This is a genomic window from Streptomyces sp. NPDC097617, from assembly GCF_044761485.1.
Lineage (GTDB): Bacteria > Actinomycetota > Actinomycetes > Streptomycetales > Streptomycetaceae > Streptomyces.
This window is the reverse complement of the sequence record NZ_JBIWCL010000015.1, coordinates 54,803-111,108: the sequence shown is the minus strand read 5'-3', so window position 1 is coordinate 111,108 and position 56,306 is coordinate 54,803. Positions and strand designations below refer to the sequence as shown.

Here is a 56,306-nt window from a genome sequence, read left to right as displayed (position 1 = left end):
GGCTTCCGCGAGCCAGCACGCCTGCGTGATGCGGGAGGCGGGGCTGGTGACCACGCTGCGGCGGGGGAACGCGGTGCTGCACACCGTGACGCCGCTGGGGGCCGCGCTGCTGAAGGGCGGGGCCGTGGCCTCGTGAACGCGGCCGCGCCCCGGCGGGTCGTACCCGTCGGGGCGCGGTCGGTGGGTGCGGGCGCGGCGCGGTTGCGGGGGAGCTGCCCCCGGGCCCCCGCGCCTCAAGCGCCGGCGGGCCGAAGGGTCGCCTCAAGCGCCGGCGGGGCTGGACTGCGGGGTCAGACGCGGAAGGGGCCGGTGACCTCGTAGGTGATGCCGCCGGACGAGCTGCCGCTCGTACCGCGCTGGCTGGAGAAGTAGAGCCGGTTGCCGGCGGGCGAGAAGGCAGGGCCGGTGATCTCCGAGGAGGACTGGCCGGTGACCCGCAGGAACGGCGCCACCACGTCGTCCGGGGTGATCACGCAGATCTCCAGGTTGCCGCCGTCCTCGGCGACGTACAGGTCGCCGAACGAGGACCCGGTGACGTTGTCCACGCCGGTCAGCGGGGCCGCGCCGCCGGGCACGAGCGAATCGTCGTAGGCCAGCTCGTAGGTGTTGTTGGTGAGGTTGAGCTGCCAGACCCGGTTGTCGCCCTTGGTGGTGAACCAGACGGTGTCGTTGGCGTAGTGGCAGCCCTCGCCGCCGTTGAACTTCTTCGAACCGGAGACCTGGCTGCGGGTGACGGTCGGCGAGCCGTCCGGGTCCGGGACGTTCTGCCAGGTGAAGGAGCCGGAGGTGGCCGTGCCGGCCTTCAGGACTTGGAGGGTGCCGGAGGAGAGGTTGCCCCAGGTGGTCGGGACGAACCGGTAGAAGCAGCCGCTGGTCTCGTCCTCGGTCAGGTAGATGACCTTGCGCACCGGGTCGGCGGCGGCCGCCTCGTGCTTGAAGCGGCCCATCGCCGGGCGCTGGGCGGCCGCGTTCACCCCGTACGGGTCGGTCTCGTAGACGAAGCCGCGGTCGACCTCCTCGCAGGACAGCCAGGTGTTCCAGGGGGTCTTGCCGCCCGCGCAGTTCTGCCGGGTGTTGGAGAGGATGCGGTGCGCCCCGGTGACGGTGCCGGAGGAGTTGAACTTCACGGCGCTCGCGCCGCCGGAGGGGTTGATCTCCGAGTTGGACACGTAGATCCAGCCCGAGCCGTCGACGAAGCACGCACCGCCGTCGGGGGCGCTGTGCCATGTGTACGAGGTACCGCTGACGGTCTGCCCCGATCGGGCGATGACCCGGCTGGTGAAGCCGCCGGGGAGCATGATGCCGTTGGCGTCGGCCGCGCCGAGGGCGCCGTAGGGACCGGCTCCCGGCTGGGCGGGGGCGGCGTAGGCGGCCCCGTGCATCAAGGTGCCGCCGAAGGCGGCCGCCGACGAACCGATCACCGCGCCGCGCAGGAAGGTACGACGTTCCACGGTCACTCCTGTGGGAGGAAGGCCCCGCAGCCGGTCGGAGGCGGGGTCGCACGCATCGAGGAACCTAGGAGGCGCCAGTTGACGTGGCGCCAACTCCTCATGACGCGCGAGCGACCGCTCGACGTTCAATGCTCCGGCAGTGCCGTGGTGTGGAGCACCGCGGGGCTCCCCGGCTCGATCCTTTTCGTCACTGGCGTCGGCCTGACCTGCGGTTTCTCGGGTGCCGGAAGAAAAGTCGAAAAAACTTCGCGGGGAGCGATGAGTTGGCCGGGGAGCCGCGGTCTACCTCTCGAAAGCACCGAGCAGCACGTACCGAGCAGCTCGCACCGGCCGAGCGCCCCGCCCGAGAGAAGAGAGACCTCGATGTTCGCCACCATGATCTTCGTCAACCTGCCGGTCAAGGACCTGGAGGCCAGCAAGGCGTTCTGGAGCAAGCTGGGCTACTCCTTCAACGCACAGTTCACCGACGAGAACTGCGCCTCGATGGTCATCAGCGACACCATCGTCGCGATGCTCCTGACCGAGGACCGCTACAAGGACTTCACCCACAAGGAGATCGCCGACGCGACGAAGACCTCCGAGGTGCTGATCTGTCTGAGCGCCGAGAGCCGCACCGCGGTCGATGAGCTGGTGGACGGGGCCCTGGCCGCCGGCGCCACCGAGCCCCGCCCCGCCCAGGACCACGGCGTCATGTACGGCCGCGCCTTCGACGACCTCGACGGCCACACCTGGGAGATCATGTGGATGGACCCGTCGATGGTCCAGGGCTGACGACACCGCCGCGGGCACTCAGGAGGTCACGGCGGTCCGCACCGGGTAGGTCCGGACCGTCGTGGCCTCGTCGTCCAGGCAGCGCCCCGACTCCAGGTCGAAGCGCTGCTTGAGCAGCGGAGAGGCCACGAAGGGCCGGCCCCCCACCGTTCCCACCAGCCCGCGCGAGAGCACGTGCGCCCCGGTGAAGGGGTCCTGGTTGCCGATGGCGTACGGGCGCCCCGCGCGGTCGACGAACACCGCGGCCTGACTCCCGTCGGGCAGCAGAGCCGCCACCCCGCGCCCGGGGATCAGCGAGGACAGCTCGCACACCGTCAGCCAGCCCTGCGCAACCTGCAGTTCCACGGTCATCGGACGGCTCCTCCTATGGTCAGGACGGCCAGGTCGGGCTTGACCTGGCCGCGCTCGGGGACGAACTTCACGGTCGGGTCGGGGGCGCCCGGCGCGTTGACGAAGGACACGAACCGGCCCAGCCGTTCCGGGTCCTGGAGCGTCTCGGCCCATTCGTCCCGGTAGTGCGCCACGTGGTCGGCCATCAGGGCTTCCAGCTCCCCGCACAGTCCGAGCGAGTCGTGCACGACCACGTCCCGCAGGTGCGCGAGGCCCCCCTCCAGCCGCTCCAGCCAGGTGGAGGTCCGCTCCAGCCGGTCGGCGGTGCGGATGTAGAACATCAGGAACCGGTCGATCAGCCGCACCAGTTCCGCGTCCGACAGGTCCTGGGCCAGCAGGTCGGCGTGGCGCGGGGTGGCTCCGCCGTTGCCGCCGACGTACAGGTTCCAGCCGCTCGCCGTCGCGATGACGCCGAAGTCCTTGCTCTGCGCCTCCGCGCACTCGCGGGCGCAGCCGGAGACCGCCGACTTCAGCTTGTGCGGGGCGCGCAGTCCCCGATAGCGCAGCTCCAGGTCGATGGCCATCCGCACGCTGTCCTGGACCCCGTAGCGGCACCAGGTCTGCCCCACACAGGACTTCACCGTGCGCAGGGCCTTCCCGTAGGCGTGCCCGGACTCGAACCCGGCGTCGACGAGTCGTGCCCAGATCCGCGGGAGCTGGTCCACGCTGGCGCCGAACAGGTCGATCCGCTGCCCGCCGGTGATCTTCGTGTAGAGGCCGAAGTCGCGGGCCACCTCGCCGATCACGATCAGTTTGTCGGGGGTGATCTCACCGCCGGGGATGCGTGGGACGACCGAGTAGGAGCCGTTGCGCTGCAGGTTCGCGAGGAAGTGGTCGTTGGTGTCCTGGAGGGCGGCCTGCTCCCCGTCCAGGACGTAGCCGCTCGCGCCGAGGCTCGGGGCGAGCGAGGCGATGATCGAGCCGACGGTGGGCTTGCAGACCTCGCATCCGTCGCCGCCGCGCGCCTCCGGGCGGCCGTGGCCGTCGAGCAGCTGCTCGTACGAGGTCAGCCGGCGGGTGCGGACGATCTCGTAGAGCTCGGCCCGGGTGAAGGGGAAGCAGCCGCACAGCCCCTTGTCGGTGGCGGCGGGCAGCAGCTGTCCGATCACCTTGACGCAACTGCCGCAGCCGGTGCCGGCCTTGGTGCACTTCTTGACCTCGGGGAGGGTGGCACAGGCGGCGATGGCCTTCTTGGTGACGTTGTGGCAGGAGCAGATCACCGCGTGGTCGGGCAGTGCGGACGGGCCGAGCGCGACGGGCGCGCCGACCCCGGCGGGCAGTACCAGCTGCTCCGGGGCCACCGGCGGCACGCTGCCGGTGAGCGGGCGCAGCAGGCCGTACGCGTCCGCGTCGCCGACCAGGACCCCGCCGAGGAGGACCCCGTCGGGGGAGACGACCAGCTTCTTGTAGACGCCGGAGCGGGAGTCGGACCAGACGACGTCCAGGCTGTCCGGGGTGGCGCCGTGGGCGTCCCCGAAGGAGGCCACGTCCACGCCGAGCAGCTTGAGCTTGGTGGAGAGGTCGGCTCCGGTGAACTCCTTCTCGCGGCCCAGCAGATCGTCGGCGGCGGTCTCGGCCATCTCGTAGCCGGGGGCGACCAGCCCGTACACCCGGCCGTCGGCGGCGAGGGCGCACTCGCCGATGGCGTAGACGTTCCGGTCGGAGGTCAGGCAGTGGGCGTCGACGGCGATGCCGCCGCGCTCGCCGACGTCCAGCCCGGCGTCGCGGGCCAGTTGGTCGCGGGGGCGGACACCGGCGGAGAAGACCACGAGGTCGGTGTCGACGGTGGAGCCGTCGGAGAGCCGCATTCCGCTGACGTGGCCGTCCTCGCCGATCATCACCTCCTGGGTGCCGACGCCGGTGTGGACGGTCAGTCCCATGGACTCGATGGTGCGCAGCAGGGCCGCACCGCCGCCCGCGTCGACCTGTACGGGCATCAGACGCGGGGCGAACTCGACGATGCGGGTGGCCAGTCCCAGGCCCTGGAGGGCGCCGGCGGCCTCCAGCCCGAGGAGCCCGCCGCCGACGACCGCGCCGGAGCCGCGGCTCTTCGCGTACTCCTCGATCGCGAGGAGGTCCTCGATCGTGCGGTAGACGAAGCAGCCGGGGGCGTCCTTGCCCGGGACCGGCGGCACGAAGGGGTAGCTGCCGGTGGCCAGCACCAGGACGTCGTACGGGAACACCCGCCCGGAGCGGGAGGTGACGGTGCGGGCGGCCCGGTCGATGCGCTCGGCGGGGTCGTCGAGATGGAGGGCGATGCCGTGCTGCTCCATGAACCCGGCGGGCGTCATGGACAGGTCCTCGGGGGTGCTGCCCGAGAAGTACGAGGTCAGGCGCACGCGGTCGTAGGCGGGCCGGGGCTCCTCGCAGAGCACGGTGATCCGGTGCGTGGCGGTGGCCCCGCGCTCGGCGAGCGCTTCGAGGTAGCGCTGGCCGACCATGCCGTGCCCGATGAGCACGATCGTGGGCAAGGGCTCGGTCATGTCAGTGGCCTCCGTCGTCGGTGAGCAGGTGGAACAGGTCGTGCGGTGATTCCTCGCCCTCCCAGGTGCGGGCGAGGGCCCCCACGGTGGAGAGTTCGCCGAGCAGGACCCCGCCGACGAGGCGGTCGCCCCGCAGGACGACCTTCCGGTAGGTCCGGCGGGTGGCGTCGGCGAGGCGGACCACGTCGTCGCCGGGGAGGGCGGTGGTCTCGCCGAAGGCGGCGAGGTCCAGGGGCCGGTCCCCGTCGGCGGTGAGGGTGAGCCGGGTGAGGGCGCGGGTTCCCGTGTAGCGGGAGGCCTCGCCGGTGAGGACCGCCGCCAGGGCGTCGGCCTGCTCCAGGGCTGCGCCGGCCAGGCCGTACGCCCGGCCGTCGTGCTCGGCGCAGTCGCCGATGGCGTGGATGCGGGGGTCGCTGGTGCGCAGGTGGTCGTCGACCACGATGCCGGTGCGGGTCGTCAGCCCGGCGGCCCGGGCGAGGCCGATGCGGGGGCGTACGCCGCAGGCGAGGACGACGACATCGGCGTCGAGCCGGTAGCCGTCGGCGAGCTCGACCCCGGTGACCCGGCGAGGAGCACCCCCGCCCCGCCGCTTCCCGGACTCCGCCCGGACCCGGTCCTCAAGCGCCGGACGGGCTGAAGTACCCGGCGCCGCCGACGGGTCCGTCGTCAGCCCGCGGACCCGGCACTCCGTGTGGATCTCCACGCCCAGCCCGGTCAGGTGGTCGAGGAGCAACGCCGAGGCCTCCGCGTCGAGCTGCCGCTCCATCAGGCGCTCGCCCTGCTGCGCCAGCACCACCTGCGCGCCCCGCGCGGCGAGCGCACGGGCCGCCGAGACGCCGAGCAGGCCGCCGCCGATCACCACCGCCCGCACCCCGGGGCGCAGGGCCGCCGAGAGGGCGAGGCAGTCGTCCATCGTGCGGAAGGCGTGCACCCCGTCCGGCAGCGCCCGCCCCTCGGGCTCGAACAGCCCGCGCAGCGGCGGGAGCACCGCGTTCGAACCCGTGGCCAGCACCAGCGTGTCGTACCGGGCCACCGTGCCGTCGTCGCAGTGCACGGCCCGCTCCGCGCGGTCCACGCGCACCGCCCTGATCCCCCGCCGCAACGCCGGGCCGGGTGCCGGGAGAGCGGTCACCTCCGGCGCGTACCGGCCCGCGAGGACCTCGGCGAGCAGCACCCGGTTGTAGGGCGCGCGGGCCTCCTCGCCGAGGACGGTCACGGCCGCGGCCGGGCCGAGCCGCTGCGCGAGCCGCAGGCCCGCGAGGCCGCCGCCGATCACCACCACACGCTGGTCCGAGGTCATGCCATGAGCGTGCGCGGCCGCTGTTTCCCCACGGCATCGCCTCTGTTACCCGGACGGAACGCCGACCTCAGCGTCCGGGTTAAGGGTCGGTGAGGCCTTCCTCAAGGCCGCCTTAAGGGTCGTCGGGGCCGCCGTCCGGGCCCTTAGCGTGCTCCGTATGCGAGATGCGGCGGTGCGGGTGAGGGGCGGGATGCTGGCCGGTGCGGGGGTGGTGGTCCTGCTCTGGGCGGCGCAGGTGCGGCCCTCGGCCCGGCCCGACGCGCTGTTCGCGACCGCCGGTCACCTGTGCGGCCTGCTCGCCGGCTACGGGGTGCTGGCGCTGCTCTTCCTGATGGCCCGGGTGCCGGCCGTGGAGCACGGGGTCGGTGCCGACCGCCTCGCCCGCTGGCACGCCTTCGGCGGCCGCTACGTCCTGCTGCTCATCTTCGGGCACGGGCTCTGCGCCCTGCTCGGATACGCCGTGCACGAGGGAATCGACGTGGTCTGCGCCGTCCGGGAGCTGCTCGGCTACCCCGCGCTCGCCGCCGCCGCGGCCGGGACCGTCCTCCTGGCCGCGGTCGGCGTGACCTCCGCCCGGGCGGTACGCCGCCGGGTGCCGCACGAAACCTGGCGCGGGGTGCACCTGCTCGTCTACCTCGCCGCCGCCCTCGCCTTCGGGCACCAGCTCGCCGGGCCCGATCTGGCCGCGGCCGCCTGGTTCTGGACGCTCGCCCACACCGTGGTCGCCGTGCTGCTGGTCTGGTACCGCGCCGTGGTTCCCGTACGGCAGGCCCTGAGGCACGCGCTGCGGGTGGCGGACGTCCGGGTCGAGGGGCCCGGGGTGGTCTCCGTCGTCATGTACGGGCAGCACCTGGCGGAGCTGGGCGCGGAGCCGGGCCAGTTCCTGCGCTGGCGGTTCCTCCAGCGGCGGCTGTGGCACACCGCCCTGCCTTTCTCGCTGTCCGCACCGGTCCGCGGGAACGCCCTGCGGATCACCGTCAAGGGGCTCGGTGGCCACTCCCGCCGGATCCGCCGACTGCGCCCCGGGACGCGGGTGCTGGCCACCGGGCCGTTCGGCGCGCTGACCGCCGCCCGGCGGACCCGGCCCAAGGTGCTGCTGATCGCGGGCGGGGTCGGGATCACCCCGATGCGGGCCCTGTTCGAGACGCTGCCCGGCGGTCCCGGGGACATCACCCTGCTCTACCGGGCCGGGGCCGAGGAGCAGCTGGTCCTGCGGTCCGAGCTGGAGGACATCGCCGCCGAGCGGCAGGCCGCTCTGCACTATCTGCTCGGGCCGTCCGGCGCGGCCTACGATCCGCTGGCCCCGCAGGCGCTGGCCGAACGGGTGCCGGACCTGGCTGAGCACGACGTGTATCTGTGCGGGCCGCCGGGGATGGCCGAGGCGACCCGGGCCGCGCTGCTGCGGGCCGGGGTGCCGGCCGGCCGTATCCACTGCGAGTGCTTCAGCTTCTGAGCCGCGCGCCCGCTGCCCGCGCTGCCGCGTCCCGCCCCCCCCCCGGCTCTCCCACGTTCCTTGCGTCCCCTGCTTCCCCCGCGTTCCCCGAGGAGTCACCGCCCCATGCGTCACCCGCTGCACGTCGCCCTCTCCGTACCCGTCGGCGCGGGGGCTCCGGCGACAAGGGCCCGGCACCGCAAGCCGGGCCGCCACTCGCCGGTGCGGGCCGGGCTCGCCGCGCTGGCCCGCATACCGCCCGCGAGGCGGCTGGCGGCGGGGCTGGGAGTGGTCAGTGTGCTGGCCGCGAGCGTGCTGACGGCGGCTGTGGATCCCGCGGCTCCGGTGGCCCCGGACCGGGTGCCGGCCCGGCAAACCTCAACCTTTGCACAACTTTCCGGGGATTGATGGTCACTGCACCCAACAGGTCCATAGGGTCGGGTCGTGCCTGACATATCAACGACCATGATCGTCGTCCTGTGCGTGGCCGCGGCCGCCGCCGGCTGGATCGACGCGGTGGTGGGCGGCGGCGGCCTGCTGCTCCTGCCCGCGCTCCTGCTCGGCCTGCCGAACGCCCACCCCGCCACCGTGCTCGGTACCAACAAGGCCGTGGCCATCGTCGGCACCGCCGGGGCGGCCGTCACGTACGTCCGCAAGGCCCCGGTGAACGTGAAGCTCGCCGTCCGCATCGGCCTGGCCGCGCTCGCCGGCTCGATGGGCGGCGCCGCGCTCGCGGGCGGCATCAGCAAGGACGCGCTCCGCCCGCTGATCATGGGGGTGCTCGTGGTCGTCGCGGCCGTCGTGATCTTCAAGCCGGGCTTCGGCACCGCACCCTCGACCGCACCCGTCAGCCGGCAGCGGGTGCTGCTCGCCATCGGGCTCGCGGGCCTCGGCATCGGTTTCTACGACGGCCTCATCGGGCCCGGTACCGGCACCTTCCTGGTACTCGCCCTCACCGCACTGCTCCACCTCGACCTGGTCACCGCCTCCGCCACTGCCAAGATCGTGAACTGCTGCACCAACGCCGGGGCGCTGGCGATGTTCGCCTACCAGGGCATGGTGCTGTGGCAGCTGGCCGCGCTGATGGCGGTGTTCAACCTGGCCGGCGGCATGATCGGCGCCAGGATGGCGCTCAAGAAGGGCAGCGGATTCGTGCGCGGCGTGCTGCTGACCGTGGTGGGCGCGCTGGTGGTCAAGCTGGGCCTGGAGCAGTGGGGCTGACCTTCCCGGAGGTCTAGTACGTTCCCGTGAGGTGCGCGAAGACGACGACGTTGCCGCGGTAGCCCGTGCGCGGCGAGAAACCGCCGCCGCAGGTGATCACCCGCAGCTCGGCGCGCGCCGAAGGCCCGTACACGCGGGTGTCGGGGAAGGCATGGGCGTCGTAGACCTCGACCGCGTGGACCGTGAACACCGCCGTACGGCCGTCCGCGCGCGGGATCTCGATGGAGGCCCCGCGGCGCAGGGCGCCCAGGTCGTAGAAGACCCCCGGCCCGGTGGCGTCGTCCACGTGCCCGGCGATGACGGCGGTGCCGGTGGCGCCCGGGGTGGTGCCGTCGCGGTACCAGCCGGCCAGGTCCCGCCGGTCGGGCGGCGGCACTTCGAGGCTGCCGTGCGCGTCGAGTCCGAGCCCGGTCAGCGGGGCGTCGACACGGATGGAGGGGATCCGGATCCGGCCCGGCGGCGATCCGGTCAGCGGGGCGATACCGGGGCCCACCGCACCCGCGGCGGTCAGGGACTCGGCGGGGGAGGGCAGCGGCGGTCCGACGGGTTCGCGGGATCCGCTGGTGACGAGCCAGATGCCGACGCACACGGCGAGCGCGACGAGGCCTCCGTGGCGGGCGGTGGGGGTGCGGGGGGCTCGGTTCGCCGGCGGCCGGGGGCGCGCTCCGGACCCGGGGTGGCCGCCGCGCGCGGGCCATGGCTGGTGGTCACGGCCCCGCGCGCCACCGAGATCGCCACCCATGCGTAACCCCCTCGGCTTTCGTTTCGGGGTGACTGGCCGTCGCCCGGCCCCGCGAACGGGGGGACCTCGCGGGGCGGGCGACGGGGGACGGTACCGGTCGGACCGCGGCCGGAGCCGCGGTGGGCGTCCGTCAGCTCCGCGTGCCGCTCGCCCGGCGACGCAGGAGCCAGGTACCGCCGACGGCGGCAGCGGCCAGTACGACCGCTCCCGCCGCGATCTTGGCGGGGTCGGTGGTGGTGGTCGTGCCACCGCCCACCCCGGTGTTGACGTGGCCCTGCGGGCCGCGTTCCGTGATGACCAGGTCGCCCGTGGCGAACTTGCCGTTCGCGCAGGTCGCGCCGATGCCGTAGGTGCCGGGGCGGGTGCCGTGGGCGATGTGGAACTGCCCCACGACCACCTCCTTGTGGGTGCCCGGTACCAGCTTGAACCGGCCTCCGCCAACTGTGCTGGCATCGCCGTCCGCATGGCTGCCGCTGCCGCAGGCGGTGGTGTTCACGGTGACGGTGGCGCCGGCGGAGGCGGACTTGGGCCACACCTCCAGCGGCGAGAAGTCCCCGGGCGCGAAGCCCACCATGCCGAGCTCGGCGGCGGCGACCGCGCCGGCGACCGGCCCGGCGAACGCGGCGGCGGTCAACGCGGTCGCGGTCAGCACGTGTGCGGTACGTCGGCGCATGGGGACTCTCCTGGAGACACGGGGTCGTGTTTCCGAGGAAACCCGGCCCGACCACCGCGCGCCTGCTGATGTCCCGTCAGGAATGCCCCCACCCGGACTCACCGGCGCGCCGTATCCGCAGGTCAGGCCCGCCCTTGCGGCCATCAGGGCCACCCGCGCCGTCCGGGTGATGGCGGCCATCGCCCGGCAGGCCGACAGGTCCACCCGCGGTCAGGCCGGCGGGGGTCCACCCACGTCAGGCCGGCGGGGGTCCACCCACGTCAGGCCGGCGGGGGTCCACCCACGTCAGGCCGGCGGGAGCGTCACCGTGGCCGAGGCGCCCTGCGGGGCCGGGTTCGCGAGCGTGACCCGGGCTCCGATGACCTGTGCCTGACCCAGGGCGATGGTCAGACCCAGCCCCGTGCCCTGGCCGCGTTCGGGCGCGCCGGTCAGGAACCGCTGCGGGCCTTCCCGCAGCAGCCGCTCCGGGAAACCGGGCCCCCGGTCGCGTACCGTCACGGTCGTCCCCGACACCGTCACCGTCACCGGATCCCCGCCGTGCCGCCGGGCATTGGCCAGCAGGTTCGCCAGGATCCGCTCCAGCCGCCGTACGTCGGTGCGCACCCGGGTCGGCGTCCGCCCGCCGAAGACCTCCGCGGCCACCCCCGACCGCCGGGCGATCGATTCCACCAGCGGCCCCAGCGGGTGGGCCTCCCACTGCGGCTCCTCCCGGTTCGCGTCGAGCCGGGCCACCTCCAGCAGGTCCTCCGTCAGTGTCCGCAGCGCCGCGACCCGGTCCCGCACCAGCTCCGTCGGCCGCCCCGGCGGCAGCAGTTCGGCAGCGGTGTGCAGACCCGTCAGCGGAGTCCGCAGCTCGTGCGCCACGTCCGCGGTGAACCGCTGCTCCGCCTCCAGCCGCTGCTGCAGACTGGCCGCCATCGTGTCGACCGCGGAGGACAGCGCGGCGACCTCGTCCCGGGTCCCCGGCACCCCCGACGGCCCGATTCGCGCGTCCAGTTCGCCGGCGCTGATCCGGCGGGCGGTCTCCGCCGCCGCTCGCAGATCGCGGCTCAGCCGGGAGGCCAGCAGCGCCCCGCCCAGCGCGGCGAGCGCCACGACCGAGGCCCCGTAGGCCACCAGCCGCCGGTCCAGCTCGGCGAGTTCGGCCCGCTCGCCGGCCAGCGAGTGGCGTACGGACAGCACATGGTTCCCGCCGATCGGCCGGGCGGCCCAGACCGCCGGGTCCGGGCCGGCGGTGTCCAGGTAGGTGCTGCGCTGCCCGGCGAGGGCTGCCGCCCGCAGTGGGCCCGGCAGCCGCGGGCAGTCGATCCCGGCGTCGGCCTCGCCGACCATGTCGTGGTCGAGCCGGCCCGTCAGCTCGTACACCCTGCGTACGCCGATCAGCTGGGCGGTCGCGTTCGTCCGGGCGGCGTCGCCGATCTGGCGGGCACGAGCCCCGTGGATCAGGATCCCGATGGCGACCGCGACGAGCGAGCAGCCGACGGCGAGCAGGATCGCGATCTTCCAGCGCAGTCCGAGGGCCTGGATCAGGCGCCGGCAGCGCAGCAGCAAGGGCCTCACGGTGCGCGCCGCCCGTCCCCGGCCGCGCAGCCGGGCGCCGGGGCCTCGTCCGGGTCGCAGCCGGGCCCGGCCTTGCGAAAGCGCCGCTCGTCGTTGACGACGGTCATCCGGTCGCCGCCCCAGTGGTAGCGGACGACCTGCTCGGAACCGTCGTCGGCGGCGATGCGGACCAGCAGGTCCGTGCCGATCGCGTCGGCCGCCAGCTGCCGGCCGATGGTGAACAGGACGGAGACGATGCGGCCGTTGACCACCGAGTAGACGCTCAGGGCCGAGCGGCCGGTGGCGGTGTCGGCGGCCATGATCAGGTCCGGCTGCCCGTCCCCCGTCAGGTCCCGGTGCACGGGCGGGCGCAGACCCGCCCGGCCCGGCGCCTCGATGGAGTCCTTGCCGAGGTACGGCCGCATCCGCGGGTCGGCCCGCGCCACCTCCACCGGTTCCACGCCGTCCAGCCCCCGCGCCCCCACCTCCGGCGCGTTCTTGAGCGGTGTCGGCGCGGGCTCCTGGCGGCCCACCGCCGCCCCGGGCGCCGAGGTCCAGGCGGGCCAGAGCGGTTCGGGACGGGGCTGGGCCGACACGGGGGGCGCGGGTGTCGTGGCCCCGAGCCCGCCGGGCGCGGAGCAGCCGCCGACGGCGAGCGCGCAGGCGCACAGCAGGGCGGCGGGGAAGCGGCGGGACGCATGTGTCATGGACGCAGAACCGTGAGGTCGAAGGGGGTGTGGGCTGACGCTAGTCGGCCCGGGTCACGGCCGCCGGGAGGTTGTGTAACAGCGGTGCGTACGGTGGTGGGGCGCGGGAAAATCGGGACTTTCGGCCCGGCCCCCCGCGCACCGCCGCGCCATATCCGAGGGAGGGCCCCGTGACATCGGTCGAACGGCTACCGGACCCGATCGATCCGCTCCCGTTCTTCGTCTACGGGACCCTGCGCCCGGGCGAGGTCAACCACGACCTCTTCCTGCGCGGCCGCACCGCTTCGGAGGAGCCCGCCACCCTCCCGGACGCGGCGCTCTACGACGGCCCCGGATACCCGTACGCCGTCCACCGCCCCGGTACCGCGATCGTGGGCGAGCTGATCACGGCGGCGCCCGGTGCGTACGGGAAGCTGCTCGCCGCGCTGGACCAGCTGGAGGAGTACGGGGGCCCGGGCCGCCCGGGGAACATCTACGACCGGATCGCCCGCCCGGCGCTGCGCCCCGACGGCACCGGGGTCCGCGCCTGGGTCTATCTGGCAGCCCCGCTGATAGCCCGCGACCTGCGCGAATCGGGCACGGAGATCCCGGGAGGCGACTGGTTCAGGCGCCGGTAACGGCGGCTACAGCCCTTCGGCGCCGCGGTTGCGCAGCCGCTGCCCGTACTGCTGGAGCACCCACAGCTCCTCCTGGACGGCGGCGAGTTGCTCCGGCGAGGCCTGCGGGCCCAGCCGCGACAGCGTGCCCTGGATCTCGTGGACCCGGCGGTCGACGGCGCGCAGCCGCACCTGGACCAGCTGGACCCCCGCGTAGATCTCGTCCACCGTCTTCGCGTGGATGGCCTCGACCGCCAGCTCCGTGACGAGCGCGCGGACGGTGTCGTTCGGGGCCGCCCCGCGGACCTGGGCCAGATAGTCGTCCGTGCCGAGCGAGGCGCCGCCCGCGTCCAGGATCGCCTGGCGCACGGCCGCGTAGGGCGGGGCGGTGAACTCGTCCATCCCGTACGCGTCGAAGGCGGGCGAGACCAGGGCCGGCCGCTGGAGGGCGAGCTTCAGCAGCTCGCGCTCGGTGCGGTGGGCCGGGCTGCGCAGATTCAGCGCGGGACCCCCGGCCGGCTGGGCGGTGGGCGCGGGCGCGGCCTCGTAGGAGGACGGGCGGCCCCGCCGGCGGTCCCCGCCGCGGCCGCCCTGCGGTCCGTCGCCGCCCTGGCCGCGCTCGCGGGCCCAGCGGGCCAGCTGCGCGACCCGCTTGACCACGAACTGCTCGTCGCGGATGCCCAGCATGCCCGCGAGCTGGACCGCGGACTCGTGCTGGATCGCGATGTTCTTGATGTTGGCGACGACGGGCGCGGCCTCGTCCAGCGCGGCCGCCCGGCCCGCCGGGTTCTCCAGGTTGTGCCGGGCCACGATGTGCCGCAGGGCGAACTCGAACAGCGGCGTACGGGCCTCCACCAGGCCGGACACGGCCGCGTCGCCCTGCGCGAGGCGCAGGTCGCAGGGGTCCATCCCGCCCGGGGCGATGGTGATCGAGGTCTCCGCGGCGAACTTCTGGTCGTCCTCGAAGGCCCGCAGCGCCGCCTTCTGGCCCGCCGCGTCGCCGTCGAAGGTGAAGATCACTTCGGCGGTGGCGTTGTCCATCAGCAAGCGGCGCAGGATCTTGATGTGGTCCCCGCCGAAGGCCGTGCCACAGGTCGCGATCGCGGTGGTGACCCCGGCCATGTGGCAGGCCATCACGTCCGTGTAGCCCTCGACCACCACGGCCCGGGAGGTCTTCGCGATCTCCTTCTTCGCCAGGTCGATGCCGTACAGCACCTGGGACTTCTTGTAGATGGCCGTCTCGGGGGTGTTCAGGTACTTCGGCCCGTTGTCGTCGTCGCGCAGCCTGCGCGCACCGAAACCGACCACCTCGCCGCTGATGTCGCGGATCGGCCACATCAGGCGGCCGCGGAAGCGGTCGATCGGCTTGCCGCTGCGGCTGTCCTGGGCGAGTCCGGAGGTGATCAGCTCCTTGTCGGTGAAGCCCTTGCCGCGCAGGAAGCGGGTCAGGTGGTCCCACCCGGCCGGGCTGTAGCCCACGCTGAAGTGCTCGGCCGCCCCCTGGTCGAAGCCGCGCTCCGCCAGGAACTTGCGGCCGATCTCCGCCTCGGGGCCGCCCAGCTGGTCGACGTAGAACTGGGCGGCGGCCTTGTGCGCCTCGACCAGCCGGATCCGCTCACCGCGGCCGCTGGTGCCAGCGGTGTAGCCGCCCTCCTCGTACCGCAGGGTGATGTTGGCCAGGCCGGCCAGGCGCTCGACCGCCTCCGAGAAGGAGAGGTGGTCGATCTTCATGACGAAGTCGAGGGTGTCCCCGCCCGCCTGGCAGCCGAAGCAGTGGTAGAGCCCCTTGCTGGGGCTGACCTGGAAGGAAGGGGACTTCTCGTCGTGGAAGGGGCAGAGGCCCTTGAGGTTGCCGCCGCCCGCGTTGCGCAGTTGGAGGTAGTCGGAGATCACGGCGTCGATCGGGACCGCGTCCCGTACCGCCTTCACATCGTCGTCGTTGATCCGTCCTGCCACCCGTGAAGTCTACGGCCGGGCGGAGGCAAACCCGTCAGGCCCCCTGGGACCGCACCAGGGCATCGAGCGGAACGGACGGGTCCGCCAGCGCCTCGCGGTTGACCGGGGCCTTTGACCTGATCAGAGCCTGGATGTGCTCGGCGACGTCCCACACGTTCACGTTCATCCCGGCCAGCACCCTCCCCTCCGAGAGCCAGAACGCGACGAACTCGCGCTTGCCCACGTCCCCGCGGATCAGCACCTGGTCGTAGCCGCCGGGCGGGGCGTACCCCGAGTACTCCAGGCCCATGTCGTACTGGTCCGAGAAGAAGTACGGCACCCGGTCGTAGCCGACCTCCTGCCCCAGCATCGCCCGGGCGGCGGCCGGGCCGCCGTTCAGCGCGTTGGCCCAGTGCTCCACCCGCAGCCGGGTCCCGAGCATCGGGTGGTGCGCCGCGGCCACGTCCCCGACCGCGTACACGTCCGGGTCGGAGGTGCGCAGGGACGAGTCCACCGCGATCCCGCCGCCGTGCTCCCGGTCCACCAGGGCGAGCCCGGCGGTCTCGGCGAGCCCGGTCCGCGGTGCGGCCCCGATCGCGGCGAGCACCGCGTGCGCCGGGTGCTCCTCCCCGTCGTCCGTACGGGCCGCCAGCACCATGCCGTCGTGGCCGACGATCTCGGTCAGCCGCGCCCCGAAGTGGAACCGCACCCCGTGATCGGCGTGCAGGTCCGCGAAGAGCCGGCCGATCTCCGGACCGAGGACGGCGTGCAGCGGCGTGGCCTGCGACTCGACGACGGTGACCTCCGCGCCGTAGCCGCGGGCCGCGGCCGCCACCTCCAGGCCGATCCACCCGGCGCCCGCGATCAGCAGGTGACCGTTGTCCCGGCCGAGCCCGGCCAGGACGCCCTTCAGCCGTTCCGCGTGGGCGAGGCGCCGCAGGTGGTGCACCCCGACCAGACCGGTGCCGGGAACGTCCAGGCGGCGCGGCTCGGCGCCGGTGGCCAGCAGCAGCTTGTCGTAGTGCAGGACCGTGCCGTCGCCGAGAACCACCTTCTTCGCGTCCCGGTCGAGGTGCACCGCCGGCTGGCCGAGGTGCAGCTCGACGTCGGCGGCCGCGTACCAGGACGGCTCGTGGACGAAGACGCTCTCCCGGTCCTCCTTGCCCGTCAGGTAGCCCTTGGACAGCGGGGGGCGTTCGTAGGGATGGTCGCGCTCGTCGCCGATCAGGATCACCCGCCCCGTGAACCCCTCGGACCTCAGCGTTTCGGCCGCCTTAGCCCCGGCGAGCCCTGCGCCGACGATGACGAATGTCCGGTGTGCGTCGACCACCTGATGCCTCCTCATAACCTCTCCGCCACATGCGACCACATGCGAGCGTCCCGCACCGAGCCTGCCGCGTGAAGGGGGAGTGGCTCGATCGGCTCACCTTTCGGCGCGTCGGCCGCGCCGGGTGAGGCGTGCGTGAAGGGAACGGGCTGATGCGTCGGTGAGGCACGCGATCTGGTCGATGACCGCCCTTTTCCTGGCCCGGTCGTCGGGCGCCGCATCGAAGATCGCCCGGAACTGCGGGTCCAGCCCCTCGGGCGCGCGGGCGCTGAGCGCCTCCGCCAGTTCGGCCAGGACGATGCGCTGGTCGGCTCGGATCCGCTCCTGCTCGTCGCGCTGCATCACATACAGGTCGGCGACGGCCTTGAGCACCGCGCACTCGTTGCGCGCCTCGCGCGGGATCACCAGTTCGGCACCGTACCGGGTGAGGCGGCCGGAGCCGTGGGCCTCGCGGGTGGCCCCCTCGGCGGCCAGGCAGAACCGGCCGATCAGCTGGCTCGTGGCGTCCTTCAGACGGGCCTGGGCGACGGCCGAACCGTCGTACCCGTGCGGCCACCACTCCGACTCCAGCAGCCGGTCGAGGGCGGCCCGCAGCTCCTCGGGCTCGGTGTCGGCGGGAACGTACCGGCCGATGGCGACCTTCCAGATCGCCGTCCGCTCCGGCTCCGCGAAGAGCAGGTTGGGGTCGAGGTGGCCGGCGTGCAGGCCGTCCTCGAAGTCGTGGACGGAGTAGGCGACATCGTCGGCCCAGTCCATGACCTGGGCCTCGAAGCACTTGCGGTCCGCGGGCGCGCCGCGCCGCAGCCAGTCGAAGACCGGCAGGTCGTCCTCGTAGGCGCCGAACTTGACCGAACCGGGGTCGGTGGGGTGGTCGCCGCGCGCCCACGGGTACTTGGTGGCGGCGTCCAGGCAGGCCCGGGTGAGGTTGAGGCCGACGCTGACGAGCTCCCCGCTCGCCGGATCGGGCACGAACCGCTTGGGTTCCAGGCGGGTCAGCAGGCGCAGCGACTGGGCGTTGCCCTCGAAGCCCCCGCAGTCCTTGGCGAACTCGTTGAGCGCCTCCTCGCCGTTGTGGCCGAAGGGCGGATGGCCCATGTCGTGGGAGAGGCAGGCGGCCTCGACGAGGTCGGGATCGCAGCCGAGCGCGGCGCCGAGCTCCCGTCCGACCTGGGCGCACTCCAGCGAGTGGGTGAGGCGGGTACGGGGACTCGCGTCCCAGTCGTACGAACGGCTGCCGGGGGTGACGACCTGGGTCTTCCCGGCGAGCCGACGCAGCGCGGCGGAGTGCAGCACACGGGCGCGGTCGCGCTGGAAGGCGGTGCGGCCGGGCCGTTTGTCGGGCTCGGTGGCCCAGCGTTCGGTGTCGGCCGCGTCGTAGAACTCGCGCTGTTCGTCGGTGAGGGCGTGCGTGGTGCCTTCCATGACCAGACGATAACCGGAACCTCTGACAAATCGGGATCAGGCGGAGACGAGTTCCGGCCGCACCAGGTCGAGGGGGAGGGCGCGGGCCTCGTCGTAGCGGTGCAGCAACAGGCGGGCCAGGGCCGGGTGGTCGCCCAGCGGCGCGGCGGCGGGTCCGGGCGCCGCCGCGGCGCTCTGGGTGGCGAAGCGGCCGGGAGCGGCGAAGTACGAGGCCACGGCGATCCGGTGGTGACCGCGTGCGGCGAGGGCCCGGACCGCGTCGTGTGCGCTCGGCGCGCAGGCGGAGGCGTAGGCGGGGATCACCGGGACACCGCCGAGGCGCTCGGAGAGCAGGGCGGCGGTGCGGCGGGTGTCGGCCGCCGAGTCGGGGTCGCGGGAGCCGGCGGCGGCCAGCACGACGGCCGACCCGGGGGCCGGGGTCCAGTCCGTCTCGAGGAGCCGCTCGTACAGGGCCTCGACGAGCAGCGGGTGCGGACCGAGCGGGGCGGCGACACGGGTGAGCAGGTGTCCGGCCCGGGCGGCGGCCGCCGGGAGGTCGCGCTTGACGTGGTGACCGCGGCCGAGCAGCAGCGGGACGAGCACCGCCGCACCGGACAGCCCGCTCAGGGTGTCGTCGAGCAGCGGCTCGTTGAGTTCGATGTGACCGAGCCGGACGTCGAGGCGGGGGCGGAGCTCGCGGACCCGTTCGAGGAGGGCGCGGGCGGTGTGCAGGGCGCGCGGGTCGCGGCTGCCGTGGGCCACGGCGACGAGGGTGGGCTGCATGGGCGGACTCCGGGTCGGCGCAGGCCGCTGAGCTGCGTGCCCAGCTGGAGGGTGATACGGCCGAGCAGCTCGGCCGTGCTGTCGAAGGGGAGTGCGGGGAATTCGGGAGGGTGCACCGGCTCCGTCATGCATCGATACTCTGCGCCGGAGATTGCCGGTGCGTTGCGCGGGGATGACGGGTCTTTGCCGGGTGCTCACAGGGCGGCCGGCGCGGTTGTCGATCCGGGGCGGTGAACCGCGCGGCGCCGGTACGCGTCCTGACCAGCGGACGAGCAACCGTTGCCGCACAGCCGCCGGCGCACTGCCGTCACCGCACGGCCGAGACCGTACGGCCGGGACCGCACAGCCGAGACACCAGGGGATGGAAGATGCGCCGACCGCGCCTGCCGATAGTCGAGTGGAGCCGGGCGGTGGCGGCGCTGCGCGGCGTACGGACCCGGCGGCTGGCGGTGCAGGCCGTCATGGCGGGCTGCGTGCTGGCGCTGCTGCCCTCGGCGTGGATGCACGCGGTGGCCGCCGACCGGCTGCGGACCACGGCCGACGCGCCCGCCGCCGAGGTGGCCGTCGTGTTCGGCGCGGGCCTGTGGCGCGGGCGGCCGACCCCCTACCTGGCCGACCGGCTCGACGCCGCCGCCGAGCTGTACCGCACCGGCAAGGTCAAGGTCGTGCTGGTCACCGGGGACAACAGCCGCTCCGAGTACGACGAACCCGACGCGATGCGCACGTACCTGACCGCGCACGGGGTGCCGGACGGGAAGATCGTCAGCGACTACGCGGGCTTCGACACCTGGGACTCCTGCGTGCGGGCCAAGGAGATCTTCGGGGTGGAGCGGGCCGTGCTGGTCACCCAGGGCTTCCACATCCGCCGGGCCGTCGCGCTGTGCCAGGCGGCGGGCCTGGACTCGTACGGCGTCGGGGTGGCCGACGTGCACGACGCCACCTGGTACTACGGCGAGACGCGCGAGGTCTTCGCGGCGGGCAAGGCGGCGCTGGACGCGGCCTTCAAGCCCGCGCCGCACTTCCTGGGACCGAAGGAGGAGGGGGTGTCGCGGGCCCTGGCCGCTCTGGCAGACTGACGCGGCACCGGTTATGCCGATTAGTCATATGCCGGTCAGTCCCGTATGAGTGGCAGGGGTGTGAACCGTGGCTGTTGTGGATCTGAGCGGCAAGGTCGTCGTCATCACCGGTGGAGCCCGCGGCCTGGGCGCCGCGGCCGCGCAGGCCGTCGTGGACGGCGGGGGCCGGGTGCTGATCACCGATCTGCTGGAGGCGGAGGGCGCCGAGACGGCCGCGAAGCTCGGGGACGCGGCGCGCTTCGTCCGGCACGACGTGACGAGCGAGGCCGACTGGCAGGCGGCCCTGGAGTATGCGGTCGCCGAGTTCGGCCGCATCGACGGCCTGGTGAACAACGCGGGCATATCCACCGGCCAGTTCCTCGAGCACGAGAGCGTCGAGCACTTCCGCCGGGTCGTCGAGATCAACCTGGTCGGCGTGTTCATCGGCATCAAGGCCGCGATCCCGCTGCTGCGCGCGAACGGCGGCGGGTCCATCGTCAACATCTCCTCCGCCGCGGGCCTGACCGGCCTCGCGCTCACCGCCGGGTACGGGGCCTCCAAGTGGGGCGTGCGCGGCCTCTCGAAGATCGGCGCGGTGGAGCTCGCCGAGTCGGGGATCCGCGTCAACTCCGTCCACCCCGGCATGACCCTGACCCCGATGACCGCCCCGATCGGCATCCGGGCCGGCGAGGGCAACTACCCGGGCGCCCCGCTGGGCCGCGTCGGCGTCCCCGAGGAGATCGCGGCCGCGATCGCCTTCCTCCTCTCGGACGCCGCCGGCTACATGACCGGCGCCGAACTCGCCGTCGACGGCGGCTGGACCGCGGGCCTGACGGTGAAGCACCTGACCGGCCAGTGACCCGCCCCGGCGCCCTGCCCGGTGGGACGGCCGCCGCATATCCGCGTGCCACCGCAACGCGGCGCTCCTTCCGGACCGCGGGTACCTGATCCTCGAGGTCGTCCACGGACGGATCATGTTCGTGGAGGTCCTCGACCGGCCCGAGCTGCGGCCGCCCCTCACCGCGGCCCCCGCAGCGCCCGTCAACGAGCTCGTCACTGCGTCCGTCGACGCACCCCTCGACGCCGCCCTCACCGGTGGCGACGGGACGCGCTGAGGCGTAGCACCCCGGGCCGTAACGCGGGGCGGCCGCCCGCGTAACACCGGCGGCGCACGCTGGGGGCATGCGCCCCTCCGACTCCGGCATCGACACGCACTGCCCGTACTGCGCCCTGCAGTGCGGGATGAGGCTCCGCCCAGAACCGGGCGGCGCCGCCGTGGCCGTGGAGGAGCGGGCCGACTTCCCCGTGAACCGGGGCGCGCTGTGCGGCAAGGGCCGCACCGCGCCCGCCGTGCTCTCCTCCCGGGTGCGCCTGACCGAGCCGCTCGTCCGCACCCACGCAGGGCGGCTGGAGCCGGCCACCTGGGAGGAGGCCCTCGACACCGTCGCCGAGGGCCTCGCCCGCACGGCCCGCACGTACGGGCGCGACGCCGTCGGTGTCTTCGGCGGCGGCGGGCTCACCAACGAGAAGGCCTACGCCCTCGGGAAGTTCGCCCGCGTCGCCCTGCGCACCTCGCAGATCGACTACAACGGCCGCTTCTGCATGTCCTCGGCCGCCGCCGCGCATCAGCGGGCCTTCGGGCTGGACCGCGGGCTGCCCTTCCCGCTGGAGGACATCCCGCGCACCGGCTGCGTGATCCTCGTCGGATCGAACCTGGCCGAGACCATGCCGCCCGCCCTGCGCTACCTCACCGAGCTCAAGGCGAACGGCGGCACCCTGATCGTCATCGACCCCCGGCGCACCCGGACCGCCGAACAGGCCGACCTGCACCTCGCCCCGCGCCCCGGCACCGACCTCGCCCTGGCCCTCGGCCTGCTCCACCTGGTCGTCGCGGAAGGCCGCACCGACGAGGAGTTCATCGCCGCCCGCACCACCGGCTGGGAGGAGACCCGGGCCGCGGCCATGGCCCACTGGCCGGAACTGGTGGAACGGGTCACCGGGGTACCGGTTCCCCGACTCCGCGAGGCCGTGGCGCTGTTCTGCGCCCCGGACACCGCGATGGTCCTCACCGCCCGCGGTCCCGAGCAGCAGTCCAAGGGCACCGACACCGTCGGCGCCTGGATCAACCTGTGCCTGGCCACCGGACGGGCCGGCCGCCCGCTCTCCGGCTACGGCTGCCTCACCGGGCAGGGCAACGGCCAGGGCGGCCGCGAGCACGGCCAGAAGGCCGACCAGCTCCCCGGCTACCGCAAGCTCACCGACCCGGCGGCCCGCGCCCACGTCGGCGCGGTCTGGGGCGTCGACCCCGACAGCCTCCCCGGCCCGGGCCGCAGCGCCTACGAACTCCTCGACGCCCTCGGCACGGACGTGAAGGCCCTGCTCCTGATGGGCTCGAACCCGGTGGTCTCCGCCCCCCGGGCCGCCCACATCGAGGACCGCATCCGTTCCCTGGAGTTCCTCGCGGTCGCCGACGTCGTCCTCTCCGAGACGGCGGCCCTCGCGGACGTGGTCCTCCCGGTCACCCAGTGGGCGGAGGAGACCGGCACCACCACCAACCTGGAGGGCCGCGTCCTGCTCCGCCGCCGGGCCCTGACCCCGCCGCCGGGGGTCCGCAGCGACCTGGACGTGCTGCACGGACTCGCCGCCCGCCTGGGCGTGGAGAAGGGTTTCCCCACCGAGCCGGAGGAGGTCTTCGAGGAACTGCGCCGCGCGTCGGCCGGCGGCCCGGCGGACTACTCGGGCATCACCTACGCCCGGATCGAGGCCGAACAGGGCGTCTTCTGGCCCTGCCCCGAGAGCCCCGGGGGTTCCCCGGGGACGGAGCGCCTCTTCCTGGACCGCTTCGCCACCGACGACGGCCGGGCCCGCTTCGTCCCCGTCTCCCACCGCGACGCCGCCGAGGTCCCCGACGCGGACTACCCCCTGCTGCTCACCACCGGCCGGGTGGTCTCCCAGTACCAGTCCGGCGCCCAGACCCGCCGGGTGGACGAGCTCAACGCGGCCGCCCCGGGCCCCTTCGTGGAACTCCACCCCCGCCTGGCCGCCCGGATCGGCGCGGTCGACGGCAGCCCCCTCGCGGTGACCTCCCGCCGGGGCCGCGCGGTGGCCCCGGCCCGCATCACGGACACCATCCGGGCGGACACGGTCTTCATGCCCTTCCACTGGCCGGGCGAGGGCCGCGCCAACTCCCTGACCAACCCGGCGCTCGACCCGGTGTCCCGGATGCCGGAGTTCAAGGTCTGCGCGGTCCGCGTCGAACCGGCCTGAGCCTGAGCCTCAGCCGGCCCGCCCCTCGAAGGTCGGCGCCAGTGCGGCCAGCAGCCGCTCGGCGTAGGACTCGGCGGATCCGGAGATCCCCGGGTAGTCGGCCCGGAAGGTGTCCCAGTCGGCCCACTTGACCGCGGAGAAGGCCTCCAGCGTCAGCGGGGTGTCCGAGGGCGCCTGCCGCGGGAAGTACTCCCCGGACTCCAGGAAGACCGTGTGGATCAGCTCGTACGGAGCGGTGCAGCGCTCGGCGAGCAGGACCGCGTCGTAGAGGTCCTTGCCCTGCGGGTACAGGTCGGTGGCCAGCCAGATCAGCTTCCACGCCAGCGACAGCTCCGGCGTGGCCGCCCGCAGCCGCACCCCCGCGACATCGGCCGGCTCGGGCGCCGCCGGGAGCTGCTCGTTGAAGACGAAGTCCAGCTGGACCTGGCCCCCGGGCAGGCCCGGCGCCGACCACGGCAGGACCAGACGGCGCCCGGGGACGCGCTCGTACGTCCAGATGTCCTCGGAGACGGCAGCGTCGGCCGGGATCACCAGCCCGCCCTGCTCGGCGGCGGCCCGCTCGACCGCCTCGGCGACGGCCGCCAGCAGCTTCCCGGTGCGCGGCTCCTCGATCGCCCAGTCCTGCGGGACCACCACGAAGTCCAGGTCGTGCGGCTCCCGAGCCGCCGCCCCGAACCACCCCGACATGAGCATGCTGCCGCGCAGGACCAGCGAGTCCGACCAGCCCGACCGGGCGACGCCGCGCGCCACCACGTCCAGCGCGTTCCGCCGGGCGGCCCGCCAGGCCGGGCGCAGCGCCTCGTCCACGACCGCGTCCGTGATCCGGTAGCCGTCCGCGAAGTGCTTGAGGGCCGGGTCGAAGACCCGGACTTCCGGGTCGGCCCGGTCCAGGCCGGCCGTGGACGTGCGCGGCAGTTCGCGCTGGCGCCTCCTCCAGTCCTCCCTGGCCGCGTCCTGCGCGCTCGTGCCGGTCATGCCCTCACCCCTTCGTCGATCCACCCGTCGTCCACCGACAGGTCACTGTCGTACAGCACGAACTCCCGCTCCTCCGAACGGATTTCGTACCCGGCCGAGCCGAGCGCGGCGACCAGCGCGTCGCAGGCCGCCCCCGCCTCCGCCGAGGTGCCGCGCCACCGCTGGGTCACGAACCGCTCGTGCGCGCCCCCGGCCAGGGCCCGGCGGGCGTTCCAGGACAGGTGTGCCCCGTGCGGGACGACCAGGGACTCCAGAGCCCCGCGGTCGAAGTCCGCCGGCAGCAGCAGTTTCAGGTGGTGCTCGAAGTAACCGCCGCCCGGGCCGGGGGAGTCCGTGGTCCACGGGACCGTCTCCACTTTGACGCGGACCGGGTCGAAGCCGGCCTCCCGCAGCCGCGGCACCAGCCGCTCGTGGCCCGTGCGGTCCGGCAGGGTCAGCATCGGCTGGGACACCATCCGGCCCCGGGCCAGCAGGATGTGCGTCACCTTCAACTCCCGTGCCCCCGCCCACGCGTCGAGCCGCGTCAGCTCGGCCGCGTCCGCGCAGCGCACCGTCACATGGGTCTCGTACTCCGCCATGGAGTCGATCATCTCGGACATGCGTCCGATCCGCATCGGGGTTCTCGGCGGGGGGTAACCATCCGGTCACGCACCGGACTCAGAAAGTGCTCGCACGCCCCTCGTGGCCGCGATGTGTCGTACCCCACACTGAGGTGCGGTGCCCCCGTCCTCGGAGCCCTGGAGGTCGCCCCCGTGCAGACCCGGACCCTGACCGTGAACGTGAGCGAGTCCTCGGAGGCCAAGGCCGTGGACGAAGAGCCCGAGGTACTGGAACTCATCGAGCCGGTGCCCGTGCAGCGCAGGCGCAGCAACAGCAACAGCAACAGCGGAGCGGGCCCGTCCGCCGATCTGTTCCGGCAGTACCTCCGCGAGATAGGCAGGATCCCGCTGCTCACCGCCGCCGAGGAGGTGGACCTCGCACGACGCGTCGAAGCCGGCCTGTTCGCCGAGGAGAAGCTCGGCAACACCCCCGACCTCGACTCCCAGCTCGCCCTCGACCTCGACAAGCTCGTCGTCATGGGGCGGATGGCCAAACGCCGTCTCATCGAGTCGAACCTGCGGCTGGTCGTCTCCGTCGCCAAGCGGTACGTGGGCCGCGGGCTCACCATGCTCGACCTCGTGCAGGAGGGGAACCTCGGGCTGATCCGGGCCGTCGAGAAGTTCGACTACGCCCGTGGGTACAAGTTCTCCACCTACGCCACCTGGTGGATCAGGCAGGCGATGTCCCGGGCCCTCGCCGACCAGGCCCGGACCATCCGCGTGCCCGTCCACGTGGTCGAGCTGATCAACCGGGTCGTCCGGGTGCAGCGCCGCATGCTCCAGGAGCGCGGGTACGAGCCCACGGCCGAAGAGGTGGCGGTCCACCTGGAGTTGACCCCCGAGCGGGTCCTGGAGGTGCTCCGCCTCGCCCAGGAGCCGGTCTCCCTGCACGCCCCGGTGGGCGAGGAGGACGACGTCGCGCTCGGCGACCTCATCGAGGACGGGGACGCGGCCTCGCCCGTGGAGTCGGCCGCCTTCTTCCTGCTGCGCGAACACCTGGAAGCGGTCCTGTCGACCCTCGGCGAGCGCGAACGCAAGGTCGTGCAACTGCGCTACGGCCTCGCCGACGGGCGGCCCCGCACCCTGGAGGAGATCGGCCGGATCTTCGGCGTGACGCGCGAGCGGATCCGCCAGATCGAGTCCAAGACCCTCAACAAACTGCGCGACCACGCCTTTGCCGACCAGCTCCGCGGCTACCTGGACTGACGGACCACCGGAAAAGGGGGCGCCCCGCCAGGCGCCCCCGCTCCGTTTCCCGGCCCGGCCCGGCGCTCCGTTGCCCCGACGGCTACCGGTGCGCGGGCTCATCGGGGTCGGACAGCCGCCGGCTCATCCAGACGTCGTCGACATAGGCCCCGTCCAGCAGGAACTCCTCGGGCAGGACACCGACCACCGCGAAGCCGCAGCGGCGGTAGAGCTGCCGCGCCGGCCCGTTGTGGCCGAGCACGCGCAAGGTCATCCGGCGGGCACCAGCGGCCCGGGCGGCGTCGCAGGCAGCCTCGACGAGGGCCGCCCCGACTCCGCTGCCGCGGGCGGATTCGAGAACGGCCAGCCCCTGGATGTGACGGACGTGCCGATTGGATTCGAGGGGGCCGGCCGGGGCCTGGGCGACGTACCCGACGATCCTCCGTCCGCGTTCCGCGACGAGGAAGCCCTCCACGGGGTGCCGCTCGTCGAAGACGGCCGCGTCGGCCGGGCGCTCGGGGCCGGGTTCGCTCACGCGCGACCACGCCGAGCGCAGCAGCTCCACTATCTCGCGTTCATCCTCCGCCCGGGCGGGGCGGATCACCAGGTCCGATGCCATGCCGCCATGCTAGCCACGCCCTCGCGCCGCGGACCCCCGGGCGGCGGAGGCGTCCGCGTACGGCGAGGGGCACCCAGGTACGGCGAAGGGGCACTCGCGTACGTCCCGTACCCGAGTGCCCCTTCGCCCGCCCCTTCGGCCCCGCGACGCGCTAGTCGACCTCGGCCACCGCCTGCGCGAACTGCGCCGCGTACAGCCGGGCGTACGCGCCGTTCGAGGCCAGCAGCTCCTCGTGCGTGCCCTGCTCCACGATCGAGCCGCTCTCCATCACCAGGATCACGTCCGCGTCGCGGATCGTGGAGAGCCGGTGCGCGATCACGAAGGACGTACGGCCGCGCGCGAGGCGCGCCATCGCCTTCTGGATCAGCACCTCGGTACGGGTGTCCACCGAGCTCGTCGCCTCGTCGAGCACCAGGATCACCGGGTCCGACAGGAACGCCCGGGCGATGGTGATCAGCTGCTTCTCGCCCGCGCTGACGCCCGCGCCCTCGTCGTCCAGGACGGTGTCGTAGCCGTCCGGCAGGGTGCGGATGAACCGGTCGGCGTGGGCGGCCCGCGCCGCCCCCTCGATCTCGGCGCGCGTGACCTCGCGCGAAGCACCGTAGGCGATGTTCTCCGCGATGGTGCCGCCGAACAGCCAGGTGTCCTGGAGCACCATGCCGATGCCGCCGCGCAGTTCCTCGCGGGTCATCTTCGCGATGTCCACCCCGTCGAGGGCGATCTCCCCGCCCGTGACCTCGTAGAACCGCATCAGCAGATTGACCAGCGTGGTCTTGCCGGCGCCGGTCGGGCCGACGATCGCGACCGTGTGACCCGGCTCGACCGTGAGCGAGAGGTTGTCGATCAGCGGCCTGTCCGGCTCGTAGCGGAAGGCCACCTTGTCGAAGGTGACCTGACCGCGCAGCTCCTCCGGACGCTCCGGAACCACGGCGTCCGACTCCTGCTCCGGCGCGTCCAGCAGCTCGTAGACCCGCTCCGCCGAGGCGACACCGGACTGCACGAGGTTCGCCATCGAGGCGACCTGCGTCAGCGGCATCGAGAACTGCCGCGAGTACTGGATGAAGGCCTGCACGTCACCGATCGACAGGGTGCCGGACGCAACCCGCAGGCCGCCGATGACGGCTATCAGCACGTAGTTGATGTTCGAGATGAAGAACATCACCGGCTGCATGATGCCGCTGACCAGCTGCGCCTTGAAGGAGGCCCGGTACAACGCGTCGTTCTGCTCGGCGAAGAGGGCCGCGGACTCCTTCTGCCGGCCGAAGACCTTGACCAGGTTGTGCCCCGAGTACATCTCCTCGATGTGGGCGTTGAGCGCGCCGGTCGACTTCCACTGCGCCACGAACTGCGGCTGCGACTTCTTGCCGATCTTCGCCGCGACGTAGATCGACAGCGGTACGGTCGCCAGCGCGACCAGCGCCAGCAGCGGCGAGATCCAGAACATCATCACGAGCACGCCGACGATGGTCAGCAGCGAGTTCAGCAGCTGGCCCATCGTCTGCTGGAGCGTCTGGCCGATGTTGTCGATGTCGTTCGTGGCCCGGCTCAGCACCTCGCCGCGCTTCTGCTGGTCGAAGTACGACAGCGGCAGCCGTGCCAGCTTGGCCTGGAGCTCCTCGCGCATCCGGTAGACGGTGCCGTTCATGACGTGGTTCGACAGCCGCGTCGCGACCAGCATCAGCAGGCCGGCCAGGGTGAAGACCACCAGCGCCCAGATCGCCACGACGCCGACGGCGCCGAAGTCGATGCCCTGGCCCGGGGTGAAGTCGGTGCCGGCGAGCATGTCCGCCATACCGTCCTGGCCCCGGGCGCGCAGCCCGTCCAGCGCCTGCTGCTTGGTGGTCCCGGCCGGCATCTCCCGGCCGACGATCCCCGCGAACACCAGGTCGGTGGCCTCACCGAGGATCTTCGGGCCCACCACCGCACAGCCGACACTGCCGACGACGGCCGCGACCATGCCCCAGATCTTGGCCCGGTCGTGAGCGAGCTGACGCAGCAGCCGCTTGCCCGAACCCTTGAAGTCCATGGACCGCTGGGCCGGCCCCATCATCATTCGTCCTCCGGGCCCGCTCATGCGGCCTCCGCCTCCGTCAGCTGGGAGAGCACGATCTCCCGGTAGGTCTCGTTGTCGGCCATCAGCTCGTGGTGGCGCCCCTCGCCCACGACCTGGCCCTCGTCCAGGACGATGATCCGGTCGGCGTCGCGGATCGTGGAGACCCGCTGGGCGACGATGACCACGGTCGCGTCCTCGGTCTCGCGGGACAGGGCCGCGCGCAGCGCCGCGTCCGTCGCGTAGTCCAGGGCCGAGAAGGAGTCGTCGAAGAGGTAGATCTCCGGGCGCTGCACGAGCGTGCGGGCGATGGCCAGACGCTGGCGCTGGCCGCCGGAGACATTGGTTCCGCCCTGGCTGACGGGGGCCTCCAGGCCACCCTCCAGCACGGAGACGAACTCCTTGGCCTGAGCCACCTCCAGCGCCTGCCACAGCTCTTCGTCACTGGCGTCCGGGCGCCCGTAGCGCAGGTTGGAGGCGATGGTTCCGGAGAACAGGTACGGCTTCTGCGGCACCATGCCGACCGTCCTGGCCAGCAGCTCCGGGTCGAGCGCGCGGACGTCCTCCCCGTCGACGAGGACCTCGCCGCCGGTCGCGTCGAACAGGCGCGGCACCAGGCCCAGCAGTGTGGACTTGCCGCTTCCGGTCGAGCCGATCACCGCAGTGGTCTCGCCGGGGCGGGCCACCAGGTCCACCCCGCGCAGCACCGACGCCTCGGCGCCCGGGTAGCGGAAGTCGGCGCCGCGCAGCTCCAGGCGCCCGCGGCGGGCGAGTTCGCGCACCGGGTCCTTCGGCGGGACCACGCTGGACTCGGTGTCCAGGACCTCCTGGATGCGCTCTCCGCAGACCTCGGCGCGCGGCACCATCATGAACATGAAGGTGGCCATCATCACGGCCATGACGATCTGCATCAGGTAGGCGAGGAAGGCCGTCAGCTGGCCGATCTCCATGCCGCCGCTGTCGACGCGCATCGCGCCGAACCAGATCACGGCGACGCTGGAGATGTTCACGACCACGATGACCGTCGGGAACATGTACGCGAGCAGCTTGCCGGCGGCCAGCGAGATGCCGGTCAGGTCGGCGTTGGCCTCGCGGAAGCGGTCCTTCTCGTAGTCGTCGCGGACGAAGGCGCGGATCACCCGGTTGCCGGTGATCTGCTCGCGCAGCACCCGGTTCACCGTGTCCAGGCGCGTCTGCATCCGGCGGAACAGCGGCCGCGTCCTGAAGACGATGGCGCCGACCGAGATCCCGAGTACGGGGACCACGGCGAGCAGGACGCCCGACAGCTTCACGTCGAGCGAGAGCGCCATGGCGATGCCGCCGACGCACATGATCGGAGCCGAGACCATCAGGGTGAAGGTCATCAGCACCAGCATTTGGACCTGCTGGACGTCGTTCGTCGTACGGGTGATCAGTGAGGGCGCGCCGAAGTGGCCGAGCTCGCGCGCCGAGAAGCTCTGCACGCGGTCGAAGACGGCGGCGCGGACGTCCCGGCCGAAGGCCGCGGCCGTACGGGCGCCGTAGTAGACGGCCCCGACGTTGCAGACGAGCTGGACGAGGGAGACACCGAGCATCAGCGCGCCGAAGCGCAGGATGTAGCCGGTGTCACCGTTGACGACACCGTTGTCAATGATGTCGGCGTTGAGAGTGGGCAGGTAGAGGCTCGCGCTGGTCTGCAGCAGTTGCAGCAGGACCAGCACCGCGATGGGTTTGCGGTACGGACCCAGATGGGTCCGCAGAAGTCGTATGAGCACGCGCAGGCTCCGGTCGGCATGATCGAGGGGTTCAACCCATATTGGGCCAACCGGCCCTGTGATCCCCAGCGGTTTTCGCAAAGGCCGGTCAAAAGGACCAGCCCGCCCCGACCTCCGACCCGGGCCCGGCCTAGAACGCCCCGGGGTGGACCTGCTCCCGCGTCGCGATGTACTGCTGGCGTACCGCCTGCCACGCCGGGAACTCCTCGCCCGGTTCGAAGACCTGGGCCGCGGGGGCCGGCCAGACCGGCGGGGTGTGCGGGGCCAGCGTGCCCTGCGCCGCACCGAGCGCCCAGGCCGCCTGGCGCGCCGCGCCCAGCGCCGCGTAATCGGCCGGCGCCGGTACGACGACCTGCGTACCGAACAGCCCCGGGGCCGCGGCCTGCACGGCCGGCAGCTCGGCCGCCGCGCCCAGCAGGAACACCCGGCGGATCTCCACCCCGCGTGAGCGCAGTACGTCCAGCGCGTCCACCAGCCCGCACAGCATGCCCTCGAAGGCGGCCCGGGCCAGGTGCTCCGGCTTCATCGAGTCCCGGCGCAGCCCGGACAGGGTGCCGGCGGCGTGCGGCAGGTTCGGCGTCCGCTCACCCTCCAGGTACGGCAGGAGTACGAGGCCGTGCGCGCCCGGCGTCGACTTCAGCGCGAGCTCGGACAGCCCCTCCAGGTCGGTGCCGAGCAGTTCGGCGGTGCCGCGCAGCGCCCGTACGGCATTGGAGGTGTTCACCACGGGCAGGTGCATGCCGCTGGCGTCCGCCAGGGAGGTGACCAGCCCGCCGGGCTCCGACACCGCCTCGTGGTGCACCGCCATCACCGAACCGGAGGCACCGAGCGAGACCACCGCGTCGCCGGGGCCGAGCCCCAGTCCGAGCGCGGCGGCCATCGTCTCGCCGGTGCCGGCGGATATCAGCAGCCCCTCGGGCGTGGTCCCCGCGGCGTCGGCCGGGCCGAGCACCTCGGGCAGCAGCGCCCGGTGGCCGAGCGCCAGTTCGACCAGGTCGGGGCGCCAGGTTCCGGTGGCCGCCGACCAGTACCCGGTACCCGAGGCGCCGCCGCGGTCGGTGGTCCGCCGGGCCGGGCGGCCCAGCAGCTGCCAGACCAGCCAGTCGTGCGGGGACATCAGCACGGCGATCCGGCGGGCGGCCTCGGGCTCGGTGCGGGCCAGCCAGGCCAGCTTCGCGACCGGCTGCGCGGCGTGCGGGACCGAGCCCACCGCCTCGATCCAGGACTGCCGGCCCCCGAAGGCGTCGATGAGGTCGGCGGCGGCGACCTGGCCGCGCTTGTCGTTGCCGACGAGGGCCGGACGCACCAGAGCGCCCTGCGGGTCCAGCGGCAGCAGACCGTGCTGCTGGGCCGAGACCCCTATGGCCTGCACCCCTTCGAGGAGCCCGCCCCCGGCGGCCTCGCCGAGCGAGAGCAGCCAGGCCTGCGGATCGGTCTCATGGGGATTCGCGCCGCCGTCCGGCTCGGCCGTGGGCTGCGGATGGGGTGCGTACCCCTGGCGCAGCACGGCGCCGGTCTCGGTGTCACAGACGACGATGCGTGTGAACGCGGAAGAGCTGTCCAGCCCGGCGACTATCCCCATGTGGAGGATTCTGCCGCACGTGAGCCGGACTCGACCGCTCCGGAGCCCCCGGAACCTCGTGGATCCCGTGGGCCCCGGCGCGCGGACCTGTACCGCTAGGTGTTGCTGGTGCCCCAGTCGTCGTCCGCGCCGCCGCCGGCCCGGGCGCGCAGACCCCGTACCCGCCCCGCGAGCGAGTCCGGGACGGCGTCGCCGACCTTGTGGCTCACCGCGGTGAAGGCCTTGCCGGCGAACTCGCGCCCGGTCTGGCCGGCGGTCTCGGCGGCGTTGCGCACCGCGGGGTTCTGCGCGAGCTGCTGTGCGGACTTCCGCAACTGCTCGTAGCGCTCGCGTCCGGCCCGGGTTCCGAGCACGTACCCGAGGGCCAGTCCGACCACGAACGTGACCTTGTACCGCATGCCTGTCACCCTTCGTCGTGTGGTGCCCGACCCGCTGTCGATACCGATTGGCGGAGCACCCCCCTGCTTGCGCTAATCTATGACTCGCAACGGGCACTCGCTCTTCGGCAACGCCGGAGGTGGGCTGTTCGATGCACCGCAGCAATCCCCTGTAGCTCAATTGGCAGAGCAGCCGGCTGTTAACCGGCAGGTTACTGGTTCGAGTCCAGTCGGGGGAGCGCAGTCCCCTGTAGCTCAATTGGCAGAGCAGCCGGCTGTTAACCGGCAGGTTACTGGTTCGAGTCCAGTCGGGGGAGCACGGCAGAAGAAGAGGACCCCACGGGGTCCTCTTCTTTCGTTTGTCGCCCCGTCCTGGAACCGGACAGCACTCGGCGCAGTCTCTCTGAACAGGCGAAGCCGATCATGCGAGGCATCCGAGGCAGGAGATCGTATGAGCGGCTATGCTGCGGCAGACGGCGCGCACACGTGTACGCGCCACGCCGTGAAGGGGCGGTAGCTCAGCCGGTTAGAGCAGCGGACTCATAATCCGTCGGCCGTGGGTTCGAGTCCCACCCGCCCCACCACAGCAGAAACGTCGTGACCAGCGAAAACGCCGGTTTCACGCTAGCTCGGCGGTGCCGTTCGCCGCACGAACGCCGCACCGAACCCCCGTACGATCACTCTCATGGCGTACATCAAGACCAATTCCCGGCTGTCCGGAGACCCTTCCTACACCGTCATGTGGCGGGCCGGCGGGACCCGAACGGGCCGCTGGTGCCGCGAGACGTTCGACGACGAGACGCTGGCAGAACGTTTCCGCGACCTGGTCAACGGTCACGGACAGCAATGGCCGCCGGGGTGGGTCAAGGGGGAAGGATTCGTCGAGCCGGATGAGTCGCCGGTGCTGGATGCGGAGAAGTTCCCGATCTACGCCCATGCCTACGTGGGGCTACTGACGGACATATCCGACCACACTAGAACCAACTACACCAGGTTCATCGATAACCACATGGTCCCGTGGTTCGGAGAGATGTCCGTCTCCGATCGCGGAAACAAGCTCACCCGAGACCACATCAGCCAGTGGATTTTGGATCTCCAGAACGGGAGGCCCGGCCCCCTTCACTCCCCAGGGACAGTGCGCCGCCCGTACGCAGCGAAGACGATCGCCAACCTCCACGGCTTGCTCTACAGCATCCTCCAGTCAGCCGTGGACGCCGATCCGGCGCTGCGTGACTCGAACCCCTGCGCGCACACCAAGCTGCCCAAGGGGAACGACACCGAGGACGACGAGGTGTTCCTCGAGCCGGAGGAGTACGCAGTCCTGCGGGCGCAAGTACGTGCCGATGCCGTCGACATCATCGACGCGCTGGTGAGCACCGGCCTCCGCTGGGGCGAGGTGACGGCGCTGCAACCCCGGGACTTCACCTTCGTGTCCAAGAGGCCGACGCTGCGCGTACAGCGCGCTTGGAAGCGGCGAGGAGAGGGTGGGACGTTCCTCGGGGCCCCCAAGACGAAGAAGTCGCGTCGGACTCTCGTGCTCACTCCCGAGCAGGTGGAGCTGTTCCAGCGGATCTGCCGGGGGAAGAAGCCGACCGACCTGGTGTTCACCGCCCCAGAGGGAGGGGCCTGGCACTCCGGCGTGTTCCACGCGCACCGCTGGAAGCCCGCCCTGGACGGAGCCAACGCCGCGGGTCTCACCAAGCGCCCGCGCGTCCACGACCTTCGCCACACCCACGCTTCCTGGCTTATCGCCGGCAAAGTCCCGCTGCCCGTGATTCAGGCCCGCCTTGGCCACGAGTCGATCACGACGACCGTTGACCGGTACGGGCACCTCTTGGAGTCCTCGGACGACGAGGTCGTGGCAGCCGTCGAGTGGGCCATGGCCGCCACGGTGCCCCAATCCCTTGCCGAGGCGGCCTGAGAGCACCTGTCGCTCCCGTGCGCGTGGTTCGAGAGCCTGGGGATCTTGGTTCGCAGGTCCCGATGGGCACAGTGGGACGCGCCTCATCAGAAGGGCGGGGTGTCACCTACTTGTCTGCTGGTTAGGGCACTGCGCGTGCTCACCCAGACCTTGTAGTCGCCCAGGTCCTGGGGCCCTCGATCTATCCTGAACAGCGGAATATGGGCATGCACCCAATCCACCTTGAACGGGTCGTATCGGTCGAGGTCCAGGAGCCGGGCAGCAAGGATCGCGGAGACAGACTGGTCATCCTCGAAGAGGCGCTGGGTGTGCTGATGGCGCCAGAGCTCATCGAGCTCTGCAACAGTCTGTGCCGCCCTGTCCGGGGCAGCGGGGCGAGCGTAAGGCCCGAGGTGCGCTAGGACGCGCAGGGTCGATCCCCCATAGCCGCCTGGAATGCCCGAGCCGCGTAGCGAGTCCTCAAGAGCTGAGAGGACTGTGGCGGTCGTGAGACCGGGGTCTTCTCGTCCGGAATCGACGCTGATGACACTGCCTGCGCTCATGTCCAGGCGATGAGGGCCTGTTTCGCCGTACCCGATGTCCCGGAGGGCATCGGTCACCATGTACCGCAGCGCACGACGCATACCGACGCTCAGGTCTGAGGGCCGCGCCCACTCGATGCGTAGTGCGAGCACTGGTGCAGGTTCGTTGATCTCGGAGGAGATTGTCTGATCCGCGGAGAGTTTGCTCGACGGCGCATGGTCCTTGTCTGCTCCCGTCGCCCCTAGCCAGAGGCGGTGCAGTCTTTGTTCCTCCGCAGGGAAATCGGAGCCCGGGACAGACTCACACAGAGCCTCCGCGAGTACCTGGATCAGCCCCCAAGACGGCAGGCGATCACTTGAGAAGGCGTCATAGACCCGGCTCTTGCTCGCTACCGCCGGACCTATGAGCTTGGCGAGATCTCGGGTGGAAGGTCGGCCGGCACGCCGGTGCAGGTCGTGCAGTGCATCGTTCAAGTCCTTCAGCCCGCAGTCCGGCAGCACTGGCCGCTTGAGCCCTGGCATAACTCCCCCCTGGAACTGTCCGATTCCGTCCTATCGTGTCCGACGGCGACCGCCGATGTCTATCGTCGTCCACCGCCACGATCTCCAGATCAGGCTGCTCGGAGTGCAGTCGAGATGAGGAGGCGTAGGGGATGACACCATCCACCCCCTTTTGGGAGGCCGTCGCGGAAGGGGCTTTGGCGGAGGTGATCGGTTCCGTGATCGTGCTGGGGTTGTGTGCGTCTGTCCGCTCAGTTCGGCGGAGAGATCGCCAGTCGGAGAACGAGACGGAGGGTGACCAGACGTAGTCATGTCTGCGGGGGCAGAACGCTTTGCCGGGCCAATCCTTGGAGGTTTGCGGAGTGCCACCTCACCAGAGGCTGAGTGGCCGACCCGCTGCCATGGCGGCTCGGATGCGGCCCGCGATCTCCTGGTCTGACTCGTGGTTCGCCATGCTGGCGCGAATGGCAGCGCCGATCGCGCGGGAGCGTCCGGCCGGGCCGCGGAGGTCGGCCAGGGGACTGCCTGGATCTCTGCGGCGGGCCAGCCATTCGGCCCGGTTCTCCGCCGCTGTGCCCAGCCGAAGGTGCGTTGGCTGCTGGCAGGAGTGGTTGTCACAGGTGTGGCAGACGGTCGGGCTGTCGGTCCCCCAACCGAGGCGCGGGATGACGCCGTGCGCGAGTTGGTACCCGTACAGGTGAGCCGGCACGGTGCCGCGTCGCGTCCTGCCCGGCCGTGAGGCGGCCCTGAAGCTGGCGTGGCCGGTGCTGGAGATCCCGCCGAAGAAGAACCAGCAGCCCTCAGCTGAGGGGGTGCGGTAGACCTTGCGCCAGTAGCGGACCTGAACAGACTCGTCGGCCAGCCAGGCCGCCCACTCAACCGCAGGTATGCGAACGGGCGTTGGCTGACCGATGAGGGCGAGCTGTTCATCAACGGGAGCGGGCCCGGACCCCTCCACCGCTGTGAGCGGGAAGAGTCCGGGCCCGAGGTTGTTCTCAGGCGGCATCAGCCTGGCTGCCGTCCGGTGTGATGGCCGGGGCTGCAGGAGACGGGGTCGACGCTGCCGCCCGAGACGCACGGGGGCGGCTGGAGCGCGGGCGTTCTGCGCGGGCACGCAGCATTTCGATGATCTCCTTCGCGCGAGCGGCGGTAACAGGCTTCGCCTCGCGTTCCAGTTCCTCCGCCGGCACTCCCAGTAGTTCCGCGACCAACTCTGCGTCGTTGTCGAACAGCCGCAGAGCTACGGCAGCGGCTTCCCGTGCCGCGACGTCGGCCTCGTCCTTCGCTCGTGCCGCCTTCGCCGCCGTTTCGCGCGCGGTCAACACGTTCGCCGCGGCCATCTCTCGCGTCTTCGCCTGGAGTGCTTCGACGGCGCGAACCCGCCGCCGCAGCTCTGCCGCGCTCACCGATGCTGCCGGAGTCGTGCTCACCCGTGCCTCCAGTTCTGTTCGAAATTGCTGCTCATCGCGCGCACCGTAGGCACAGGTCCGCGGACATCTCGAACCACCAGCCCGGGGCCGCTCATGGCAGGAGCAGGAGAAGTCGGCGTAGACGCCCGGTTGGTGCCGGCGTCAGTGATTCAGTGCCTCCGGCGGGTCCTCCTCGGAGGGGGTGGGGGCTGGTTGGTCGGGTGCGGGAGCGTTGTGGTGCGGGTGAAGGCGGGGTTCCCTCCTCGGCCGGACACCCCAAGGGGCGTACCAGGAACCCGGACACGGCGTCCAGGCCGAGCCGCTACGCGGTCGCTACGCGAGCCAGGACACCGCGCCCGGAACCCTGGTACGGCGGAGCTGTCCGACCGAGGAGGGAACCCCGCCCAGGCCCGTTGTGGCCGGGCCCGGCCGGGCGGGTGCGGGCCGTGGGGTGCGAGAAAAGGCCAGGTCAGGGTTATGTATCAGGGTTGACCCTACCCCTAGAACATGGTTTAATTAGTGATGTCGGAAGGGGAGGGCAACCCCCGACCGGCACGCGGCGGGCCGACCGGCCGCCGACAACCTCTCACCAGGAGAACGAACGTGAGCACCACGAAGGCACCCGCGAAGCTTGAAACCATCCGCGCCCTGCTCGCCAAAGCGGAGGACCCCCGCACGCCGGAGTCGGAGGCGGAGTTGGCCCGGAAGCGGGCGTTCGAGATGATGGCGAAGTACGGCGTCGAACAGGCGATGCTCAACGACGCCAACCCGGCCAGCGACGCCCCGACGGACCGCAAGATCGTTCTGGATAACCCGTGGGCGATGGAGCGGGTCCGCCTCGTCAACCGCATTGCGCTCGCCCTCGGTTGCGAGCTGATCCACCTTGGCCGGGATGGCAGCGGCCCGGCGCGCCGGGTACACATCTTCGGGTACGCGAGCGACCTTCAGCGTGTCGAACTGCTCTACACCTCTCTTCTGCTCCAGATGAACGGCGGACTGGCCGCTCAGTCGGTCCCGCCGGGCCAGGGTGCGCGTGCCTGGCGTCGGTCCTGGCTCCTCGGCTTCATCAACCGGGTGGGCGACCGCATCGAGGAAGCCGAGCGCGGCGCACGCGAAGAGGTCAGGGGCGAGACCACTGCCACCGGCCGCAGCGCGGCCCTCGTGCTCGCGGACCGCAAGGCCGTCGTCTCACGCAGCTATCAGCAGGCGTACCCCCGCGCGCGGAAGGGCGGCAACACCACCATGACCGGCAACGGATACGGAGCCGGATGGATGGCGGGCAGCCGTGCCGACATCGGCGGCAAGCGGATCGGCCGCACCACGGCCGGGTCCATAGCCGCGTAGCCCCATTGAGGCCGGGGGCGGCCGTACGCCGCCCCTGGCCGCCGAGTCCACGCCCTACCCCAGGAGGCATGACCGTGCCCGCTCGAAAGCCCCCGGCCACCCCCGCCCGCATCCTCACGGCCGCCGCCGACCACATCGAACGCGTCGAGCTCTACCAGGGTGACCACCTCTGGCAGCCCGGCCGGATTGGCGACACCGCCCTGTGCGCCGTGCTGCACGCATGGGAATGCGGTGTGCGCTCCGTCCGGCCCCGCTGGTCGGTACGCGGTGAACCGTGGGACATCTTCCAGCGCGCTCTGTTCGACTCCCTTGTGGTGCTCAGCAACCACGCCAACGGCCGCCCCGTGTCCGGCGTCCGGTGGCGAAAGCTGCGGCTCACGGAAGATGCCTACCGGCGAACCCTGTTGTGGTGCTGGGGGGATGAGCCCGAGCGGACCACCGTCGAGGCCGCCGCGATGATCCGCACCGCCGCAGCCCGGTACCCGAGTGGCGGCGATCACAGCATCCCCGGTTGCCCCACCCTTAAGAACATGGTTTAATTAATGGTGCCGGAAGGGGGAGGGCAACCCCCCGACCGGCACCGTCACCGGGCCGAACGGCCCGACGAACTCTCACCAGAAAGAGAAGGACCGATGACGAACACCAAGACCCAGGCCGGCGTCCAGACCACCCCTGCCCCGTGGCCGACCCTCACGGTCGCCGAACTCGCCGCGCACCCCGGCAATGTCCGCGAGATCGAGGCCCCGGCCGATCTGCTGGCCGACGTGAAGGACAACGGCGTCGTGGAGCCGCTGTACGTCGTGCGGACCCACGGCGACGTGCCGCAGATCATCGACGGGTTCCAGCGGCTGGCCGCCGCCGTCGCCGCAGGGTTGGAGGCCGTTCCGGTCACCCCCCGCCCCGTGATCCGGATCGACGCGCTCACCCCGCACCCGAAGAACGCCCGCGAAGACCTGGACCTCAACGCGCCGTTCGTGGACTCGCTCCGCACCGAGGGGTGCCGCATCCCCGTCAAGATTCAGCGGCTCGACGGCGGAGTCCTCCAGGTCAACGACGGAAACCGTCGCTACCACGCAGCGACGGACGCGGGTCTTACCCACCTGCCGTACGAGTGGGAGGACGACGACCGCGACTCGGCCGGGCAGTTCCTCGACATGATCACGACCGCTCAGCACCGTAAGAGCCTCACCACGTCCGAGATGAACCAGGCCATGTTCAGCGCCGCCGAGGCGGGCGCGCAGGTCGGCCGAATCGCCAAGGCCGCAGGCGTGCGGCAGAAGGACGTCAAGGCGCTGGTCAAGGTCAGGTCTGACGAGAAGCTGAGCGCCGCCGTCAGCGGTGCGGGCAGCTACGAGTGGACTTTCGAGCACCTGGCCGCGCTCTCGGAGTTTGCCGACGACGTCGAAGCACTCGCCGCGATCACCGAGGCCGCCGCCGAGGACGACGCCGACGAGGGAGACGTTGACTGGGCCATCGCCATCGAGCGGACCAAGCGCGACAAGCGGAACAAGGCGGAGGCGCACCGTGCGGAGCTGGAGGCGGCCGGGCAGAAGATCAGGGACGCCGAGGAACTGTCCGAGCGCGCCATGCCCGTCTGGCGACTGCGCGGCATCAGCGCCGAGGAGCACGCCGAGTGCAAGGGGCTTGTCTGGGTGTTCGATGAGCGGCGGGGGGACCGGTACGAGCCTTACTGCTCCGCCCCCGGCCTGTACGGGCACACGGTGCCCGAGGGTGCCAGCGCCAGCGGCGGCACGATGACCACCGCCGACAAGGAGGCCGAGCGCGCCGCCCGCGCCGCCGTCAAGAGGGGGAACATCGACTGGGACGCGGCCGAGACCCTGCGCCGGAAGTGGATCACGGACCTGATCAAGCGGCGCAACCTCCCGAAGAACGCCACCAACACCCTGATCGGGCACGTCAATAATGCTCTGCTGAACGGCAGTTGGGGTATCTCCGACGACCTGAACAAGGAGGGCACCACGGAGATCCTGGCCGGATTCCTGGGGCTGAACGCCGAGCAGGCCAAGGACCGAGGCAGCTTCGCCGGGCACGTCGCCAAGGACCCGCGCCGGGCCCCTCAGCTCCAGTTCGCCGCCATCGCCGCCGTCGGGGAGAAGTGCGCAAACCGGTCGGCATGGCGGACGGACAGCCAGCACGCCCCGTGGACGCGGAAGCCCACCGGCCGGTGGTTCCAGGTGCTCGCGTCCCTCGGGTACCCGCTCACACCCATTGAGCAGTCGGTCGTGGACGAGGAGCCCTACGACCCGTCGAAGAAGAAGCCCCGCGCCGCGATCACGTCCGGCAGTGAGTCGGAGGCCAAGCAGGAGCCCGGCGCCGACGAGGAGGCGGGCGAGCCGGAGGCCGAGGAAGCCGACGACCCGGCCAGCGACGACGAAGCCGCCGCCTAACCACCTCAGCCGCCCGACGCCGGGGGCGGGAACCGCTCGCCCCCGGCACCCCCAGGAGCCCCACAGTGACCCGTACAGCTCTGTTCGAGACCCACGGCGACGACCACGGTTGCGGATGCGTCCCCGCCCCCGCCGAGCCCGACCCCGGCACCACCGCCGACATCATGCAGGCCCGCGCCATCGCGGGCGGACTCGCGGAGTTCGGCAGCGGCCCCGCCCGCTGGTCTGCCGCCTACGACCGCGAGGCCGCCGCCGTCGTCCTGCGCGTGGACACTCCGCGCGGACTGTACGCGCTCGCCATCCCGGCCCCCGGCCAGCCGTTCCCCGTCCGCCACCGTGGCGAGCGCATCGGCGCACTGGACTGCCGCCGCACGTACGGCACCGCCGACAGCTACACCGCCGCCCTGTTCGCCGCGTTCCTGCGCGACCGCGCCGCACTCGACATCCCCGGCCGGGATGCTTGCCCTACACCACAAAACATGGTTTAATTAATGGTATCGGAGGGGGAGGGCAACCCCCCTCCGGTCCCACGGGCCGCCAGCCGGCCCGACCCCGGCCGTACGCGGAGGGCAACCCGCCCGGCCGGGCGCTCGATTCCTCTCTCACCAGCAGGAGCACCCACGATGACCAGCGCAGCCATGCGGTTTTCCATCCCCGCCACGGCCCAGGCCCGCGTCCGCCAGCTTGTCGAGGCCACCAATGCCCGCGCCGCCGTCCACAAGCTCACCGCCTACATGCTCGACGTCTCCGCGCCCTTCCTGGCCGACTACCACGACATCGACGGCCGCCTGATTGGCAAGCGCCCCACCGTCACCGTGACGATCTCCGGTGACATCCCCCGTCACCACGGCTGGACCGTCCTTGCCCGGCTGGACCACGACGAGGAGGGCGAGACGATCACCAGCCTGTTCCCCGGCCTGCCCGAGCAGGACGCCGAGGCCGTGCGCGGATACCACGCCATCGCGAACGTCTGTCACGGCTGCAACATCGCCAGGCATCGCACCGCCACCTATCTCGCCCGCCACGAGACCGGCGAGATGCGGCAGTTGGGCACCACGTGCGTCGAGCCGTACACCGGCCTGCCGATCAAGGGCCTTGAGGCCCTGTGGCGGTTCGGCACGCTGAAGGACTCCGATTGGGACGGCGAAGAGGGCGGCATCCCGGCCGATCTCCGCGTCCCGGTGGCCGAGGTCCTGCGGGTGACCGCCGCCATCGTGAACACCGAGGGCCGCTTCTACAGCCGGTCCGAGCAGTGGAAGAACACCCAGCCGACCGCCGACGGCGTCGAAGCGTACTTCTTCGACCGCAAGGCCCCGATGGAGTGGCGGGCCGCCATCGACGCCGACCCGGAGGCGCCGACCACTGCCGCCGCCGTCCGGGCGTGGGCGGTCCAGGGATACGGCAGCCTCTCCGACTACCGACACAAGGTGGGCCAGTTGGCGAAGGGGGAGACCGTTGACCCGCGCCACCTGCCGACGCTCGTGTCCGCCATCGCGGGGTGGTACCGCGACCAGGAGAAGGAGGCCACCGAGCGGGCCGCCCAGAACAGCAAGCCGCAGGGCACCGTGGGCGAGCGCATCACCACCCCCGCCACCGTCACCACCGTGATCGAGCTGGAGGGCCGGACGTACGGCTACCACACCCAGCGCCGCCGACTGGTGAAGTTCCAGGACCCGCAGGGCAACGTGTTCGTCTGGTTCAGCAGCGCCGCCGACGTCCCCGACCAGGGCGACGAGGTCGAGCTGACCGGCACGGTCAAGGACCACAGCATCTACGGCGAGACCGCACAGACGGTTCTCACCCGGTGCCGCGTCGCCGCACGCGAACCGGTCGCCGCGTAGCAGGCCCGGCCGGACGGGAAGCACCGCCCGGCCGGACCCCGGCCGCCGGGCCGTGGGGTGGGCGGCGTCGAGCCGCCCACCCCACGCTCCGCCCACCGCCGTCCCGGCCCGACCGCGTCGGCGGCCGGCCCCCACTCACCGGCCCCCGTACGAAGGGCGTCCCTCCGGGACGGCTCAGCCTGGCCCGGCTCGCAGCCGGCCGGAGCGTCCGGGCCGCAGGCGGCCCTCCCGCTCCGTCCGGACGCCGGGCCGAAGGGCGTGCCCTTCGGGCACGACGGCACTGTCCGTCGCGCTCCGCGCGACCACGGGCGGCACCCGTACGACGAGGCCACGGCTCGCCGCCGCCCGCACCACTGAGACTCCCGAGGAACACCCCCATGCCCGAGAACGCTTGCGCCGTCCGTCCCCAGGCCGCCACGGCAGGAGAACCGTCTCCGCGGACGTGCATCCAGGTCGCCAGGCAGGCCGCGATCCTCGCAGTCACCGCCGCCGACGACGCCATGACCGCCGTGTGCCACAGCCGATCCGGTGCCGCGATCGCCGTCGGTAAACGCAGGATCGCTTGACCTTGTGCCCGGGGAGGGGCATGCCGCCCCGGGCACACGCCTGTCACTCGTTCCGCCACTCGTCGCGCAGTCGGCGTACCGCAGTGATAGCCCGTACGGCTTTCTCGGCGAGCGACGGCACCTGATCGAGGACGTAGCCGAGTACGAGAACGCACCCACCGAGCACTGCTACCGAGGCTGTTGCCCATCCGACCGTTTCCATGCGTCCGACGCACCTTCCGTGAAGGTGGTCGGTTCGGTGGCATGGCTGCTCGAACCGACCACTGTTGCTCTCAGTGATCAGGTCGAGAACCAGGCACCGCACGCCGTACTCGGGTATGGACTTGTATCGGAGCGGCAGCTCCGTTCTCCCCGGATGCCCGAAGGCGAGGAAGGCGACCAGGTTTGTGCAGTGCGGTGACTTCACCCGATAGCCAGAAACCTAGGTTCCATCGCTCGGCCACACCGCAGGACGAGAATCACTCGTGTCGTCATCAATTCGTGACGATCGGCGGGCTGGTGGCGTTGCCTGGCGCGCGCCACGGGGACCTATCTCCTGACTGGCCCCGAGTCTGGAGCCCCGGCGGTCGGGGGGCGTTGGGTGCCGGCCAGAGCGAAAGGCAGCCTCCGGCGGGTCCTCCTCGGAGGGGGTGGGGGCTGGTTGGTCGGGTGCGGGAGCGTTGTGGTGCGGGTGAAGGCGGGGTTCCCTCCTCGGCCGGACACCCCAAGGGGCGTACCAGGAACCCGGACACGGCGTCCAGGCCGAGCCGCTACGCGGTCGCTACGCGAGCCAGGACACCGCGCCCGGAACCCTGGTACGGCGGAGCTGTCCGACCGAGGAGGGAACCCCGCCCAGGCCCGTTGTGGCCGGGCCCGGCCGGGCGGGTGCGGGCCGTGGGGTGCGAGAAAAGGCCAGGTCAGGGTTATGTATCAGGGTTGACCCTACCCCTAGAACATGGTTTAATTAGTGATGTCGGAAGGGGAGGGCAACCCCCGACCGGCACGCGGCGGGCCGACCGGCCGCCGACAACCTCTCACCAGGAGAACGAACGATGAACACGCCTCTCACCGTCGCAGAGCTGGCCCACCCGATCGCTCTCGGCCTCGGCGGGAACTGGCGACCGCAGCCCGCGCGCCACGGCGTCCAGGAGCTGAACCACGCCGCCACCTTCACCCACCTGGACGGCCGACAGCTTCACCTCTCCGAGCGGTTCGATGACCCCGGCCACCTGCACATCCGAGGCGCATTCCCCGCCACCGACTACCCGTTCCGCAGGGGCGAGCGCGACACCGTCCGAGTCGCCATGACCGAGGACCCGGCAGGCATCGCGGCCCAGATCGCCGCCGACCTCATCCCCGCCCACCGTGATGTTCACGAGCGGGTGACCGAGCACAACCGCGCGCAGGCCGAGACGCGGCGGGATGTCGAGGAGGGCGCGCGCGATCTCTCCGCCCGCCTCCCCGGAGCCCGGACCCGGGTTGATGGCACATCTGCGTTCGTTTACATGAACCTTGAACCGGGAGAGGTCCATATCGGACTCGACGGCGATGCGGTGAGCCTCGTACTCAACGACGTGCCCCGGATTATCGCCGACGCCGTTGTATTCGCGGTGAGCCGCTTTCTCCCCAGCGTCCAGACGCCCGAAGACGAGTACGGCGAATGCGTCGACGGATACGCCCTCTAATTCCCCAAGTTTCAGGGCGGCGCGCCTCCGCAGCGCGCCGCCCCGGGCAGAAAGGCCCTGTGATGAGCGCCGATATATTCGTCATCGAGCCGCAATGGATCGTGCAGGGCCCGCACCTCAAGTGCACCCTGAAACGCGCCCTTGCTCTCCAGGCCACACAAAATGTGTGGTCCGGTACCGAGCACATCAACAACGCCGTGGCGATGGTTTACGGCGATCAGCTCCCGGACTCCGGCCGATGGGAATTGACCCGGTCCCAACTCTGCACACTCAAAATTGCCATTGAGTGGCGCAGGGCCAAGCGCGCGGCCAGCGACAAGAAGACCGCCCCCGATATCCTCGAACACTGGACGCAAATAGAGGACGAGGTCATAGCCGCATACCGGGCCGTGAGCAAAGAAGCGGGTTTGTACTGGATTTAGGGGGTTGCCGATCCCCCTAGAACGTGGTTTAATTAGTGGTGCCGGAAGGGGGAGGGCAACCCCCCGACCGACACCGTGGGGCCAGCCGGCCCGGACGATTTCTCGCCAGGAGGACCGCGACATGCCCCGTAAGCCGAAGATGACCGACGAAGAGCGCCGAGCCTACTCCGCCAAGATGCGCGGTGAACTCGAAGCCGTCATGGATCGCGCGTACGGTTCGATGGTCGGCAGCGAAGAATTCTGGGCCGCCGTCATGCGCACGGCCGCGAACCTGACCCACCCGGACCGCGACGACCGCAGCCCCACCAACTGCATCGCCATCGCCGCCCAGTGCCCGAACGCCACCCACGTACTCAGCTCCGGAGACTGGCGGAAGGCTGGACGCTTCCCGGCCAAGGGGTCCACCTCCCTCCGTATCTGGACGCCGATCAAGCGCCGGACCGAGGATGCCCAGGAGGCCACGGCCGCAGCCGCTGACGGCGGGCAGCGAGAGGTCGCCGGTGAGGCCGCCGAGAGCCAGGGGCGCAAGGTGTCCGGCTTCAAGGCCGGGCCGGTTTTCGACATCAGCCAGACCGACGGCGACGCCTACGAGCCGCCCGCCGCCGCCCCGCTCGCCGCCGAGGTCATCCGCGATGTCCTGGTGAACCAGTACCGCGACCAGTACCACGAAGACCCCGAGCAGGCCGGAGGGTTCGACTTCACCCAGGACGCCCCCGACAACGCCGTCCGCATCCTGCTGTACGGCCACGCGTGGCGACGCATCACCGAGGCGGACGCCCCCCTTCCCGGCCAGCACGCGGCCGAAGTCGCCTCAGCCGCCCACGTCGCCGCGCTCATCCTGAACGTCGCCCCGGGCCCCGCCGTCATGCCGCCGCTCGCGGGCATCATCACCCAGGGCAAGAAGCCCCCGGTGCACGAGTCCGCCGTCCGGGCCATCGAGACCGGCCGCGCCATCGCCCGTGCCGTCACTATGGCCGCCGAGCGCCGCCGCGAACTTGCCGTGACCGGTTGACCCAGACCTAAGAACATGGTTTAATTAAGGGTATCGGAAGGGGGAGGGCAACCCCCCGACCGACAGCCCCGCCGGGGTCAACCGGCCCCGGCGGAATCTCTCACCAGATGGGACACGACATGCTCACCACCGACCAGAAGACCACCGTGCAGGACTTCCCCACCGCGACGCTCGTGATCGGCGGACCCTGGTTCCGTGGCCACCAGCTCGACACCCGCCCCGCCGTCGTCGTCGGCCCGTTCGGCGGCCCGGAGTTCGCCGACGAGGCCACCATGTCCGTGGTCTGGTTCTTCACCCTCGGCGCCCCGCAGCCGGGCGACAGCGTCCAGGCGATGTTCCCGCACGAGCTGACCCCGCTGGACGACACGCTGACCACGATGCACGGCGACACGTTCCGCGACATCGTCCGCAACCTGCGACGGGGACGGTTCGCCTACGACGACGGGGACGCGCTCAGCGCCGCCGTCCGTCAGGCATGGCGCGAGCGGACCGAACTGGCCGACGCCGACCCGGCCGCCCGGCACACGCTCCACCGCAGCTGACCAAGGCCCCGCCGGTCCGGGGGAGGGCAACACCTCCGGACCGGCGGGCCCCAGCACCCAAGGGGACACCCCTTCGGGGCGGCAGGACAGGTCCGGTGCGTTCACCGCCGCCGGCCGACTCCGCCGCCGGCCGACTCCGCCGCAGGCGGCTCCGCCGACCGACGACGGGCACCGGACCGCAGCGGACGCGCCCCGCGGGGGCGCGACAGCCCCTGTCGTCGCGCAGGCGCGACGACCCGCGAGCCGATCGTCCCTCACGGCCCGCGCCGGTGGTGCAGCGCCGCTGCCAACGCACGGTCCGCCCTGCGAACGGACCAAACTCTCACCAGGAAAAGCCAGTTCAGTGACTATCGAGATCACCCACACCCGCCGAGAAGGAACCCTGATCGAGGGCACGAGCCGTGGCGACGGATCGTCCGAGATCCTGCGACTTCGCGAGTACGGCCGGACCCAGAGCCAGCCCTTCCGCTGGAGCAGGAACCTTGACTGCTGGTACCTCCCACACAGCCGTGACCACGCCACCTACACCCCTTCGCTCGAACTCCTCGCGCAGCGACTCCGAGACGCGGGCTTCGAGGTCACGTTGACCATCGACAACGCCGACCGCCGATCGTTCTCCGACGCCGAGAAGGAGCGGGAAGAGAAGGCCGAAGGCCGAGCGGAAAGGTTCGGCGGGTACGCCGCCACCGCCGCCCGGAACTCCGAGTCCGCGCGGAGGCGGAGCCACGAGATATCCGAGCGGTTCGCCTTCGGTCAGCCAATCCTCGTCGGACACCACTCCGAGGGCCGCGCCCGCCGCGATCACGCGCGGATGGACAACGCGATGCGCAAGAGCACCGGCGAGCACGACCGCGCCGACCACTGGACCGGACGGGCACAGGCCGCCGCGAACTACGAGCGATTCAAGAAGGACCCCGGCCGCACGCTCCGCCGTCTCGACAAGCTGCGGGCCGACCTCCGCGCGGTCGAGAAATGGCAGGGCGGCGAGTCCGCGAAGGGGTTCTTCCGGAGCCCCGCGGACCCGGAGTTGGAGATCGAGCACCAGGAGTTGACGGAGGAGATTGAGCACTGGGAGGCGGTCATCAAGGACGCCGAAGCAGAGGGCTTCAAGGTCTGGTCGAAGGCTGACTTCACACGCGGGGATTTCGTGCTGTACCGAGACACCTGGTACGAGGTCCTGCGGGTCAACCCGAAGTCGGTGACGATCCCGCACATTCACAACGGCGTCGGTCAGCGCGTCGTTCGCGCGGCGGACAACCGTCACGACGGCTGGACCTGGACCGCTCCCTACGACGACGTGTCCGGGCGCAAGAGCGCCGACGAGATGCAGCAGTCGACTCGGCCCGAAGCCGCCGAGCACCAGGAGCAGCCCCAGCAGGCCCCGCCGACCAAGGAGCCGGTACCGGCGGCTGAGAGGGCCCTTACCAGTCACCCCAGCCCGTGGCACGCGAAAGCGCGCCGCTGGGCTCTCTGTCAACACGCCCCTGAAGGGAGGTCGACCCCGGCGACGGCCCCCGCCGAAAGGGCAAACTGGCAGGACGGCATGGCACTGGTGCTCATCGCCTCGAAGAACTCCCGCCGCTCCCGCAAGCGCGCCTTGTGGGCGATGACCCGCCGCGAGGCACAGGCGGTGTGCGGTGACCCCCGCACCTCCGGCCGCTCCTACATGCTCACCTGGACTGACCGGCCCGGCACCGAAGGCGCCGACTGGGAATGGGTCCCGGACAACGGCAGCCACGCCCCGGTCCTAGACGAGCTGGGCATCACTCCGCGCCGTGAATGGACCGCCGCCCCGCAGGCCCAGGCCGAGGCCGCGTAACTACGCCCCCACCCGGCCCCCCGCCGGTCGAGCACGCCGGGGGGACGGGCCCCTCTCTCACCAGAACAGGGCACCACCATGACCATGCAACTCCTCGAGCGACCCGCGACCATCACCGTCCCTGACACCGAAGCAGCCAGGCTGATCGTCCCCGCGACCGAGGCCACCACGACCATCCCGACGTATCGCGTCGGCACCCCCGACATCCAGTGCCGATACCCCGTGATCGTTGGCGAAGACCAGGTCATCGGCCGCGCCTACAGGTGGCACCGGGATTGGCTCGTCCTCACCACCGAGGGCGAACGCAACCTCCGCCGCCCGCCCAAGGGGACCCCTGGCACCGATTTGGCCGCCGCCCACCTCGCGGAGGAGTACGCCGCCGGGCGGATCGGCGCCGTCCCCTTGGACCAGGTGCTCGCCGAGACCCCCACGCCGTTGTGCGGGCCGGTGCCTCTCCTACACCCGCGGATGCCGGTCAACGATCGCAACATCGAGGGCGCGCAGATCGCGTTCGCAGGACTCCGGGACCACCACTGGCGGGCCGTGCTCACCGGGTTTCCCGGCAGCGATAACCACTGGTTCCTCAGCTGCGAATTGTGTGACTGGCAAGGCCCGAAGTTCTGGAGCCACCTGCGCGGCCGCAACGGAGAGCCGCCGAGCGCCCGCCGTCACAAGGGCGGGTGCATCGGAGAGGAAGAGGTCCGCCAGTTGATCCCCGCCTACCACTAGCAGCCGACCGAGGGGCGGCGGCAGCGCGCCGCCGCCCCCGCCTTCCCGAAGGACAGCACCGTGCCGACCCACCACACCCCCGAAAGCATCGTCATCGCCGACACTCCGGCCGCGATCCTGGAATGGGCCGCCCGCCACATCGAACACGTCGGCATCCACCAGGGCCCGCGCCTGTTTGACGGTCCCGGCCGTACGGCCACGTTGCCGTGCTGGCCGCGCGGCGCCCTCGAAGTCGCCGCCGGCCACGGGCGAGGAGCCGCCAGCCGGACGTACGACTGGGACCGCATCGACCGTGCCCGTGACTGGGCGTTTGCCATCCTCGCGGAAACCCTCACCGGTCACCCCGTCGACGCCGACGACCCCGCCGCCAAGGCCCGGCACCGCGAGGCTATCGACCGGTGGAGCGCCGAGCCCGGCCGGACCGCCGCCGACGCCGCCCGCGCGTTCCGCACCGCCGCCGCCCGCGTTGAACACTCCCTGTTCTGACACCCGCAGCCCGACAGCAGCCCGAGTCATCGAAGGCCCATGCGATGGAAGAGACGAGAGAAGACCGCAGCACCACCAGGACACCGAGCCGCCGAGGAGCCGCCACCCCCAGCCGGGACGGCGTCCACCGGCTCAGCGTCCCCCTCCACCCCCGGCTCAGCGCGACCGAGCTGATCCGCGTACTCCTCGCGGCCCCGGAGGAATCCGACCTCTCCGCCCTCGACCCCGTACAGGTCCGGTCGCTCATCGCAGACGTGCTCACCCAGCGCGGCTATGACGTGCTCGACCGGTCGCCGTACTACCCGGAGCTCGACCGCCACCAGGACGCCCGCCGCGCCGTGCGCCGCGCGTATGGGTCCCGGTTCCTCGACGCCCCCGACGAACAGGCCGTGCTCGCTGACCCGCTCCGCGAAGTGCTCGCCGCCGGAAGCAGGAAGTCGTGACCGCCGCCGTCGCCGAGCCGACTGGAGCACGGGCACGGCAGACGTACTACTGGCGGGTGCGCAACGCGCGGACGCGGCAGTCGCCCGCGAGCGCCGAGCAGGCGTGGCACATCCAGCCCGGACACCCCGGCGGCGCGTACTGCGACCTCGGCCAAGAGCTGGACCCGCCCGAACACCACACCCCGACCCTGCTCTCCCGCAGCCGGCCGACCGGCCGCCGGGGGGACGAGCAGGAGTTCTGCGGCGGGTGTCTCGCGTGCGAGTGGGAAGGCCCCACGTACTCAGGCGACGGGTTCGGGGACGGTGACAACGAGGCGGTGGAAGACGCGCACGACCACTGTTTCCCCGGCTGGCGAACGCTGCCGCCGATCACCACAGTCGAGGACCGGTGGGCCATCCCGCGGAGCCGGAGCCGCTGGGCCCAGCTCATCGCTCGGTACCCGCCGGGCTGGATCGACCAGGGCGCTCCCGTCCTGGCCTGGAGCCGGTACCGCCGTGAAGCGCACGTTCCGCCGCACGCGGGACGCCCCCGCTACGAACTCCGCGTCACCCGACCACCGAGCAGCCGGCGCCACGGCCCCGCAGACCAGGGGGCCCTCTTCTGATGACCGCCGTCCGCCGGATCAGGGCCCCATCCGCTCAACCCAAAGGTGGTTTAATTACTTCGCCATCAGCGGAGCGGGCAACCTCCGACCGGCCGTGCGTCCCACGGGGCGCCACGCACCCCAGATAACAGATGACGGCCAGCGCACAAGGGCAACAAGGCGCTGGCCGTCGGTGTCTCTCACCAGAAAGACCACACCATGCTATGTGACCGATACCCCGACTGTCCCCAGCCCGGCGACATCGCCCAGCTCAAGGGGGGTAACAGCATCGGCGCTGATCAGGCCGACACCTTCGTCATCGTCGAGGACTTCCCTCCGACCGGCCGACACCTCGTGCTCAACCGGCCCGTCGACCACCCTGGCCGCGCCGACTGGGCCGCCGCCGTCCCCCTGGCCGAAATAGCCACCCTCACCCGGCTCGAACCGGCAGGCACCCGTACGTGGACGCCGGCCCCGGACCCGGACGACATCCAGTGACCGTGCCGAGCGGGCACGACCCGACCAAGAACAGGAGGCGACCGTGTCTTCCAAGACCGGCCGCACGCTCTACTCACGCGCGGACCTACGCAAGGTCCACGGGATCAGCGAGCCGACCCTTCAAAACCTCTGGACCGACCGGGAGAACAACGGGCACCCGCCCGTCGCGGACACCATCGACGGCGTCATGCACTGGGACGGCGACGCATGGGCGACGTGGCACCACGAGCTTCAGCGGCAGCGCGCCGCCGCGAACACCACCAACCCGCCGAAGTTCGACGGCGACCCCGAAGAGATGGTGGGCCCGGCCGAGGCGGCGAAGATTTGCGGGTTTGCCGACTCCGCCACCGTCTCCCACTACGTCAAGAACCCGCCAGAGGGGTGGCCGGCACCGGACGACTGGGACGAGCTTCCGACCCGGCGCCGCCCGAAGTGGAAGCGCTGGAGGCTGTGGCAGTACCTCGCGAACCGCAAGGGTCGCGGGCACGCCGGCGGACGGCCCACCGGCCGCCGCGGACTGGCCTACCCCTACCAGGGAGACGAGCGGCTGACCCTTGCCCGGCTGGCTATCGCGGCGAACCCCGGGGCGAAGAACGCCGACCTGATCCCCGAGCTTCAGGGGCAGACGGAGAAGACCTACTCCCGCCCGACCTGGAACCTGATCCTCAAGTCCGCTCGCGAGCATCCCGAGGAGTGACCCGTGCCCGACACCCGCTGTCCGCGCTGCGGCGGCCCGCTCGGTGAACGGCCCGCCCGTTCCCGGCTGACCACCGACCGCGAGGTCTTCATCTGCACCACGTGCGGTACGGAGGAAGCCGTGCGCGAAGCGCAAGGTCAGGCGCCGGTGCCGTTCGGCGAATGGCCCCTGACCACATAGCCGTCGGCCGAGAGGCCGCACGGTGAACGCGAAGGTCCCCGCTCCGACCCGGAGCGGGGACCTTCGTCATGTCACCAGGTGCTGGCGGGTCGGGCAGGGCCCAACCAAGACCGCTCGACCCGACAGCAGGGCGACGGATCAGCGGCTACGGGCCCTCCGCCGGTCGGGAGCCCGATCCCGCTCTCCGGCCAATCGCCCGGGTGCAGAGGCGGAGTCCCACGTCCCGGCCCGAATCGGCCCTCCACGCTGGGCCCGTACGCCGGGGAATCCGAGGCCATCCAGTACGGGCCCAACACCTCAGCGAACCGGCGGGAAGCCGCCGGATTCGGGGTCTGCTCCATACGCGGACCAACGACACAGCCCCGCGTAGGTACCGCACCGACATCGGATCGTCACACCGCCTCAGCGCGTACGGCACCCCAGACCGTGCACCTCGCGCAGAGGTAACAGTCCAACAGGACAACAGGCTCCAGGAGCCTGATCCGCAGGAGCGACAAGGCCGATCCGAGTGCCCGAGGTTCCCCTCGTTGATTATGATCTTGAATTTAGAGGACCAAGGTATCGTCACTTCGTGACGATACAATCAGCCAAGACGAACGAATCTGACCGGATGAGAGCGGGGGGTGAGCGGGCCGATGGGGTGGGTGACCATGATCGGCCCCTCCGACGAGCAGGTTGAGTACCGCCTTACCGGCGGCCACGGCTGTGGGAAGTCCGTAGCGGTCGACGCCGCCCCCCTCGTCGCCGCCATCGAGGCCAAGGCCGAAGCTGCTGGTGCTCCCGTAGCCTCCCTGCTCGCCAACCGCGAGGCCAAGCGCGCCTTCTTCCGCGCCCGCGGACTCATCCGCAGTAAGGGCACCGCGAGGTTCACCGGCTTCGACGCCGTCGAAGTCGCTGCCGCAGCCGGACTCGACGCCCGGGACCTCTACGGCGAACAGACCCTTCCCCCACGGCCGACCGACGGACAGGTGGAGTACCACCTCGATGCCAGCGAACGCCCCCTGGTCTGGGTCGGAAACGGCCTCACCGAGTTCGACATCACCCCCGGCAGCGTCCTCGCCCCCGAGCGCTTCCAGGCCGCCCGACGCCTCATGCACGGCGAGGACCCCCGGACCGGGCAGACTCTCGTAGAACCCAAGCTCGCCATTGCGCCGGCCGCCAAGCTCCCCGCCGCCCCGCTGGCCCGCGCCATCCGCCGCGCCGCCGCCGAACGCAGCGTGAAGCCTGTCTCCCTGCTCGACTCCAAGCGCAAGCAGGACGCCTTTCGCAGGATGGAGAGCCAGCTCAAGCGGTTCGGGGAATCGCACCGCGTCCCAGCCTCCACGGTGCTGAAGCTCGCCGATGCTGTCGGCATCGACGCCGTCGATCTGTACGGCGAAGACACGCTGGAGAAGGCCGTGACCGCTGAGGCGGGCGGCCACCTGGACGCCCGTGCTCTGCTTCGCGCCGTCGAAGCCCGCGCCACCGAGACCGGACAACAGCCCGGCGACTTGTTCACCGCCGCGTCGATGAAGCGCCGGTACACCCAGACTGAAGGCGAAGGCGAACGCCGTCTTCGGGATCTGCCGATGGACGTACGTGAAGCCGTCGCCATGGCCAAGGCGGCGGGACTTTCGCCCGAGGACGTGTGGGACGCCGAGGAGATCAAGGCCGCTCTCCTCGAAGGCCGAGTGCAGGTCGGCAACTTCGGCGCCGACGTCACCTTGGACCTCGCGAAGTCGAAGTCCGTGTTCCTCGCCTACGCCCCGGAGGAGATCGCCGCTCAGGTCGAGGGCATCTACACCTCCGCCGGCCGCGAGTCCATCACGGCCCTCGAACGGTGGACCGCGTACGCCATGCGTGGTCACCACGGTGACGGGGACGAAGCGGAGACCGTGGAGACGAGCGGGTTCTCCGGCTGGATGATGGTGCACCGCGCCGCCCGGCCCGTTGACGGTGCCCCGTACGGCGACCCCCACTTTCACCTGCACTTCACCCTGGCCAACATGGTCAAGGGCGCCGACGGCAAGTGGTCCACCATGGCCAGCGGAGGCCGTGACCTCCACCGACACACCCGCGCGACCCAGTCCCTCATGAACGCCCGTATCCGCCGAGAGCTGACCGACAACTTCGGCATCAGCTTCCGTCGCGAGGAGCGGACCGGCGCATGGGAGATCGCAGCGATTCCCGAGGCGACGATCCGCCTGTTCAGCAAGCGCGACAGCCAGGTCCGGGATCTGCTGACGAAGCTGGGAATCGACTACGACAGCGCCACGACCCGCGAGCGTACCGCCGCCTCCACCGCATCCAAGGCCGCGAAGAACGGCGAGGCCGCCGGAGTCGGGGACGACATCCTTCGCGCCTACTGGCAGGCCGAGGGGCGTGCTGTCGGTGACGACCCCGACGCCATCGCAGCGAGCGCGATGGAGCGGGACCGAGCGGACCAGAACCCCTCTCTGGACGAGCTGTGCGCCCAGGTCTTCGACCCTAAGACCGGCCTGACCAGCCACTCCAAGGAGTTCACCCACGCCGCCGCCATCGCTGCCGTGCTGGACGCCCTCCCGTGCGGAGTGGCGAACGCGGAGGAAGCCGAACAACTCACCACCTCCGTCCTCCGTCACGCCGGATACGCGGTTCAGCTGAATCCGAAGGGCGCTCAACACTTCACGCACGCCGACCGGTACACCACGGCGGATGTCGTGGCGGCGGAAGCGCTGATCGTCTCCGAGGCAACGAACCGGCTCGGCACGCAGGCCGCCGTCATCAGCCGCGACACGGTCGACATGACCTTGTCCACCGTTGAGGCCCAGCACGGTGGCACCTTCGCGTTCTCCGACGAACAGCGCGCCGTCCTCGAACGGCTGCTCACGTCCGGGCACGGAATCGACGCAGTCGTGGGCATCGCCGGAGCGGGCAAGACCACGATCATGGATACCGCCCGGCAGGCATGGGAGGCCCACGGTCTCGTCATCGCCGGCGCGAGCACGGCCGCCGTCGCCGCCGCGAACCTGAAGGCCGAGGCAGGCATCGAGTCGCGCACCCTCGCGTCCTGGCTCACCGGCATCCGCAACGGCGGCCCCGGCCTCACCGGCGTTGACGTGCTAGTCGTGGACGAAGCCGCCATGTGCGATGACCGCGACATCGCCGAACTCCTCGCCCACGCCGCCCAGACCGGCACGAAGGTCGTCGGCATCGGTGACCCGAAGCAGCTGCACTCGCCCGGCATCGGGGGCAGCTTCGCCGCCGTCCACCACCTTGTTGGCGGCCTCACCCTTAACCAGAACTTCCGGCAGAAGGACATGGTCGAGCGCCGGGCACTGGAGCTGTGGCGCGACGACAACCGAGTGGAAGCGCTCCGTACCTTCGCCGGAACGGGCCGCGTGCACGCCCTCGCGGACAAGGACGCCACCCTTGCCGCGATGCTCACCGTCTGGGCCGACAAGCGCGCCGCGCACACCGACGACCACACCGCCGTGCGGCAGCTCCTCATGCTCGCCGCCACCAACGAAATCGTGGAGGAACTGAACGTCGGCGCCCGCGCCCTGCGGAAGGCGAGCGGCGACCTCACCGGCCCGGAACACATCTACGCCCTGCCAGGTGGCGGCGAACTGACGCTGTCCGTCGGTGACCAGGTCCTCCTTCGGGCCAACGACTATCGGGGCAAGCGGAGCCGAGGCGAGAACGAAGACGTGCTGAACGGCTACCGCGGAATCGTGCGAGCCGTGGATGCCGAGCGCCGGGTTCTGGTCGAGTGGCGCGAGAAGACCGCCGACGGACACCGCGACGTCGCCGAATGGGTCGACGCCGACTACATCGCGCAAGGCGGACTCAGCCTCGGATATGCGATCACCGGCCACAAGTCCCAGGGCCTCAGCGTCCAGGAGGCCCTGGTCTACGGCCCCGGCGCGCAGGCGAACGCGCTCTACACGATGATGAGCCGCGACAAGAAGGAGTCCCACCTCTTCCTGCCGCTGTCCGTCTATGAGTCCGACGCCGACCGTGCTCGTGGAGATGACACGCGCACCGAGCAGGAACAGCTTGACCGCGCTGTCGCGGGCCTCATCCGCGAAATCGAGAGCGGCACCGAGGAGCGCATGATCCTCACCGAACTCCCCAAGAACGCGGTCCCCGCCCACGTCCGTCAGGCCGTAGCGGATCTGCCGACCCCACGCGCTCCCGGCACCGGCGACCCCCACGAGGCGGACGACACCCAGGACGCGCTGGAGTCCGAGGACCGGCGTACTCCGGACACCACGGAGCGGCCCGCGGCGCCGGCCACACCTCCGGAACCCGCGCCGACGGCTGACCGCCCGTACGCTCATCTCAGCACCGCGGCCCTGCGCGACGCCGCGCGCAAGGCTGCCACGGCCGCGCGCGCCACCAGGACGGCGGCCGAGAAGGCGGAGGCCGGCGCCGACCGTGCCGAACAGCAGGCCGCCGCCGGAGCAGGGCCGAACGCGCTCGCGCTCAACCGTCGACACCAGGACGTTGCCGAACGTGCCGTGGCTATCCGCGAAGTCCGAGCA

General features: G+C 71.6%; 53 protein-coding genes and 3 tRNA genes (2 of these 56 running past the window's edge). 34 read left to right on the top strand and 22 right to left on the bottom strand.

Features of this window, described 5'->3' with window-relative positions:
* Window positions 1–136, top strand: partial view of an ArsR/SmtB family transcription factor gene (locus tag ACIQZO_RS23735; protein WP_403629297.1) — the end only. It extends 866 nt beyond the left edge of the window; the window shows 136 of its 1,002 coding nt (coding positions 867–1,002); its start codon lies off the left edge, out of view; it ends in the stop codon at window positions 134–136.
* A 154-nt stretch (window positions 137–290) separates the two neighbouring features.
* Here ACIQZO_RS23735 and ACIQZO_RS23730 read toward each other — a convergent pair whose 3' ends face one another.
* Window positions 291–1,451: an alkaline phosphatase PhoX gene (locus tag ACIQZO_RS23730; protein ID WP_403629294.1), complete on the bottom strand. Its 1,161-nt coding sequence runs from the start codon at window positions 1,449–1,451 to the stop codon at window positions 291–293.
* A gap of 363 nt (window positions 1,452–1,814) precedes the next feature.
* On the opposite strand from ACIQZO_RS23730, the gene ACIQZO_RS23725 reads away from it, so the two are divergent.
* Window positions 1,815–2,222, top strand: a complete 408-nt coding sequence (locus tag ACIQZO_RS23725; RefSeq protein ID WP_403629291.1) for a VOC family protein — start codon at window positions 1,815–1,817, stop codon at window positions 2,220–2,222.
* An 18-nt stretch (window positions 2,223–2,240) separates the two neighbouring features.
* Here the strand turns inward: ACIQZO_RS23725 and nirD are convergent, their stop codons facing one another.
* Genes nirD through ACIQZO_RS23710 form a run of 3 tightly spaced genes read right to left on the bottom strand, consistent with a single transcriptional unit; the run spans window position 2,241 to window position 6,395 of the window.
* Window positions 2,241–2,573 (bottom strand): nitrite reductase small subunit NirD, encoded by a 333-nt coding sequence (gene nirD, locus ACIQZO_RS23720; RefSeq protein ID WP_403629289.1) that lies wholly within the window; start codon window positions 2,571–2,573, stop codon window positions 2,241–2,243.
* Window positions 2,570–5,095: a nitrite reductase large subunit NirB gene (gene nirB, locus ACIQZO_RS23715; RefSeq protein ID WP_403629287.1), complete on the bottom strand. Its 2,526-nt coding sequence runs from the start codon at window positions 5,093–5,095 to the stop codon at window positions 2,570–2,572. Before nirB ends, nirD begins: the two co-directional genes overlap by 4 nt.
* A gap of 1 nt (window position 5,096) precedes the next feature.
* Window positions 5,097–6,395, bottom strand: coding sequence for an NAD(P)/FAD-dependent oxidoreductase (locus tag ACIQZO_RS23710; protein WP_403629285.1), 1,299 nt, complete (start codon window positions 6,393–6,395; stop codon window positions 5,097–5,099).
* 157 nt (window positions 6,396–6,552) lie between these two features.
* Between ACIQZO_RS23710 and ACIQZO_RS23705 the strand changes: the two genes are divergently transcribed.
* The 3 genes from ACIQZO_RS23705 (at window position 6,553) to ACIQZO_RS23695 (ending at window position 9,048) form a co-directional block, all read left to right on the top strand.
* Window positions 6,553–7,848, top strand: coding sequence for a ferric reductase-like transmembrane domain-containing protein (locus ACIQZO_RS23705; RefSeq protein ID WP_403629283.1), 1,296 nt, complete (start codon window positions 6,553–6,555; stop codon window positions 7,846–7,848).
* Between the two features lie 105 nt (window positions 7,849–7,953).
* Window positions 7,954–8,235, top strand: coding sequence for a hypothetical protein (locus ACIQZO_RS23700; protein ID WP_403629281.1), 282 nt, complete (start codon window positions 7,954–7,956; stop codon window positions 8,233–8,235).
* Between the two features lie 36 nt (window positions 8,236–8,271).
* Window positions 8,272–9,048, top strand: a complete 777-nt coding sequence (locus tag ACIQZO_RS23695; protein ID WP_403629278.1) for a sulfite exporter TauE/SafE family protein — start codon at window positions 8,272–8,274, stop codon at window positions 9,046–9,048.
* Window positions 9,049–9,061: 13 nt separating this feature from the next.
* On the opposite strand, the gene ACIQZO_RS23690 is transcribed toward ACIQZO_RS23695, so the two are convergent.
* From ACIQZO_RS23690 to ACIQZO_RS23675, 4 genes are all read right to left on the bottom strand, one after another.
* On the bottom strand, window positions 9,062–9,790 hold the full coding sequence (locus ACIQZO_RS23690) for a class F sortase (protein ID WP_403629276.1): 729 nt from the start codon (window positions 9,788–9,790) through the stop codon (window positions 9,062–9,064).
* 130 nt (window positions 9,791–9,920) lie between these two features.
* Window positions 9,921–10,463 carry a hypothetical protein gene (locus ACIQZO_RS23685; RefSeq protein WP_403629274.1) on the bottom strand — a complete coding sequence of 181 codons (543 nt, stop codon included), beginning with the start codon at window positions 10,461–10,463 and terminating at the stop codon, window positions 9,921–9,923.
* A gap of 285 nt (window positions 10,464–10,748) precedes the next feature.
* Complete coding sequence (locus tag ACIQZO_RS23680; RefSeq protein WP_403629272.1) at window positions 10,749–12,014, bottom strand: ATP-binding protein; 1,266 nt, start codon at window positions 12,012–12,014, stop codon at window positions 10,749–10,751.
* A gap of 5 nt (window positions 12,015–12,019) precedes the next feature.
* Window positions 12,020–12,709 (bottom strand): hypothetical protein, encoded by a 690-nt coding sequence (locus ACIQZO_RS23675; RefSeq protein ID WP_403629270.1) that lies wholly within the window; start codon window positions 12,707–12,709, stop codon window positions 12,020–12,022.
* A gap of 170 nt (window positions 12,710–12,879) precedes the next feature.
* Here ACIQZO_RS23675 and ACIQZO_RS23670 point away from each other — a divergent pair, with 170 nt between their 5' ends.
* Window positions 12,880–13,326, top strand: coding sequence for a gamma-glutamylcyclotransferase family protein (locus tag ACIQZO_RS23670; RefSeq protein ID WP_403629267.1), 447 nt, complete (start codon window positions 12,880–12,882; stop codon window positions 13,324–13,326).
* Window positions 13,327–13,332: 6 nt separating this feature from the next.
* On the opposite strand, the gene dnaG is transcribed toward ACIQZO_RS23670, so the two are convergent.
* The 4 genes from dnaG to ACIQZO_RS23650 all read right to left on the bottom strand — a co-directional run bounded on the left by dnaG (window position 13,333) and on the right by ACIQZO_RS23650 (window position 18,751).
* On the bottom strand, window positions 13,333–15,261 hold the full coding sequence (dnaG, locus tag ACIQZO_RS23665; RefSeq protein WP_403629265.1) for a DNA primase: 1,929 nt from the start codon (window positions 15,259–15,261) through the stop codon (window positions 13,333–13,335).
* Window positions 15,262–15,295: 34 nt separating this feature from the next.
* Window positions 15,296–16,570: an NAD(P)/FAD-dependent oxidoreductase gene (locus tag ACIQZO_RS23660; RefSeq protein WP_403629262.1), complete on the bottom strand. Its 1,275-nt coding sequence runs from the start codon at window positions 16,568–16,570 to the stop codon at window positions 15,296–15,298.
* A 93-nt stretch (window positions 16,571–16,663) separates the two neighbouring features.
* Window positions 16,664–17,989 (bottom strand): deoxyguanosinetriphosphate triphosphohydrolase, encoded by a 1,326-nt coding sequence (locus ACIQZO_RS23655; protein ID WP_403629259.1) that lies wholly within the window; start codon window positions 17,987–17,989, stop codon window positions 16,664–16,666.
* Between the two features lie 36 nt (window positions 17,990–18,025).
* Window positions 18,026–18,751, bottom strand: coding sequence for a sirohydrochlorin chelatase (locus ACIQZO_RS23650; protein WP_403629257.1), 726 nt, complete (start codon window positions 18,749–18,751; stop codon window positions 18,026–18,028).
* A 368-nt stretch (window positions 18,752–19,119) separates the two neighbouring features.
* Between ACIQZO_RS23650 and ACIQZO_RS23645 the strand changes: the two genes are divergently transcribed.
* The 4 genes from ACIQZO_RS23645 to ACIQZO_RS23630 all read left to right on the top strand — a co-directional run bounded on the left by ACIQZO_RS23645 (window position 19,120) and on the right by ACIQZO_RS23630 (window position 23,073).
* Window positions 19,120–19,827 carry a vancomycin high temperature exclusion protein gene (locus ACIQZO_RS23645; protein ID WP_403629255.1) on the top strand — a complete coding sequence of 236 codons (708 nt, stop codon included), beginning with the start codon at window positions 19,120–19,122 and terminating at the stop codon, window positions 19,825–19,827.
* Between the two features lie 67 nt (window positions 19,828–19,894).
* Entirely contained in the window at window positions 19,895–20,665 is a 771-nt protein-coding gene (locus tag ACIQZO_RS23640) for a glucose 1-dehydrogenase (protein WP_403629253.1), read from the top strand.
* Window positions 20,666–20,780: 115 nt separating this feature from the next.
* Window positions 20,781–20,921 carry a hypothetical protein gene (locus ACIQZO_RS23635; RefSeq protein ID WP_403629251.1) on the top strand — a complete coding sequence of 47 codons (141 nt, stop codon included), beginning with the start codon at window positions 20,781–20,783 and terminating at the stop codon, window positions 20,919–20,921.
* A 67-nt stretch (window positions 20,922–20,988) separates the two neighbouring features.
* Entirely contained in the window at window positions 20,989–23,073 is a 2,085-nt protein-coding gene (locus ACIQZO_RS23630) for a molybdopterin oxidoreductase family protein (RefSeq protein ID WP_403629248.1), read from the top strand.
* A gap of 9 nt (window positions 23,074–23,082) precedes the next feature.
* Here the strand turns inward: ACIQZO_RS23630 and ACIQZO_RS23625 are convergent, their stop codons facing one another.
* Both ACIQZO_RS23625 and ACIQZO_RS23620 read right to left on the bottom strand, forming a co-directional pair.
* On the bottom strand, window positions 23,083–24,048 hold the full coding sequence (locus ACIQZO_RS23625) for a nucleotidyl transferase AbiEii/AbiGii toxin family protein (protein WP_403629246.1): 966 nt from the start codon (window positions 24,046–24,048) through the stop codon (window positions 23,083–23,085).
* Window positions 24,045–24,647 (bottom strand): hypothetical protein, encoded by a 603-nt coding sequence (locus ACIQZO_RS23620; RefSeq protein WP_403629243.1) that lies wholly within the window; start codon window positions 24,645–24,647, stop codon window positions 24,045–24,047. The genes ACIQZO_RS23625 and ACIQZO_RS23620 overlap by 4 nt, the downstream gene beginning before the upstream one ends.
* A 93-nt stretch (window positions 24,648–24,740) precedes the next feature.
* On the opposite strand from ACIQZO_RS23620, the gene ACIQZO_RS23615 reads away from it, so the two are divergent.
* Complete coding sequence (locus ACIQZO_RS23615) at window positions 24,741–25,853, top strand: RNA polymerase sigma factor (RefSeq protein ID WP_403629240.1); 1,113 nt, start codon at window positions 24,741–24,743, stop codon at window positions 25,851–25,853.
* A gap of 82 nt (window positions 25,854–25,935) precedes the next feature.
* On the opposite strand, the gene ACIQZO_RS23610 is transcribed toward ACIQZO_RS23615, so the two are convergent.
* The 5 genes from ACIQZO_RS23610 to ACIQZO_RS23590 form a co-directional block, all read right to left on the bottom strand.
* Window positions 25,936–26,451, bottom strand: coding sequence for a GNAT family N-acetyltransferase (locus ACIQZO_RS23610; protein WP_403629238.1), 516 nt, complete (start codon window positions 26,449–26,451; stop codon window positions 25,936–25,938).
* A 151-nt stretch (window positions 26,452–26,602) separates the two neighbouring features.
* Window positions 26,603–28,525 carry an ABC transporter ATP-binding protein gene (locus ACIQZO_RS23605; RefSeq protein ID WP_403629236.1) on the bottom strand — a complete coding sequence of 641 codons (1,923 nt, stop codon included), beginning with the start codon at window positions 28,523–28,525 and terminating at the stop codon, window positions 26,603–26,605.
* Window positions 28,522–30,255: an ABC transporter ATP-binding protein gene (locus ACIQZO_RS23600; RefSeq protein ID WP_403629234.1), complete on the bottom strand. Its 1,734-nt coding sequence runs from the start codon at window positions 30,253–30,255 to the stop codon at window positions 28,522–28,524. Before ACIQZO_RS23600 ends, ACIQZO_RS23605 begins: the two co-directional genes overlap by 4 nt.
* 130 nt (window positions 30,256–30,385) lie before the next feature.
* Window positions 30,386–31,837, bottom strand: a complete 1,452-nt coding sequence (locus ACIQZO_RS23595) for an FGGY family carbohydrate kinase (protein WP_403629231.1) — start codon at window positions 31,835–31,837, stop codon at window positions 30,386–30,388.
* Between the two features lie 95 nt (window positions 31,838–31,932).
* Complete coding sequence (locus ACIQZO_RS23590; RefSeq protein WP_403629228.1) at window positions 31,933–32,235, bottom strand: YtxH domain-containing protein; 303 nt, start codon at window positions 32,233–32,235, stop codon at window positions 31,933–31,935.
* Window positions 32,236–32,380: 145 nt separating this feature from the next.
* On the opposite strand from ACIQZO_RS23590, the gene ACIQZO_RS23585 reads away from it, so the two are divergent.
* From ACIQZO_RS23585 to ACIQZO_RS23570, 4 genes are all read left to right on the top strand, one after another.
* Window positions 32,381–32,453 (top strand) — tRNA-Asn (locus ACIQZO_RS23585).
* Between the two features lie 5 nt (window positions 32,454–32,458).
* Window positions 32,459–32,531, top strand: a tRNA-Asn gene (locus ACIQZO_RS23580).
* Window positions 32,532–32,721: 190 nt separating this feature from the next.
* Window positions 32,722–32,798 (top strand) — tRNA-Ile (locus tag ACIQZO_RS23575).
* Window positions 32,799–32,899: 101 nt separating this feature from the next.
* A complete protein-coding gene (locus tag ACIQZO_RS23570) occupies window positions 32,900–34,135 on the top strand; it encodes a tyrosine-type recombinase/integrase (RefSeq protein WP_403629225.1) in 1,236 nt (411 codons plus the stop codon).
* Between the two features lie 86 nt (window positions 34,136–34,221).
* Here ACIQZO_RS23570 and ACIQZO_RS23565 read toward each other — a convergent pair whose 3' ends face one another.
* On the bottom strand, window positions 34,222–35,178 hold the full coding sequence (locus tag ACIQZO_RS23565; RefSeq protein WP_403629223.1) for a hypothetical protein: 957 nt from the start codon (window positions 35,176–35,178) through the stop codon (window positions 34,222–34,224).
* A gap of 974 nt (window positions 35,179–36,152) precedes the next feature.
* Entirely contained in the window at window positions 36,153–36,587 is a 435-nt protein-coding gene (locus ACIQZO_RS23560; RefSeq protein WP_403629220.1) for a hypothetical protein, read from the bottom strand.
* A 582-nt stretch (window positions 36,588–37,169) separates the two neighbouring features.
* Here ACIQZO_RS23560 and ACIQZO_RS23555 point away from each other — a divergent pair.
* The 6 genes from ACIQZO_RS23555 (at window position 37,170) to ACIQZO_RS23530 (ending at window position 42,725) form a co-directional block, all read left to right on the top strand.
* A complete protein-coding gene (locus ACIQZO_RS23555) occupies window positions 37,170–37,910 on the top strand; it encodes a DUF2786 domain-containing protein (RefSeq protein WP_403629218.1) in 741 nt (246 codons plus the stop codon).
* A gap of 68 nt (window positions 37,911–37,978) precedes the next feature.
* The gene (locus ACIQZO_RS23550; protein ID WP_403629215.1) at window positions 37,979–38,449 is read left to right on the top strand and encodes a DUF6197 family protein; all 471 of its coding nucleotides are present in this window, start codon (window positions 37,979–37,981) and stop codon (window positions 38,447–38,449) included.
* Between the two features lie 93 nt (window positions 38,450–38,542).
* Window positions 38,543–40,318 carry a ParB N-terminal domain-containing protein gene (locus tag ACIQZO_RS23545; RefSeq protein WP_403629213.1) on the top strand — a complete coding sequence of 592 codons (1,776 nt, stop codon included), beginning with the start codon at window positions 38,543–38,545 and terminating at the stop codon, window positions 40,316–40,318.
* A gap of 65 nt (window positions 40,319–40,383) precedes the next feature.
* Complete coding sequence (locus ACIQZO_RS23540; protein WP_403629210.1) at window positions 40,384–40,806, top strand: hypothetical protein; 423 nt, start codon at window positions 40,384–40,386, stop codon at window positions 40,804–40,806.
* A gap of 135 nt (window positions 40,807–40,941) precedes the next feature.
* Complete coding sequence (locus tag ACIQZO_RS23535; protein WP_403629208.1) at window positions 40,942–42,159, top strand: hypothetical protein; 1,218 nt, start codon at window positions 40,942–40,944, stop codon at window positions 42,157–42,159.
* Window positions 42,160–42,536: 377 nt separating this feature from the next.
* The gene (locus ACIQZO_RS23530; RefSeq protein WP_403629206.1) at window positions 42,537–42,725 is read left to right on the top strand and encodes a hypothetical protein; all 189 of its coding nucleotides are present in this window, start codon (window positions 42,537–42,539) and stop codon (window positions 42,723–42,725) included.
* A 43-nt stretch (window positions 42,726–42,768) separates the two neighbouring features.
* Here ACIQZO_RS23530 and ACIQZO_RS23525 read toward each other — a convergent pair whose 3' ends face one another.
* The gene (locus ACIQZO_RS23525) at window positions 42,769–42,927 is read right to left on the bottom strand and encodes a hypothetical protein (protein WP_389883543.1); all 159 of its coding nucleotides are present in this window, start codon (window positions 42,925–42,927) and stop codon (window positions 42,769–42,771) included.
* A gap of 829 nt (window positions 42,928–43,756) precedes the next feature.
* On the opposite strand from ACIQZO_RS23525, the gene ACIQZO_RS23520 reads away from it, so the two are divergent.
* The 13 genes from ACIQZO_RS23520 to mobF form a co-directional block, all read left to right on the top strand.
* A complete protein-coding gene (locus ACIQZO_RS23520) occupies window positions 43,757–44,389 on the top strand; it encodes a hypothetical protein (RefSeq protein ID WP_403629203.1) in 633 nt (210 codons plus the stop codon).
* A gap of 62 nt (window positions 44,390–44,451) precedes the next feature.
* Entirely contained in the window at window positions 44,452–44,811 is a 360-nt protein-coding gene (locus tag ACIQZO_RS23515) for a hypothetical protein (RefSeq protein WP_403629200.1), read from the top strand.
* Window positions 44,812–44,932: 121 nt separating this feature from the next.
* Complete coding sequence (locus tag ACIQZO_RS23510) at window positions 44,933–45,823, top strand: hypothetical protein (RefSeq protein ID WP_403629197.1); 891 nt, start codon at window positions 44,933–44,935, stop codon at window positions 45,821–45,823.
* Between the two features lie 107 nt (window positions 45,824–45,930).
* Window positions 45,931–46,365, top strand: a complete 435-nt coding sequence (locus ACIQZO_RS23505; RefSeq protein ID WP_403629194.1) for a DUF6409 family protein — start codon at window positions 45,931–45,933, stop codon at window positions 46,363–46,365.
* Between the two features lie 343 nt (window positions 46,366–46,708).
* On the top strand, window positions 46,709–48,184 hold the full coding sequence (locus ACIQZO_RS23500; protein ID WP_403629191.1) for a DUF3560 domain-containing protein: 1,476 nt from the start codon (window positions 46,709–46,711) through the stop codon (window positions 48,182–48,184).
* A gap of 78 nt (window positions 48,185–48,262) precedes the next feature.
* Entirely contained in the window at window positions 48,263–48,913 is a 651-nt protein-coding gene (locus ACIQZO_RS23495) for a hypothetical protein (protein ID WP_403629188.1), read from the top strand.
* Between the two features lie 60 nt (window positions 48,914–48,973).
* Entirely contained in the window at window positions 48,974–49,399 is a 426-nt protein-coding gene (locus ACIQZO_RS23490) for a DUF6197 family protein (RefSeq protein WP_403629186.1), read from the top strand.
* A 44-nt stretch (window positions 49,400–49,443) separates the two neighbouring features.
* Complete coding sequence (locus tag ACIQZO_RS23485) at window positions 49,444–49,842, top strand: DUF6181 family protein (RefSeq protein WP_403629183.1); 399 nt, start codon at window positions 49,444–49,446, stop codon at window positions 49,840–49,842.
* A complete protein-coding gene (locus tag ACIQZO_RS23480) occupies window positions 49,839–50,447 on the top strand; it encodes a DUF6349 family protein (RefSeq protein WP_403629181.1) in 609 nt (202 codons plus the stop codon). Before ACIQZO_RS23485 ends, ACIQZO_RS23480 begins: the two co-directional genes overlap by 4 nt.
* Before the next feature lie 198 nt (window positions 50,448–50,645).
* Window positions 50,646–50,924 carry a DUF6211 family protein gene (locus ACIQZO_RS23475; RefSeq protein ID WP_403629178.1) on the top strand — a complete coding sequence of 93 codons (279 nt, stop codon included), beginning with the start codon at window positions 50,646–50,648 and terminating at the stop codon, window positions 50,922–50,924.
* Between the two features lie 43 nt (window positions 50,925–50,967).
* Entirely contained in the window at window positions 50,968–51,621 is a 654-nt protein-coding gene (locus ACIQZO_RS23470; RefSeq protein WP_403629176.1) for a hypothetical protein, read from the top strand.
* Window positions 51,622–51,624: 3 nt separating this feature from the next.
* Complete coding sequence (locus tag ACIQZO_RS23465) at window positions 51,625–51,801, top strand: hypothetical protein (RefSeq protein WP_181396643.1); 177 nt, start codon at window positions 51,625–51,627, stop codon at window positions 51,799–51,801.
* 650 nt (window positions 51,802–52,451) lie between these two features.
* A protein-coding gene (mobF, locus tag ACIQZO_RS23460; RefSeq protein WP_403629173.1) for a MobF family relaxase crosses the window boundary here: on the top strand, window positions 52,452–56,306 show its 5' portion. 576 nt of this gene lie beyond the right edge of the window; 3,855 of the gene's 4,431 nt are visible here — the first part of the coding sequence; it begins with the start codon at window positions 52,452–52,454; the stop codon falls past the right edge of the window.

Excerpts from the sequence above, each read along its gene's own strand:
- ACIQZO_RS23725 (WP_403629291.1), top strand. The coding sequence starts at position 1,815 with ATGTTCGCCACCATGATCTTCGTCAACCTGCCGGTCAAGGACCTGGAG.
- nirD (WP_403629289.1), bottom strand. The coding sequence starts at position 2,573 with ATGACCGTGGAACTGCAGGTTGCGCAGGGCTGGCTGACGGTGTGCGAG.
- nirB (WP_403629287.1), bottom strand. The coding sequence starts at position 5,095 with ATGACCGAGCCCTTGCCCACGATCGTGCTCATCGGGCACGGCATGGTC.
- ACIQZO_RS23710 (WP_403629285.1), bottom strand. The coding sequence starts at position 6,395 with ATGACCTCGGACCAGCGTGTGGTGGTGATCGGCGGCGGCCTCGCGGGC.
- ACIQZO_RS23705 (WP_403629283.1), top strand. The coding sequence starts at position 6,553 with ATGCGAGATGCGGCGGTGCGGGTGAGGGGCGGGATGCTGGCCGGTGCG.
- ACIQZO_RS23700 (WP_403629281.1), top strand. The coding sequence starts at position 7,954 with ATGCGTCACCCGCTGCACGTCGCCCTCTCCGTACCCGTCGGCGCGGGG.
- ACIQZO_RS23690 (WP_403629276.1), bottom strand. The coding sequence starts at position 9,790 with ATGGGTGGCGATCTCGGTGGCGCGCGGGGCCGTGACCACCAGCCATGG.
- ACIQZO_RS23685 (WP_403629274.1), bottom strand. The coding sequence starts at position 10,463 with ATGCGCCGACGTACCGCACACGTGCTGACCGCGACCGCGTTGACCGCC.
- ACIQZO_RS23675 (WP_403629270.1), bottom strand. The coding sequence starts at position 12,709 with ATGACACATGCGTCCCGCCGCTTCCCCGCCGCCCTGCTGTGCGCCTGC.
- ACIQZO_RS23655 (WP_403629259.1), bottom strand. The coding sequence starts at position 17,989 with ATGGAAGGCACCACGCACGCCCTCACCGACGAACAGCGCGAGTTCTAC.
- ACIQZO_RS23650 (WP_403629257.1), bottom strand. The coding sequence starts at position 18,751 with ATGCAGCCCACCCTCGTCGCCGTGGCCCACGGCAGCCGCGACCCGCGC.
- ACIQZO_RS23645 (WP_403629255.1), top strand. The coding sequence starts at position 19,120 with ATGCGCCGACCGCGCCTGCCGATAGTCGAGTGGAGCCGGGCGGTGGCG.
- ACIQZO_RS23635 (WP_403629251.1), top strand. The coding sequence starts at position 20,781 with ATGTTCGTGGAGGTCCTCGACCGGCCCGAGCTGCGGCCGCCCCTCACC.
- ACIQZO_RS23630 (WP_403629248.1), top strand. The coding sequence starts at position 20,989 with ATGCGCCCCTCCGACTCCGGCATCGACACGCACTGCCCGTACTGCGCC.
- ACIQZO_RS23625 (WP_403629246.1), bottom strand. The coding sequence starts at position 24,048 with ATGACCGGCACGAGCGCGCAGGACGCGGCCAGGGAGGACTGGAGGAGG.
- ACIQZO_RS23620 (WP_403629243.1), bottom strand. The coding sequence starts at position 24,647 with ATGTCCGAGATGATCGACTCCATGGCGGAGTACGAGACCCATGTGACG.
- ACIQZO_RS23610 (WP_403629238.1), bottom strand. The coding sequence starts at position 26,451 with ATGGCATCGGACCTGGTGATCCGCCCCGCCCGGGCGGAGGATGAACGC.
- ACIQZO_RS23605 (WP_403629236.1), bottom strand. The coding sequence starts at position 28,525 with ATGAGCGGGCCCGGAGGACGAATGATGATGGGGCCGGCCCAGCGGTCC.
- ACIQZO_RS23595 (WP_403629231.1), bottom strand. The coding sequence starts at position 31,837 with ATGGGGATAGTCGCCGGGCTGGACAGCTCTTCCGCGTTCACACGCATC.
- ACIQZO_RS23590 (WP_403629228.1), bottom strand. The coding sequence starts at position 32,235 with ATGCGGTACAAGGTCACGTTCGTGGTCGGACTGGCCCTCGGGTACGTG.
- ACIQZO_RS23570 (WP_403629225.1), top strand. The coding sequence starts at position 32,900 with ATGGCGTACATCAAGACCAATTCCCGGCTGTCCGGAGACCCTTCCTAC.
- ACIQZO_RS23565 (WP_403629223.1), bottom strand. The coding sequence starts at position 35,178 with ATGCCAGGGCTCAAGCGGCCAGTGCTGCCGGACTGCGGGCTGAAGGAC.
- ACIQZO_RS23550 (WP_403629215.1), top strand. The coding sequence starts at position 37,979 with ATGACCGTGCCCGCTCGAAAGCCCCCGGCCACCCCCGCCCGCATCCTC.
- ACIQZO_RS23545 (WP_403629213.1), top strand. The coding sequence starts at position 38,543 with ATGACGAACACCAAGACCCAGGCCGGCGTCCAGACCACCCCTGCCCCG.
- ACIQZO_RS23535 (WP_403629208.1), top strand. The coding sequence starts at position 40,942 with ATGACCAGCGCAGCCATGCGGTTTTCCATCCCCGCCACGGCCCAGGCC.
- ACIQZO_RS23530 (WP_403629206.1), top strand. The coding sequence starts at position 42,537 with ATGCCCGAGAACGCTTGCGCCGTCCGTCCCCAGGCCGCCACGGCAGGA.
- ACIQZO_RS23525 (WP_389883543.1), bottom strand. The coding sequence starts at position 42,927 with ATGGAAACGGTCGGATGGGCAACAGCCTCGGTAGCAGTGCTCGGTGGG.
- ACIQZO_RS23520 (WP_403629203.1), top strand. The coding sequence starts at position 43,757 with ATGAACACGCCTCTCACCGTCGCAGAGCTGGCCCACCCGATCGCTCTC.
- ACIQZO_RS23515 (WP_403629200.1), top strand. The coding sequence starts at position 44,452 with ATGAGCGCCGATATATTCGTCATCGAGCCGCAATGGATCGTGCAGGGC.
- ACIQZO_RS23510 (WP_403629197.1), top strand. The coding sequence starts at position 44,933 with ATGCCCCGTAAGCCGAAGATGACCGACGAAGAGCGCCGAGCCTACTCC.
- ACIQZO_RS23505 (WP_403629194.1), top strand. The coding sequence starts at position 45,931 with ATGGGACACGACATGCTCACCACCGACCAGAAGACCACCGTGCAGGAC.
- ACIQZO_RS23495 (WP_403629188.1), top strand. The coding sequence starts at position 48,263 with ATGACCATGCAACTCCTCGAGCGACCCGCGACCATCACCGTCCCTGAC.
- ACIQZO_RS23485 (WP_403629183.1), top strand. The coding sequence starts at position 49,444 with ATGGAAGAGACGAGAGAAGACCGCAGCACCACCAGGACACCGAGCCGC.
- ACIQZO_RS23475 (WP_403629178.1), top strand. The coding sequence starts at position 50,646 with ATGCTATGTGACCGATACCCCGACTGTCCCCAGCCCGGCGACATCGCC.